50 protein-coding genes, 1 tRNA gene and 1 pseudogene (1 of these 52 running past the window's edge) are annotated in these 56,366 nt (G+C 72.3%); 33 read left to right on the top strand and 19 right to left on the bottom strand.

Going from position 1 to position 56,366, the window contains the following annotated elements:
* A protein-coding gene (locus ACZ7G1_RS25855; RefSeq protein ID WP_470876166.1) for an alkyl/aryl-sulfatase crosses the window boundary here: on the bottom strand, positions 1 to 1,060 show its 5' portion. Its footprint begins 779 nt before the window's first position; 1,060 of the gene's 1,839 nt are visible here — the first part of the coding sequence; its start codon is at positions 1,058 to 1,060; its stop codon lies beyond the left edge, outside the window.
* 153 nt (positions 1,061 to 1,213) lie between these two features.
* Here ACZ7G1_RS25855 and ACZ7G1_RS25850 point away from each other — a divergent pair, with 153 nt between their 5' ends.
* Complete coding sequence (locus ACZ7G1_RS25850) at positions 1,214 to 1,495, top strand: hypothetical protein (protein WP_470876164.1); 282 nt, start codon at positions 1,214 to 1,216, stop codon at positions 1,493 to 1,495.
* A 14-nt stretch (positions 1,496 to 1,509) separates the two neighbouring features.
* Here ACZ7G1_RS25850 and ACZ7G1_RS25845 read toward each other — a convergent pair whose 3' ends face one another.
* A complete protein-coding gene (locus ACZ7G1_RS25845; RefSeq protein WP_470876321.1) occupies positions 1,510 to 2,754 on the bottom strand; it encodes a serine/threonine-protein kinase in 1,245 nt (414 codons plus the stop codon).
* A 272-nt stretch (positions 2,755 to 3,026) separates the two neighbouring features.
* On the opposite strand from ACZ7G1_RS25845, the gene ACZ7G1_RS25840 reads away from it, so the two are divergent.
* Positions 3,027 to 3,905, top strand: a complete 879-nt coding sequence (locus ACZ7G1_RS25840) for a glycosyltransferase family 2 protein (RefSeq protein WP_470876163.1) — start codon at positions 3,027 to 3,029, stop codon at positions 3,903 to 3,905.
* A gap of 132 nt (positions 3,906 to 4,037) precedes the next feature.
* Here ACZ7G1_RS25840 and ACZ7G1_RS25835 read toward each other — a convergent pair.
* The 3 genes from ACZ7G1_RS25835 to ACZ7G1_RS25825 form a co-directional block, all read right to left on the bottom strand.
* Positions 4,038 to 4,111, bottom strand: a tRNA-Pro gene (locus ACZ7G1_RS25835).
* Positions 4,112 to 4,149: 38 nt separating this feature from the next.
* Positions 4,150 to 4,887: a Pr6Pr family membrane protein gene (locus ACZ7G1_RS25830; RefSeq protein ID WP_470876161.1), complete on the bottom strand. Its 738-nt coding sequence runs from the start codon at positions 4,885 to 4,887 to the stop codon at positions 4,150 to 4,152.
* A gap of 18 nt (positions 4,888 to 4,905) precedes the next feature.
* Positions 4,906 to 5,844: a metallophosphoesterase gene (locus ACZ7G1_RS25825; protein WP_470876159.1), complete on the bottom strand. Its 939-nt coding sequence runs from the start codon at positions 5,842 to 5,844 to the stop codon at positions 4,906 to 4,908.
* 74 nt (positions 5,845 to 5,918) lie between these two features.
* Between ACZ7G1_RS25825 and ACZ7G1_RS25820 the strand changes: the two genes are divergently transcribed.
* Positions 5,919 to 6,383, top strand: coding sequence for a GatB/YqeY domain-containing protein (locus tag ACZ7G1_RS25820; protein ID WP_470876157.1), 465 nt, complete (start codon positions 5,919 to 5,921; stop codon positions 6,381 to 6,383).
* Between the two features lie 82 nt (positions 6,384 to 6,465).
* On the opposite strand, the gene ACZ7G1_RS25815 is transcribed toward ACZ7G1_RS25820, so the two are convergent.
* Complete coding sequence (locus tag ACZ7G1_RS25815) at positions 6,466 to 8,709, bottom strand: transglycosylase domain-containing protein (protein ID WP_470876156.1); 2,244 nt, start codon at positions 8,707 to 8,709, stop codon at positions 6,466 to 6,468.
* Between the two features lie 480 nt (positions 8,710 to 9,189).
* Here ACZ7G1_RS25815 and ACZ7G1_RS25810 point away from each other — a divergent pair, with 480 nt between their 5' ends.
* Entirely contained in the window at positions 9,190 to 10,428 is a 1,239-nt protein-coding gene (locus tag ACZ7G1_RS25810; RefSeq protein WP_470876154.1) for an IS110 family RNA-guided transposase, read from the top strand.
* 5 nt (positions 10,429 to 10,433) lie between these two features.
* Here the strand turns inward: ACZ7G1_RS25810 and ACZ7G1_RS25805 are convergent, their stop codons facing one another.
* Positions 10,434 to 11,135, bottom strand: a complete 702-nt coding sequence (locus tag ACZ7G1_RS25805; RefSeq protein ID WP_470876152.1) for a hypothetical protein — start codon at positions 11,133 to 11,135, stop codon at positions 10,434 to 10,436.
* A gap of 495 nt (positions 11,136 to 11,630) precedes the next feature.
* Between ACZ7G1_RS25805 and ACZ7G1_RS25800 the strand changes: the two genes are divergently transcribed.
* Positions 11,631 to 11,975 carry a WhiB family transcriptional regulator gene (locus ACZ7G1_RS25800; protein WP_062754170.1) on the top strand — a complete coding sequence of 115 codons (345 nt, stop codon included), beginning with the start codon at positions 11,631 to 11,633 and terminating at the stop codon, positions 11,973 to 11,975.
* A gap of 48 nt (positions 11,976 to 12,023) precedes the next feature.
* On the opposite strand, the gene bagB is transcribed toward ACZ7G1_RS25800, so the two are convergent.
* Both bagB and bagA read right to left on the bottom strand, forming a co-directional pair.
* Positions 12,024 to 13,403 carry an ATPase BagB gene (gene bagB, locus ACZ7G1_RS25795; protein WP_470876319.1) on the bottom strand — a complete coding sequence of 460 codons (1,380 nt, stop codon included), beginning with the start codon at positions 13,401 to 13,403 and terminating at the stop codon, positions 12,024 to 12,026.
* 86 nt (positions 13,404 to 13,489) lie between these two features.
* Positions 13,490 to 14,452, bottom strand: a complete 963-nt coding sequence (bagA, locus tag ACZ7G1_RS25790) for an ATPase BagA (protein WP_470876150.1) — start codon at positions 14,450 to 14,452, stop codon at positions 13,490 to 13,492.
* Between the two features lie 171 nt (positions 14,453 to 14,623).
* Here bagA and ACZ7G1_RS25785 point away from each other — a divergent pair, with 171 nt between their 5' ends.
* The 5 genes from ACZ7G1_RS25785 to ACZ7G1_RS25765 all read left to right on the top strand — a co-directional run bounded on the left by ACZ7G1_RS25785 (position 14,624) and on the right by ACZ7G1_RS25765 (position 18,090).
* Entirely contained in the window at positions 14,624 to 14,782 is a 159-nt protein-coding gene (locus ACZ7G1_RS25785) for a DUF4177 domain-containing protein (protein WP_015034547.1), read from the top strand.
* On the top strand, positions 14,779 to 15,249 hold the full coding sequence (locus ACZ7G1_RS25780) for a RidA family protein (RefSeq protein ID WP_470876148.1): 471 nt from the start codon (positions 14,779 to 14,781) through the stop codon (positions 15,247 to 15,249). The genes ACZ7G1_RS25785 and ACZ7G1_RS25780 overlap by 4 nt, the downstream gene beginning before the upstream one ends.
* A gap of 112 nt (positions 15,250 to 15,361) precedes the next feature.
* Positions 15,362 to 16,249, top strand: a complete 888-nt coding sequence (locus ACZ7G1_RS25775; protein WP_470876146.1) for an NUDIX hydrolase — start codon at positions 15,362 to 15,364, stop codon at positions 16,247 to 16,249.
* Entirely contained in the window at positions 16,246 to 17,076 is an 831-nt protein-coding gene (locus tag ACZ7G1_RS25770; protein WP_470876145.1) for an MBL fold metallo-hydrolase, read from the top strand. Before ACZ7G1_RS25775 ends, ACZ7G1_RS25770 begins: the two co-directional genes overlap by 4 nt.
* Positions 17,077 to 17,205: 129 nt before the next feature.
* Positions 17,206 to 18,090 (top strand): prohibitin family protein, encoded by an 885-nt coding sequence (locus tag ACZ7G1_RS25765; protein ID WP_470876143.1) that lies wholly within the window; start codon positions 17,206 to 17,208, stop codon positions 18,088 to 18,090.
* A gap of 69 nt (positions 18,091 to 18,159) precedes the next feature.
* Here the strand turns inward: ACZ7G1_RS25765 and ACZ7G1_RS25760 are convergent, their stop codons facing one another.
* The gene (locus tag ACZ7G1_RS25760; protein ID WP_015034542.1) at positions 18,160 to 18,834 is read right to left on the bottom strand and encodes a Crp/Fnr family transcriptional regulator; all 675 of its coding nucleotides are present in this window, start codon (positions 18,832 to 18,834) and stop codon (positions 18,160 to 18,162) included.
* Positions 18,835 to 19,088: 254 nt separating this feature from the next.
* Here ACZ7G1_RS25760 and nth point away from each other — a divergent pair, with 254 nt between their 5' ends.
* The 3 genes from nth (at position 19,089) to ACZ7G1_RS25745 (ending at position 21,989) form a co-directional block, all read left to right on the top strand.
* Complete coding sequence (gene nth / locus ACZ7G1_RS25755) at positions 19,089 to 19,913, top strand: endonuclease III (RefSeq protein WP_470876141.1); 825 nt, start codon at positions 19,089 to 19,091, stop codon at positions 19,911 to 19,913.
* A 90-nt stretch (positions 19,914 to 20,003) separates the two neighbouring features.
* Positions 20,004 to 20,708 (top strand): NUDIX hydrolase, encoded by a 705-nt coding sequence (locus ACZ7G1_RS25750; protein ID WP_470876139.1) that lies wholly within the window; start codon positions 20,004 to 20,006, stop codon positions 20,706 to 20,708.
* 81 nt (positions 20,709 to 20,789) lie between these two features.
* Positions 20,790 to 21,989: a MarP family serine protease gene (locus ACZ7G1_RS25745; protein WP_470876137.1), complete on the top strand. Its 1,200-nt coding sequence runs from the start codon at positions 20,790 to 20,792 to the stop codon at positions 21,987 to 21,989.
* A gap of 37 nt (positions 21,990 to 22,026) precedes the next feature.
* Here the strand turns inward: ACZ7G1_RS25745 and ACZ7G1_RS25740 are convergent, their stop codons facing one another.
* The 6 genes from ACZ7G1_RS25740 to ACZ7G1_RS25715 all read right to left on the bottom strand — a co-directional run bounded on the left by ACZ7G1_RS25740 (position 22,027) and on the right by ACZ7G1_RS25715 (position 30,062).
* On the bottom strand, positions 22,027 to 22,215 hold the full coding sequence (locus ACZ7G1_RS25740; protein ID WP_470876135.1) for a hypothetical protein: 189 nt from the start codon (positions 22,213 to 22,215) through the stop codon (positions 22,027 to 22,029).
* Between the two features lie 121 nt (positions 22,216 to 22,336).
* The gene (locus ACZ7G1_RS25735) at positions 22,337 to 23,272 is read right to left on the bottom strand and encodes an alpha/beta fold hydrolase (RefSeq protein WP_470876133.1); all 936 of its coding nucleotides are present in this window, start codon (positions 23,270 to 23,272) and stop codon (positions 22,337 to 22,339) included.
* Positions 23,269 to 23,766, bottom strand: coding sequence for a phage holin family protein (locus ACZ7G1_RS25730; protein ID WP_470876132.1), 498 nt, complete (start codon positions 23,764 to 23,766; stop codon positions 23,269 to 23,271). The genes ACZ7G1_RS25735 and ACZ7G1_RS25730 overlap by 4 nt, the downstream gene beginning before the upstream one ends.
* Before the next feature lie 36 nt (positions 23,767 to 23,802).
* On the bottom strand, positions 23,803 to 25,191 hold the full coding sequence (nhaA, locus tag ACZ7G1_RS25725; RefSeq protein ID WP_470876130.1) for a Na+/H+ antiporter NhaA: 1,389 nt from the start codon (positions 25,189 to 25,191) through the stop codon (positions 23,803 to 23,805).
* A 211-nt stretch (positions 25,192 to 25,402) separates the two neighbouring features.
* Positions 25,403 to 27,358, bottom strand: coding sequence for an acetate--CoA ligase (gene acs / locus ACZ7G1_RS25720; RefSeq protein WP_470876129.1), 1,956 nt, complete (start codon positions 27,356 to 27,358; stop codon positions 25,403 to 25,405).
* Positions 27,359 to 27,707: 349 nt separating this feature from the next.
* A complete protein-coding gene (locus tag ACZ7G1_RS25715; protein ID WP_470876127.1) occupies positions 27,708 to 30,062 on the bottom strand; it encodes a SulP family inorganic anion transporter in 2,355 nt (784 codons plus the stop codon).
* A gap of 261 nt (positions 30,063 to 30,323) precedes the next feature.
* On the opposite strand from ACZ7G1_RS25715, the gene ACZ7G1_RS25710 reads away from it, so the two are divergent.
* Entirely contained in the window at positions 30,324 to 31,628 is a 1,305-nt protein-coding gene (locus tag ACZ7G1_RS25710; protein WP_470876125.1) for a polysaccharide deacetylase family protein, read from the top strand.
* Positions 31,629 to 31,659: 31 nt separating this feature from the next.
* Here the strand turns inward: ACZ7G1_RS25710 and ACZ7G1_RS25705 are convergent, their stop codons facing one another.
* Positions 31,660 to 32,643 (bottom strand): ATP-binding protein, encoded by a 984-nt coding sequence (locus ACZ7G1_RS25705; RefSeq protein ID WP_470876123.1) that lies wholly within the window; start codon positions 32,641 to 32,643, stop codon positions 31,660 to 31,662.
* Between the two features lie 102 nt (positions 32,644 to 32,745).
* On the opposite strand from ACZ7G1_RS25705, the gene ACZ7G1_RS25700 reads away from it, so the two are divergent.
* The gene (locus tag ACZ7G1_RS25700; protein ID WP_470876122.1) at positions 32,746 to 33,564 is read left to right on the top strand and encodes a Fic family protein; all 819 of its coding nucleotides are present in this window, start codon (positions 32,746 to 32,748) and stop codon (positions 33,562 to 33,564) included.
* Positions 33,565 to 33,890: 326 nt separating this feature from the next.
* Here the strand turns inward: ACZ7G1_RS25700 and ACZ7G1_RS25695 are convergent, their stop codons facing one another.
* Positions 33,891 to 34,757 (bottom strand): HAD family hydrolase, encoded by an 867-nt coding sequence (locus ACZ7G1_RS25695; protein ID WP_470876120.1) that lies wholly within the window; start codon positions 34,755 to 34,757, stop codon positions 33,891 to 33,893.
* Between the two features lie 449 nt (positions 34,758 to 35,206).
* On the opposite strand from ACZ7G1_RS25695, the gene ssd reads away from it, so the two are divergent.
* The 7 genes and pseudogenes from ssd to ACZ7G1_RS25660 form a co-directional block, all read left to right on the top strand.
* Entirely contained in the window at positions 35,207 to 36,328 is a 1,122-nt protein-coding gene (gene ssd, locus ACZ7G1_RS25690; protein WP_470876118.1) for a septum site-determining protein Ssd, read from the top strand.
* A complete protein-coding gene (locus ACZ7G1_RS25685) occupies positions 36,325 to 37,503 on the top strand; it encodes a TadA family conjugal transfer-associated ATPase (RefSeq protein ID WP_470876116.1) in 1,179 nt (392 codons plus the stop codon). Before ssd ends, ACZ7G1_RS25685 begins: the two co-directional genes overlap by 4 nt.
* Positions 37,503 to 38,468 (top strand): type II secretion system F family protein, encoded by a 966-nt coding sequence (locus ACZ7G1_RS25680; RefSeq protein ID WP_470876114.1) that lies wholly within the window; start codon positions 37,503 to 37,505, stop codon positions 38,466 to 38,468. The genes ACZ7G1_RS25685 and ACZ7G1_RS25680 overlap by 1 nt, the downstream gene beginning before the upstream one ends.
* Positions 38,465 to 39,229: a type II secretion system F family protein gene (locus ACZ7G1_RS25675; RefSeq protein ID WP_470876112.1), complete on the top strand. Its 765-nt coding sequence runs from the start codon at positions 38,465 to 38,467 to the stop codon at positions 39,227 to 39,229. Before ACZ7G1_RS25680 ends, ACZ7G1_RS25675 begins: the two co-directional genes overlap by 4 nt.
* Before the next feature lie 136 nt (positions 39,230 to 39,365).
* Entirely contained in the window at positions 39,366 to 39,593 is a 228-nt protein-coding gene (locus ACZ7G1_RS25670; RefSeq protein WP_470876110.1) for a DUF4244 domain-containing protein, read from the top strand.
* Positions 39,580 to 39,945: a TadE family type IV pilus minor pilin gene (locus tag ACZ7G1_RS25665; protein ID WP_470876108.1), complete on the top strand. Its 366-nt coding sequence runs from the start codon at positions 39,580 to 39,582 to the stop codon at positions 39,943 to 39,945. The genes ACZ7G1_RS25670 and ACZ7G1_RS25665 overlap by 14 nt, the downstream gene beginning before the upstream one ends.
* Positions 39,942 to 40,235: pseudogene (locus tag ACZ7G1_RS25660) on the top strand (Rv3654c family TadE-like protein); the annotation flags it as partial. The gene ACZ7G1_RS25665 and the pseudogene ACZ7G1_RS25660, both read left to right, overlap by 4 nt.
* 40 nt (positions 40,236 to 40,275) lie before the next feature.
* On the opposite strand, the gene ACZ7G1_RS25655 reads toward ACZ7G1_RS25660, so the two are convergent.
* Positions 40,276 to 43,023, bottom strand: a complete 2,748-nt coding sequence (locus ACZ7G1_RS25655) for a DEAD/DEAH box helicase (RefSeq protein ID WP_470876106.1) — start codon at positions 43,021 to 43,023, stop codon at positions 40,276 to 40,278.
* Positions 43,024 to 43,103: 80 nt separating this feature from the next.
* Between ACZ7G1_RS25655 and ACZ7G1_RS25650 the strand changes: the two genes are divergently transcribed.
* The 11 genes from ACZ7G1_RS25650 (at position 43,104) to topA (ending at position 56,232) form a co-directional block, all read left to right on the top strand.
* Positions 43,104 to 43,457 (top strand): STAS domain-containing protein, encoded by a 354-nt coding sequence (locus ACZ7G1_RS25650; RefSeq protein WP_015034520.1) that lies wholly within the window; start codon positions 43,104 to 43,106, stop codon positions 43,455 to 43,457.
* Positions 43,458 to 43,472: 15 nt separating this feature from the next.
* Entirely contained in the window at positions 43,473 to 43,937 is a 465-nt protein-coding gene (locus tag ACZ7G1_RS25645) for an ATP-binding protein (RefSeq protein WP_470876104.1), read from the top strand.
* Between the two features lie 159 nt (positions 43,938 to 44,096).
* Positions 44,097 to 46,415 (top strand): sodium-translocating pyrophosphatase, encoded by a 2,319-nt coding sequence (locus ACZ7G1_RS25640; protein WP_470876102.1) that lies wholly within the window; start codon positions 44,097 to 44,099, stop codon positions 46,413 to 46,415.
* Positions 46,416 to 46,576: 161 nt separating this feature from the next.
* Positions 46,577 to 47,248 carry a small secreted protein gene (locus ACZ7G1_RS25635; RefSeq protein ID WP_470876100.1) on the top strand — a complete coding sequence of 224 codons (672 nt, stop codon included), beginning with the start codon at positions 46,577 to 46,579 and terminating at the stop codon, positions 47,246 to 47,248.
* Between the two features lie 127 nt (positions 47,249 to 47,375).
* Entirely contained in the window at positions 47,376 to 48,938 is a 1,563-nt protein-coding gene (locus ACZ7G1_RS25630) for a DUF7059 domain-containing protein (protein ID WP_470876098.1), read from the top strand.
* On the top strand, positions 48,935 to 49,939 hold the full coding sequence (locus tag ACZ7G1_RS25625) for an ArsR/SmtB family transcription factor (RefSeq protein ID WP_470876096.1): 1,005 nt from the start codon (positions 48,935 to 48,937) through the stop codon (positions 49,937 to 49,939). The genes ACZ7G1_RS25630 and ACZ7G1_RS25625 overlap by 4 nt, the downstream gene beginning before the upstream one ends.
* Positions 49,940 to 50,024: 85 nt before the next feature.
* Positions 50,025 to 51,131 carry an ABC transporter ATP-binding protein gene (locus ACZ7G1_RS25620; RefSeq protein ID WP_470876094.1) on the top strand — a complete coding sequence of 369 codons (1,107 nt, stop codon included), beginning with the start codon at positions 50,025 to 50,027 and terminating at the stop codon, positions 51,129 to 51,131.
* Positions 51,128 to 51,901, top strand: a complete 774-nt coding sequence (locus ACZ7G1_RS25615) for an ABC transporter permease (RefSeq protein WP_470876092.1) — start codon at positions 51,128 to 51,130, stop codon at positions 51,899 to 51,901. Before ACZ7G1_RS25620 ends, ACZ7G1_RS25615 begins: the two co-directional genes overlap by 4 nt.
* Before the next feature lie 14 nt (positions 51,902 to 51,915).
* A complete protein-coding gene (locus tag ACZ7G1_RS25610) occupies positions 51,916 to 52,707 on the top strand; it encodes an ABC transporter permease (RefSeq protein WP_470876090.1) in 792 nt (263 codons plus the stop codon).
* A 210-nt stretch (positions 52,708 to 52,917) separates the two neighbouring features.
* Positions 52,918 to 53,115, top strand: coding sequence for a hypothetical protein (locus ACZ7G1_RS25605; RefSeq protein WP_470876088.1), 198 nt, complete (start codon positions 52,918 to 52,920; stop codon positions 53,113 to 53,115).
* 285 nt (positions 53,116 to 53,400) lie between these two features.
* Positions 53,401 to 56,232, top strand: coding sequence for a type I DNA topoisomerase (gene topA / locus ACZ7G1_RS25600; protein WP_470876086.1), 2,832 nt, complete (start codon positions 53,401 to 53,403; stop codon positions 56,230 to 56,232).
* Positions 56,233 to 56,366 lie beyond the last annotated feature (134 nt).

The raw sequence follows: 56,366 nt of genomic DNA, 5'->3' as shown, positions 1-56,366 counted from the left end.
GCAGCTCGATCAGCTCGGCGATCTCGGGGCCCGTGTGGCCCGCGTTGAGCAGCCGGAGCGTCTGGTCGTGCATGTAGGCGTAGAGGTCGCGCTGCTCGGCGAGGAACGCCACCACGTCGTCGTGGCCCCAGGTGGGCCAGTGGTGGGAGGCGAAGCCGACGTCGTACCGCCCGTGGAAGTACTCGATCGCCTCGTCCAGGTACTGGGCCCAGATCCGGGAGTCGCGGACGACCGCGCCGCGCAGGGTGAGCACGTTGTGCATGTTGTGCGTGGCGTTCTCCGCCAGGCACAGGGCGCGGTGGTCGGGGAAGAGGAAGTTCATCTCGGCCGGCGCCTCGGTGCCCGGCGTGAGCTGGAAGACGATCCGCACGCCGTCGACGGTCTCCTCCTGCCCGGTCTCCGTGACGTCCACGGTCGGCGGGATCAGGCTGATGGTGCCCGTCGAGGTGCCCTGGCCCAGACCGACGCCGATCTGGCCGTCCGGGGCCTTCGGGAGGCCGACGCCGTACATGTAGCTCGCCCGGCGGGTCATCGCGTTCCCCGCGTACACGTTCTCGCTGACCGCGTGTTCCAGGAAGCCGGCGGGGGCGATGATCGGCACGCCCTCCTCCGTACCGTGCGGAAGGACACCGCGGACGCCGCCGAAGTGGTCGCCGTGCGAGTGCGTGTAGATCACGCCGGTGACCGGCCGCTCACCGCGGTGCTCCCGGTACAGCGAGAGGGCCGCGGCCGCCGTCTCCACCGAGATCAGCGGGTCGATGACCACGACCCCGCGCTCGCCCTCGACGATCGTCATGTTGGAGATGTCCAGGCCGCGGACCTGGTAGATGCCCCCGGTCACCTCGTACAGGCCCTGGCGGGCGCAGAGCCGGCCCTGCCGCCACAGGCTGGGGTGCGCGGTGTCCGGGCACTCCGCCTTCAGGAAGTCGTAGGCGTCGTTGTCCCAGACGACGCGGCCGTCCCCGGCCTTCACCAGGCCCGGGACGAGGGCGCCCAGGAAGCCGCGGTCGGCGTTGTCGAAGTCGGTCGTGTCCTCGAAGGAGGGCAGGGAGTGGCTCATGTACCGGGGGCTCCGTTCCGCATATGCCGCATTTCTGGCGTACCGGACCATCTGAACACCGGGGTACTACGACCGCACTTCGGAGCGGCGGGAGCGCCGGACCGTACCTACTCTGGAGATACGCGTCCCACTCCGGCGGTACGGAGGTGGCCCATGAGGGCACGCCACCACTTCCACATCGACTACCTCGGGCACTCGGTCTCCGCGACCGTCCAGACCGGGCACACCCCCGTCGTCGAGGTCCTCGTCGACGGCAAGGAGACCGGCTACGCCACGACCAAGGACGACCGCCCCGTCGCCGTCCCCGTCGAGATCCCCACCGACCCCCCGACCACCGTCACCGTACGGGCCACCCCCGGCCCCGGCGTCCCGCGCTGCCTGCTGCTCGCCACCGCCGACGGGGAGGGCCAGGTGATGGCCCCGAGGCTGTACTGAGGCATGCCGGGGGCTCAGGAGAGCCAGGCCATCCCGATGATCAGGAACACGACGAAGGCGATGGCCCCGGCCACGGCCGCCGTCTTACGGGGCCGCCGCCGCGACAGCTCGGCGAGCCCCCCGGTCGCGCCGCCCCCTGACCTGCCACCGGCCGGCCGCTCGCGCCCCCGCGCGGCGGAAACGGGACCGGTGGCGGAGCGCGGTACGGCACGGGACGCGGTACGGGGCCCGGCACCGCGCACCGGCCCGGCCCCCGGCATGGGCGCGGCCCCCGGCATGGGCGCCGCTCCGGGCAGCGGCACGGCTCCCGGCATCGGAGCCTGGCCCGGTGCCGGAGCCTGGCCCCGCAGCGGAGCCTGGCCCGGTACCTGCGCCGGCGCGGGCCTCGCGGCGGGACCGGGACCGGGGCCGTGGCCGTGGCCGTGGCCGGAGGTGTGGTGCGGGGCGTGGGGCGCGGTGTGGGGCGGCCCGGCCGGGACCGGGGCGGCGGGGCGCGCGTAGCCGCGCCAGGCGCCCGAGGAGAACCAGTCGGCGATCGCCTGGGCCGGAGGCCGCTGCTCGGGCTGCTTGGCGAGCAGGCTCAGGAGGTAGGACTCGAAGTCGGGCGTGAGCGCGACGCCGAGCCGGGTCGGCGGCACCGGCGGGGTGTCGATGTGCTGGTACAGCAGCGCCGTCGCGGTGTCCGCGCGGAACGGCGGTCGGCCGGTCAGGAGTTGGTAGAGCACGCAGCCGAGCGAGTACACGTCGGAGGCGGGCGAGGCCGGCTGGCCGAGGGCCCGCTCGGGCGCCAGGTACAGCCCGGTGCCCACGATCTGACCCGTCGTCGTGAGCGCCGCCGACGGGTCGTCGACGAACCGCGCGATGCCGAAGTCGGCCAGTTTCACGGTCCCCTCGCCGTCGACGAGCAGGTTCCCCGGCTTGATGTCCCGGTGCACCACGCCCTGCCGGTGCGCGGCCGCGAGCCCGGCGGCGGCGTGCGCGGCGACCACGGCGACCCGCTCGGCGGGCAGCAGCAGCGGATCGGACGGGCTGCCCGCGAGGCTGTCGCCCTCGACCAACTCCATGACCAGGAACAGCTTTCCGTCCCAGGTGCCGAAGTCGAAGACGCCCACCACGTGCGGGTGGCTCAGCCGCGCGGCGGTCTGCGCCTCCAGGCGGAAGCGGTCGGCCGCCGACGGATCGGTCCCCTGCGCCAGCATCAGCTTCACGGCCACGGCCCGGCCGAGCACCTCGTCGGTGGCCTGCCACACCTCGCCCATGCCGCCCCGGCCGATACACACGTGAAGCCGATATCGGTCCGCGACCAGCACCTGGAGACCACCCTTTCGACGATCGATCAACCTGACGGAAGGGAACCAGCGTAGAGCCGTCCGACCGCGATGCTCGCCGCGCTCCCCTCCGTACCGGCCACCGGCCGTGACCGCCCGCCCGCCGCCGGCTTCACACCGGGTGAACGGGAGATGGCGTCCGGCGGCTAGCATCGCGGCCCGGAGTGTTCACCGGAGTGATCAGGCGTGGGACGGAGTGGGTCGTGGCGCGACCGCGTACGGGTGTGGCGGTACTGACGATGGGCACGCGCCCCGCCGAGCTGCGGGCCCTGCTCGACGCCGTGGCGCGGCAGGACGAGCCGCCCGCCCGGATCGTCGTCGTCGGCAACGGCGTCGGCTCGCTCCCGGAGCTCCCCGAGGGAGTGACGGGCGTCGAACTGCCCGAGAACCGGGGGGTGTCGGGCGGCCGGAACGTCGCCATCGAGGCCCTGCGCGGCTTCGGCGACGTGGACGTGGTGGTCGACCTCGACGACGACGGCCTCCTCGTCGACGCGGACGTCCTGCGCCGCCTCGGCGACCTGTACGCGGCGGACCCCGCCCTCGGCGTGGTCTCGTTCCGCATCGCCGACGAGACCGGCGAGACCCAGCGCCGGCACGTCCCCCGCCTCGGAGCGAAGGACCCGATGCGCGGCGGCGAGGTGACCACCTTCCTCGGCGGCGGCCACGGCCTCTCGATGCGGATGCTCGACGGGATCGGCGGCTGGCCGGAGGACTTCTTCTTCACCCACGAGGAGACCGACCTCGCCTGGCGCGCCCTCGACGCCGGCTGGAAGGTCGTGTACGCCCCCGAGCTCCTGCTCCAGCACCCCAAGACCAGCCCGGCCCGGCACGCCGTCTACTACCGGATGACCGCCCGCAACCGCGTCTGGCTGGCCAAGCGGAACCTCCCGGCCCTCCTCGTCCCCGTCTACCTCGGCGTCTGGACCCTCCTCACCCTCGCCCGCACCCGCTCCGCCCCCGGCCTCGCCGCCTGGTTCGCCGGCTTCGCCGAAGGCGTCCGCCGCCCCTGCGGCCCCCGCCGCCCCATCCGCTGGTCCACCGTCCGCCACATGACCCGCCTCGGCCGCCCCCCGATCATCTAGGGCGCCCCGCCCCCCGGCGGCTTCCCCACCGGAAGCCCCCGGCGGGCCGGTGCGCGAACGGCGGTGGCCGGATATGCAAACAGCTGAGGCCGGTACTGGAATCAGTACCGGCCTCAGCTGGTGTTACGGCTGTCGGGGTGGCGGGATTTGAACCCACGACCTCTTCGTCCCGAACGAAGCGCGCTGCCAAGCTGCGCTACACCCCGATGTCGCTGCTTTGTTCTTCACGTCGCGGCGACATCGATTACTTTAGCCCACGCGCGCGCTCAGACGAAATCCGGTATTCGGGGGACGGCGGGGCGGGTCGGATGCGGTCGAGGCCGACGATGGCGAGGCCGAGGAGGTAGAAGGCCGCGCCGAGGACGACGGCGTTGACGAGGACACCCGCGTAGCCGTGGAGGGTGACGTCGACGAAGGGGTAGGTGTAGCGGGCCGGGGCGCCGGGGGAGAGGAGCGCGCCGCGGACCAGGGCGAAGGCGAGATAGAGGCCGGGGATCGCGAGCCACTGGGCCGCGTACCGCCAGCGCAGGGCGCCGGGCGCGGTGAGCAGGAGGAAGTCGAGGGCCGTGCCGAGCGGGGTCACGGTGTGGAGGAGCTGGTTGGCGACGGCTCGCGCGCCGCTGAGCTTCGCGATCTCGGCGGCCTGGTTGAACTGGCTCGCCGGGTTGTCGAGGACCAGGTGGAAGACGAGGCCGACCACCGAGATGCAGAGCAGGACCCCGCCGGTCCACAGCGCGGGCAGCGGAGGGCGGCGGGTCCAGGCGCGGACGGCGCCCCAGCCGAGGGCGAGGGCGACCAGGATGTTCGTCCAGATGGTGAAGAAGCTGAGGACGACGAGCACGTTCCCGTGGACGCACTCGATGACCAGGCCCGTCGCCGCGGACAGGGCGATCAGGCCCCGGAAGGCGGCCGCGTACGGCCTGCGCGGGGCGGGGGGTATGACGGCGGAGGCCGGCACGGCCGCGGAGTGGGGCGTGAGCATGCCCCCCACCGTAAGCGCTCAGCCGCGCGCCGTCAGGGTGAGCAGGGTGGCCTCGGGCGGGCAGGCGAAGCGGACCGGGGTGTACCGGTTGGTGCCGCAGCCGGCCGAGACGTGCAGGTACGAGGTCCGGTCGGCGACCGTGTGGGTGGAGAGCCCCTTCACCCGGTCCGTGTCGAGGTCGCAGTTGGTGACGAGCGCCCCGTAGAAGGGGATGCACAGCTGCCCGCCGTGGGTGTGGCCGGCGAGGATCAGCTCGTAGCCGTCGGCGGTGAAGGCGTCGAGCGAGCGCAGGTACGGGGCGTGGACCACGCCCACCGTGAAGTCGGCCGAGGTGTCGGGGCCGCCGGCCACCCGCTCGTAGCGGTCGCGCTTGATGTGCGGGTCGTCGAGCCCGGTGAACGCGAGGTCGGCCTCGGGGAGCTTCAGCCGGCCGCGGGTGTTGGTGAGGTCGACCCAGCCGGCCGCGTCGAAGCCGTCGCGCATCGGCTCCCACGGGTTGTGGCGGGCGCCGACGACGGGCGGGTTGCCGTTGAGCCCGTGCCGGCCCTGGACCTTCTCCTTCAGATAGCGCCCGGGGTTGCGGGGCGTCGGCCCGTAGTAGTCGTTGGAGCCCATGACGTACACGCCGGGGAACTCCATCAGGGGGCCGAGCGCGTCCAGGACCTCCGGTACGGCGTCCGGGTCGGAGAGGTTGTCGCCGGTGTTGACGACGAAGTCGGGGCGGAGCCCCGCGAGGGAGCGGAGCCAGGCCTGCTTCTTGCGCTGGCCGCACACCATGTGGATGTCGGAGACCTGGAGGACCCGCAGGTCGCGCATGCCGGGCGGGAGGACGGGGACGGTGATCCGGCGGAGCCGGAAAGAGCGGGCTTCGAAGCCCGCCGCGTAGACGAGTCCGGCCGCCGCCGTCGCCGTCAGAGCTGCCGTGACCTTCAGGGGGATCCCGTACCGTGCGCGCATCCCCCCATCGTCGCAGACCCGCGCGGCGGAAATGCGCGGGCGTTCGGCGTGGGGCACCTGCGACACTTGACCCCATGACCACGCTCAAGGAGAAGCTCCAGGCCGACCTCAACGCCGCGATCAGGGACCGCGACGAACTGCGTTCCTCGACCCTGCGGCTCACCATCACCGCCATCACGAAGGAGGAGGTCGCGGGCAAGACCAAGCGCGAACTCTCCGACGACGAGGTGCAGAAGGTGATCGCGAAGGAGGCGAAGAAGCGCCGCGAGGCCGCGGAGGCCTTCGCCCAGGGCGGCCGCCCCGAGTCCGCCGAGCGGGAGGCCGCCGAGGGCGTCCTCCTCGACGCGTACCTGCCGAAGCAGCTCGGCGACGATGAGCTCGACGCGATCGTCGCGGCCGCCGTCGAGGAGGCGAAGGCCGCGGGCGCCGAGGGGCCGCGCGCCATGGGCGCCGTCATGAAGATCGTGAACCCGAAGGTGGCCGGACAGGCCGACGGCGGCCGGGTCGCCGCCTCCGTGAAGAAGCTGCTCGCGGGCTGAACCGCGGCCGTCGACACGCCGAGAGGGCGCCCCCACGTGGTGGGGGCGCCCTCTCGTATGTCAGGTGCCAGGCGTCGGGCCGTCAGCGGTTGCCGCGGCCGGGGCGGCCGTCGTTGCCGCCGCCGCCCATCTCCGGCGGGATGGTGATGCCGGGGAACGGGTTGGTCGGGTCGGTGTCGCCCGGCTTGCCGTCGCGCGGCTTCCGCGGCTTGTTCGGGCCCTCGTCGCCCTCCTTCTCCGGGTCCTTGGGCTTCTCGGCCCGCGGCACGGGGACGGTGTTGAAGCCCGGGGTCTCGGAGGCGTCGAGCGCGCCCGTCATCGCGATCTTCCAGATGGGGCCGGGGAGGCAGCCACCACAGACCTTCTCGTAGTACTCGCCGCCGATGGTGATGTCGTACATCGGCTTCTTCTCGCCGACGTCGTCACCGACCCAGACGGCGGTGGACAGGTTCGGGGTGTAGCCCACGAACCAGGCGTCCTTGCGGTCGTTGGTGGTACCGGTCTTGCCCGCGTTGTCGCGGTCGCTCAGACCGGCCTTGGTGCCGGTGCCGTCCTCGACGACGCCCTTCAGCATCTGGTTGATGACGTCGGCGGTGTGCTGCGACATCGCGCGCGAGCACTTCGACTGGGGCACGTTCAGCTTGTCGCCGTTGGCCGCCTTGATCGACTCGATGACGACCGGGCTGCAGTACATGCCGCGGTTGGCGAAGGTCGCGTACACGGACGCCATGTCGAGCGGGGTGCTCTCGATACTGCCGAGCGTGATGGACGGGCTCTGCTTGACCGGCTTGCCCAGCTCGCGCTCGTAGCCGACGTGCTTGGCCATCGTCAGCGTCTCGCACAGGCCGGCCATCTGCTCCAGCTTGGCGAAGTACGTGTTGATCGACTTTCCGAGCGCGCTGGTCATGTCATAGGCGCCCTTCTCGGACTCGATCTCGTTGTTCACCTCCCAGTTCCCGTAACCCGCGGGCTTGCCGTCACAGCGGGTGTAGTCGGTCTCCGGGATGTTGATCTGCGTCGGCGTGTCGAAGACCTGCGCCGGGCTCAGGCCCTTCTCCAGGGCCGCGGCCGCGGTGATCGGCTTGAAGGTCGAGCCGACCTGGAAGCCGTACGTCGTGCCGCCCATCTTGCTGCCGACCGCGAGGTTGAGCGTGGTCTGGTGCTGCTTCTGGTCCAGGCCGTACGGGCGGGACTGGCCCATCGAGATGACCTTGCCGGTCCCGGGCTTGACCTGGACGACCGAGGCGGCGACCGGGTCGTCCTTGTTGATCCTCGCGATGGCGGCCTCGTTGGCGGCGGCCTGGGCGCGCGGGTCGAGCGTGGTCCTGATGGTGAGACCACCCAGGTTCCACAGCTTCTGGCGCTCCTCGGCCGTCTTGCCGAAGGTCGGGTCGTTGAGGATCGTCTTGCGGACGTAGTCGCAGAAGAAGCCCGAACCGGCGACGGCGGTGATGCAGCCGTTCTTCGGCGTCTTGACCTTCAGCTTCAGCGGGGCGGCCTTCGCCTTGTCGGCCTCGGCCTGGCTGATGTCCTTCACGTCGGCCATCCGCTGGAGGACCACGTTGCGGCGCTTGGTGGCTTCCTGGATGTCGTTGATCGGGTCGTAGCGGCTCGGCGACTGCACGAGGCCGGCCATCATCGCCGCCTCGCCCAGGTTCAGCTTGGCGGCCGGCTTGGAGAAGTACCGCTGGGACGCGGCCTCGATGCCGTACGCCTGCTGCCCGAAGAACGTGATGTTGAGGTAGTTCTCCAGGATCTTCTTCTTGCCCAGCTCCTCCTCGACCTGGATCGCGAACTTCAGCTCGCGGACCTTGCGGCCGATGGTCTGCTGGGTGGCCTGGGCGACCTTCTCGGGGTCGTCACCGGCCTCCTCGACGAAGACGTTCTTCACGTACTGCTGGGTCAGCGTCGACGCGCCCTGCGCGACACCGCCCGACTGCGCGTTGCGGTTGATCGCGCGCAGCACGCCCTTGAGGTCGATCGCCCCGTGCTCGTAGAAGCGGCCGTCCTCGATCGCGACGATCGCCTTCTGCATGTACGGGGAGATCTTCTCCAGCGGCACGACCTTGCGGTCCCGGGAGTACACCGTGGCGATCAGCCCGCCCTCGGAGTCCAGGATCGTGGTGCGCTGACTCAGCGGCGGGGTCTTCAGGTTGGAGGGAATCTCGTCGAACCCCTCGACCGTGCCCTTAGCCGCCAATCCGAGCGCACCGGCCGCGGGCAGGGCGATGCCCGCCAGCACGGCTCCGGAGAGCACACTGACACCGAGGAACTTGGCGGCCTGCTGGGTCCCGGTCAGACCACCGCCCGAGCGCTTCTTTGCCATGGGGGCAGCCTAATCCGTACTTACGAGCGTTCTGCAGGAGCGGGTGCTTCTCGGAGCGTTCGAGTACCAGACCGTGACATCCAGGTGCAGCCGGGCCGCACGGAGGCCTCAACGTAGATCGGTGCGCGGTCTGGTGCGAGTGGTGGCGGTCACGTGGGGGCCGGGTTCATGCCTGTATGACGCCTGGTCATCGAGACCTCGTGGCAGAGCGGCAGTGCCCGACCCCCTCCTGGCCGCCACCACTCCAGCATTCATGCCTCGTTGGTGTTGGTGGTGCGAGCCCGCCCGACGGTGACCTCTCGATACGCCCGAGCCGCCCGAGCTCCCGCATAGACCGAGGCCCGTGGGGTGCGCTGGTGCCACGAACGGCTAGTGAGGTGGCGGCCCGACCGCGCTGCGGTTGAGGCCTGGGATTAGGTCGCTGCGTGGCCCGCATGCGCTCGTGACCAGCGCAAACACCGAACTCTGGGGAGGGGAATCTTGATCTACTGCGGAATCGACTGGGCGGAACGAACCCACGACGTCGCCCTGGTCGACGACACCGGCCAGCTCCTGGCCAAGCGGCACATCACCGACGACGCGGACGGCTACAAGATCCTGCTGGACCTGCTCGCCGAGTACGGCGACAGCAAGGAGAACCCGATTCCGGTCGCGATCGAGACCTCCCGGGGCCTGCTCGTCGCCGTGCTGCGGACCGGCACGCGGCAGGTCTTCGCGATCAACCCGATGGCCGCCGCCCGCTACCGCGACCGCCACTCCGTCTCCCGCAAGAAGTCCGACCCCGGCGACGCCCTGGTCCTGGCCAACATCCTCCGCACCGACATGCACGCCCACCGGCCCATGCCAGACGACTCCGACCTCGGCCGTGCGATCGCCGTCCTGGCCCGGGCCCAGCAGGACTCTCTGTGGAACCGGCAGCAGCTCGCCAACCAGCTCCGGTCCCTGCTGCGCGAGTACTACCCCGCCGCCCTGGCCGCCTTCGCCGCCTGGACCAACGGCCTGTGCCGGTCCGAGGCCCGCGAACTCCTCAGGACCGCCCCGACCCCGGCCCGGGCCGCGCGGCTGACCCGCACCCAGATCCAGGCCGCGCTCAAGCGCGCCGGCCGCCAGCGCGGCATCGAAGCCGAGGTCGAGCGCCTCCGCGAGGTCTTCCGCGCCGAGTGGGCCCACCAGCCGGCGCTGGTCGAGGACGCGCTCGGCAAGCAGATGCTTGCTCTCCTCATCCAGCTGGATGCCGCCTGCACCGCCGCCGACCAGCTTGCCGAAGCGGTGGAAGACGCCTTCCCCCAGCACCCGGACGCCGAGATCCTGCTGAGCTTCCCCGGGCTCGGCATCCAGCTCGCCGCCCGGGTCCTGGCCGAGATCGGCGACGACCGCACCCGCTTCGCCGACGCCCGCGGCCTGAAGGCCTACGCCGGCTCCTCACCCATCACCCGCGCCTCCGGCAAGAAGTCCGCCATCACCAGACGCTGGGTGAAGAACGACCGGCTCAACCACGCTGGCTACCTCTGGGCCTTCGCCTCACTCAGGGCATCCACCGGGGCCAACGCCCACTACCGGCGCCGACGCGAACAAGGCGACTGGCACGCGGCCGCCCAACGGAACCTCTTCAACCGCATGATCGGCCAGCTCTACCACTGCCTCCGGCACGGACAGCGCTTCGACGAGTCGCTCGCCTTCGGCGCCCCTTCCACCGAGGCCGTTGTCACCGCAGCTTGAGCCGGTCAGCGAGGAGTGAGGCAGGCTTCGAGGGCGGCTCGCTGTCGGGGCGGCAAGTGGTCGCCGAGGGGGACTTTGCGGGGGCTGTGCTCGCCCTCGCAGAGCCAGCTTCGCTCGTCATCGTCGAACCACCAGTCCTCGGCGCCCCACATGGGGTGGCCCTGAAGCAGGTGTCTGGCCAACGCCTCGCTCGCCTCGGGCGCCCCCTGAGCGATCAGAGCCTCGACCACCGCGGTCACGGCCTCCTCCGGAACCGTTGCGTCGCCGAGAACCGGCAGAAGAAGAAGGAGACGGGCATGAGGGTCGGTGACGCCTGCTGCACCCGGTGGTGCCTCCAGCAGAGCGGCGAGCTCGGGCCAGCACAGCCCGGGGCCGGTGCGGTCCTGATCGTTGCTGGCCAGGACGAGATCCTGGCTCCAGTCGGGATGCGTGAGGAAGTAGTCCGTCGTCGTGAACTCCTCGCCGCTGTTGAAGTGCACGACGATCGCGAAGCCACCGGTCAGTGGCACCGTGAACATGGGCCACGCCGACGGGTCGTGGAGCGTGTCCAGCACGGCATCCGCGTCGCCCGCATCCGACCCGAAGGCCTCCGGCGCGAACCCCTCGGCCAGGTCCGCCAAGTACGCAGGCCAGAAGCCCGGCTCATCCAGGAGCGGATGCCCGTCCACGACTGGCGAGGAGGAGTACCAGTGCCGTGCCATCACCATGCCGGGATTCTCCCCTGCCTGGTCAGAACTGTTCGAGAGCCCTGGCCCTCAAGGCCGACCAACTTGACGGCATAGCAACGTGAGGTGTCTACGTTCTCATTCGCCGGACACGCGTATATGCCTTGGCCTAAGCTGCTCACAACTGTCACAGCAGTGCGGTCTCGCATCAAGACCCGTGCGTGACTTCGGCGTGAATTCCCGTGACCCCGAAACACGGGAAGCTCGTGTCCGATTCAGGCTCATGCGTCACACGGTGCCCGGAGTGGGCCCGTCGAGGAAGGGCGTATCCGTGTGGTATGTCCGCTATCACACGCATGTCCTTCGATCACTCCCCTGGGTGATCTGACGCGCACGCATAGTCCGTTCGGGCCATCCAAGATTGGGCCCGAAGGGGGTGTTGCGCTGTGCCCACCTTCCGTAACGTCCCAACTGGCAGCGGTGAATATGCCGCTGTCGCCGTGGGGGAGCCTCGATTCGGGAGAGGACGGCGCCGGTATGGGCTGGGTAGCTGACTGGAGTGCGCAGGCGGCCTGCCGCACTACCGATCCGGATGAACTATTCGTGCAGGGAGCGGCGCAGAACAGGGCCAAGGCGGTGTGCACCGGATGCCCGGTGCGGACCGAGTGCCTCGCCGACGCTCTCGACAACCGGGTGGAGTTCGGTGTGTGGGGCGGCATGACGGAGCGCGAGCGCCGTGCTCTGCTGCGCCGCAGGCCGACCGTCACCTCGTGGCGCCGGCTCCTGGAGACCGCGCGCACGGAGTACGAGCGCGGCGCGGGCCTCCTGCCCGTCGCCATGGACGACGACGCGACCTACGAGGAGTACGCGGCCGTCGGCTGACACCCGCCCGCACGCGGCGACGGGCCGTGCGCGGTAGGGGGACACCGCTCAGGCCGAGGGCGTTCGACCGGCCGTGAGGCGGTCACCGATGGCCCGCAGCCCGGCGAGGTCGTGCACATCGCCGGGCAGGGCGGCCACTTCGGCCACCGCCACCTCGGGGTGGAGCGCGGTGAAGCGGTCGCGCGTGCGCTGCTCGCGCGTGAGCACCCGCATGCGCTCGGCATGCAGGCGAAGAAGTCCCGCGGTGAGCTGCCGGACGTCCACGTCCGGGTGTGCGTCTGTGTCTGTGGCTGTACGCGTGTCTGTGCGCGCGGCTGTACGCGTGTCTGTGCCTGTGTGCGTGCCTGTGTCCGTGTCTGCGGCTTCGAACTCTTGCTGTGCGGCCGGTTCGGCTGTGGGGGCAGCCTCGGAATCGGGGGTTGCGGCGGCGGTGGCGAGATCGGACGGCTCGGGCTCGGTGGCCGGGGAGCCACGCAGTTCAGCTTTCCCGCCCCCCTGATCGACAATGCGCCCCTCGTCAAGATTTTCCGCGGCGGCCCGCGCGCGCTCCGCCGAGAGGCGGGCGGCCCCGCTGCCGTGGACCCGGTTGAGGACGAGACCCGCCAGCGGCATCTCCTCGGCGGCGAGCCGCTCCACGAAGTACGCGGCCTCGCGCAGCGCGTCCCGCTCCGGCGTGGCGACCACGAGGAAGGCCGTGCCCGGAGCCTGGAGCAGCTTGTACGTGGCGTCCGCGCGGGTCCGGAAACCGCCGAACATCGTGTCCATCGCCGCCACGAACGTCTGCACGTCCTTGAGGAACTGACCCCCGAGCAGCTTCCCCAGCGTGCCCGTCATCATCGACATGCCGACGTTGAGGAACTTCATCCCCGCCCGGCCGCCCACCTTCGCCGGGGCCATGAGCAGCTTGATGAACTTTCCGTCGAGGAAGGAACCGAGCCGCTTCGGCGCGTCGAGGAAGTCCAGCGCGGACCGGGACGGCGGGGTGTCGACGACGATCAGGTCCCACTCGTCGCGCGCGCGGAGCTGGCCCAGCTTCTCCATCGCCATGTACTCCTGCGTACCGGCGAACCCGGCCGACAGGGACTGGTAGAAGGGGTTCCCCAGGATCGCCTTCGCCCGCTCGGGGTCCGCGTGCGCCTCGACGATCTCGTCGAAGGTCCGCTTCATGTCGAGCATCATCGCGTGCAGTTCGCCGCCGTCGGAGCCCTTGATCCCGTCGACCTTCCGCGGGGTGTTGTCCAGGGAGTCGATGCCCATGGACTGGGCGAGCCGGCGGGCCGGGTCGATGGTGAGGACGACCACCCGCCGCCCGCGCTCCGCCGCCCGCACGCCCAGCGCCGCGGCCGTCGTGGTCTTCCCGACCCCGCCCGCGCCGCAGCAGACGATGATCCGCGTCCCGCGGTCGTCGATCAGCGGATCGAGCTCCAGGACGGCGACGGAGTCGAGCCCGCCGGCCGGGTCCTGGGCCTCCGGGCCGGGAGTGCTGTCGTGGTCGCTCGCCGCGGCCTGGTCCGTCACGCGCCCACCCCTTGCTTCCGCAGTTCCTTCGCGAGCCGGTAGAGACCGGCGATGTCCGCCCCGTCCCCCAGGAAGGGGAGTTCGTACGCGGGGACGCCGATGCCGTCCAGGACCGCGCGCTGCTCCCGCTCGAGATCGACCCGGCGGGCGTGCTCGACGGCCTCGTCGAGGAGCGGTTCGACGAGCCGCGTGCCGCCGGCGATGCCGGCCGACGCCAGGGTCCGCGCGATCGCGTCACGGTGGTCGCCGGAGGCGGCCCGTACCGCCGCGCCGTCGAGGACGTGCGGGCGGACCATGTTCACCACGACCCTGCCGACCGGCAGTTCGGCGGCGCGGAGCTCGGCGATGCCGTCGGCGGTCTCCTGGACGGGCATCTCCTCCAGGAGGGTCACCAGATGGACGGCGGTCTCGGGGGACTTGAGGACCCGCATGACGGCCTGTGCCTGGTTGTGTATCGGGCCGATCCTGGCCAGGCCCGCGACCTCGTCGTTGACGTTGAGGAAGCGGGTGATGCGGCCGGTGGGCGGCGCGTCCATGACGACGTGGTCGTAGGTGTGGCCGCCGTGCTTCTCGCGCCGCCGGACCGCCTCGCAGGCCTTGCCGGTCAGCAGGACGTCACGGACGCCCGGGGCTATCGTCGTCGCGAAGTCGATCGCGCCGAGTTTCTTCAGGGCCCGCCCCGCGCTGCCCAGCTTGTAGAACATCTGGAGGTAGTCGAGGAGCGCGCGCTCGGCGTCGATCGCCAGCGCGTACACCTCGCCGCCGCCCGGCGCGACGGCGATCTTGCGTTCCTCGTACGGAAGGGCCTCCGTCTCGAAGAGCTGTGCGATGCCCTGCCTGCCTTCGACCTCGACGAGGAGGGTCCGCTTCCCCTCCGTCGCGAGGGCGAGGGCGAGGGCGGCGGCAACCGTCGTCTTACCGGTACCGCCCTTGCCGCTGACGACCTGGAGCCTGCTCACGCTGTCGAGCCTAACCACTGACGGCCTTGCCCAATCAGGTGCCCGCCCCGGAGAAGCCCCCTAGGGGCCCTCTCCGGGGAAGCCGAGGGGAAGCCGTAGAAGGGTGGCCGGGCGGAGACCGAGGGGGCCGCCTCGGAGGGGAGCCCGGCGGCAGCGGATACAGTCGGGCCCATGACCAAGTGGGAGTACGTCACGGTGCCGCTTCTGGTGCACGCGACGAAGCAGATTCTGGACACCTGGGGCGAGGACGGCTGGGAGCTCGTCCAGGTCGTGCCCGGGCCGAACAACCCCGAGCAGCTCGTGGCCTACCTGAAGCGGGCCAAGTCGTGAGCGGGGCCGTGGAGGCGAAGCTCGCCGAGCTCGGCCTGACCCTGCCGGAGGTCGTGCCGCCACTGGCCGCGTACCAGCCGGCCGTGCAGTCGGGCGTGTACGTCTACACCTCGGGCCAGCTCCCGATGGTGGCCGGCAAGCTGTCGGTGACCGGCAAGGTCGGCGAGGAGGTCACCGCCGAGGAGGCCAAGGAGCTCGCCGCCACCTGCGCGCTCAACGCCCTCGCGGCCGTGAAGTCGGTCGTCGGTGACCTCGACCGCATCAAGCGCGTCGTGAAGGTCGTCGGTTTCGTCGCCTCCGCCGCGGACTTCACCGGCCAGCCCGGTGTCATCAACGGTGCCAGCGAGCTGCTCGGCGCCGTCCTCGGCGACAAGGGCGTGCACGCGCGCAGCGCCGTCGGCGTGGCCGTGCTGCCGCTCGACGCGCCGGTCGAGGTCGAGGTCCAGGTCGAGCTCGTCGAGGCCTGATCCACCCGCCACACCCGTACGCGCACGCGTGGAGCCGGTTTCCCGTTCCGGGGGACCGGCTCCGGTGCGTTCGGCCCTCGTGCATTCCGATGCTTGCGCATAGCATCCGGCCATGCCGAATGGTCAGCCGAAACAGTCGAACGGTCAGTGGTACCCGCCGGAGTGGCCGGACCGCATCCGGGCCCTCGCCGCGGGCGAGCTCACCCCGGTGACGCCCCGGCGCGCCGCTACCGTCCTGCTCCTGCGGGACGCCGCCACCGGCCCCGAGGTCCACATGCTGCGCCGCCGCGCCTCGATGGCCTTCGCGGGAGGCGCGTACGCCTACCCCGGCGGCGGTGTCGACCCGCGCGACGAGCAGCCGGTCCGCTGGGCGGGCCCGTCCCTCGACGCGTGGGCAGGGCGGCTCGGCCTCGACGATCCCGCGCAGGCCCAGGCCGTGGTCTGTGCCGCCGTACGCGAGACCTTCGAGGAGGCGGGCGTCCTGCTCGCCGGCGAGGCCGCGGACACGGTGGTCGGCGACACGACCGGCGAGGACTGGGAGCGGGACCGGGAGGCGCTGGTCGCCCGGGAGCTGTCCTTCGCCGACTTCCTGGACCGGCGCGGGCTCGTCCTGCGCTCGGACCTGCTGGGCGCGTGGGCCCGCTGGATCACGCCGGAGTTCGAGCAGCGCCGGTACGACACGTGGTTCTTCGTGGCCGCGCTGCCGGCCGGGCAGCGGACCCGGGACGTCTCGGGAGAAGCAGACCGCACGGTCTGGATCCGTCCGGCGGAGGCCGCGGCGGGCTACGACCGGGGCGAGCTGACGATGATGCCGCCGACGATCTCGACCCTGCGCACCCTGGAGCCGTACGGCACGGCGGCCGGGGCGCTGGCGGCGGCGGGCGGCCAGGACATGACGCCGGTCCTCGCGCAGGCCCGTCTCGAGGGCGAGGCGCTGGTGCTGAGCTGGCCGGGGCACGAGGAGTTCACCAAGATCATCCCGACCGGGGGTGCGCGATGAGCGACGCCGCCGCGCTGCCCGGTCAGCCGCGCGGGCTCGTGGTCTCCGGGCCCGCGACCGCCCGTGCCGTGAACGTCCTGGCGCCGAACCCGTCGGCGATGACGCTGGACGGCACCAACACCTGGCTGCTCTCCGAGCCGGGCTCCGAGTTCGCGGTCGTGGTCGACCCGGGGCCCCTGGACGAGGGCCACCTCCGTCATGTGACGGACACCGCCGAGAAGCTCGGCAAGCGGATCGCGCTGACCCTGCTGACCCATGGGCACCCGGACCACGCGGAGGGCGCCGGGCGGTTCGCCGAGCTGACCGGGACGGCCGTGCGGGCCCTCGACCCGGCGCTGCGGCTCGGCGACGAGGGGCTCGGCGCGGGGGACGTGGTGAGCGTCGGCGGTCTTGAGCTGCGGGTGGTCCCGACGCCGGGGCACACCTCGGACTCGCTCTCCTTCCATCTGCCCGCCGACCGGGCGGTCCTGACGGGTGACACGATCCTGGGGCGCGGGACGACGATGGTCGCGCATCCGGACGGCCGGCTCGGCGACTATCTGGACTCGCTGCGGCGGCTGCGCTCGCTGACCGTCGACGACGGCGTCCACACGGTCCTGCCGGGCCACGGCCCGGTCCTCGAGGACGCGCAGGGTGCTGTGGAGTTCTATCTCGCGCACCGGGCGAGCCGGCTCGCGCAGGTCGAGACGGCCGTCGAGCGCGGTCTGCGGACGGCGCCCGAGGTCGTGGCCCACGTGTACGCCGACGTCGACCGCTCCCTGTGGCCCGCCGCCGAACTCTCCGTACGGGCGCAGCTGGAGTACCTGCGGGAGCGCGGCACGTTCTGAGGAGCGCGGCCGGATTCGAGCGGCGCGTTGTCACGATCCGGAACCGGGAGTGCCCCCGGTTCGTCGGTCCTCTTGACCTGTGTTTTACGCTCCGCTTACTTCTGGCCGTAGCTTTCGGGGGGAACGCCCGTGTTCGTCATCGCCATCCTGCTGGTCATCGCCGCAGTGGTGCTCTATTTCGTCGGCCGAGCCAACGACTCCAAGGGGCTGAAGTTCGGCGCCCTCGGTGCGGTCCTTGCCGGCGTCTTCTCGCTGATAGTGAGCATGACGTACGTGATCAGCGCGTACGAGGTCGGCGTGCCGGTCGCCTTCGGCAAGGTCGGCTCGCCCATGACCTCGGGCATGCACGTGAAGTCGCCGTTCACGAACGTCACGACCTTCTCGACCCGCCCGGTCGACCTCAACCTCTCCGACAAGGACGTGGTCGAGGTCCGCTCCTCCCAGGGCGGTGTCATGTACGCCGAGGTGACGGTGAAGTGGGCCGTCGTCCCGAGCAAGGCCGTCGAGCTGTACAAGCTCGCGGGCACGGAGGACGCCATCCAGCAGCGCCTCGTCTACCCGGACAGCCGCGAGATCGTCCGCAACGTCTTCGCCCGCTACTCCAGCGAGCAGGGTTACGCCTCCGACCGCGAGAAGATCAACGCCGAGATCGGCGGCCTGATCAAGGAGCGCCTGGCTCCGCGCGGCATCGTCGTGACCACGGTCAACCTGCGGAACGTGAAGCCCTCGGACGCCCTCCAGGGCCAGATCGACCGCAAGATCCAGCAGCAGCAGGCCACCGAGCGGGCCATCGAGGCCGCCCGTACGGCCAAGGCGGAGTCCGACCGCCGCCGGATCGAGGCGGAGGGCATCGCCCGCGCCAACAAGATCCTGAACGACTCGCTGACCGACAAGGTCCTGATGAACCAGTGCATCGACGCGTTCAAGGAGGCCGCCGCGAAGAACGCGGTCTACGCCGTGCCCTGCGGCAACGGCTCCTCCGCCCCGGTGATCGTGGACGGCTCCAAGCGCTGACCGTCCCCTGACACGCGGAAGGCCGCCCCGGTCCTCGGACCGGGGCGGCCTTCTCGCGTATGCCTGGAGCTAGCGCGAGCGCTTCGCGAGGCGCTCCACGTCGAGCAGGATCACGGCGCGGGCCTCAAGGCGCAGCCAGCCGCGCTGCGCGAAGTCGGCGAGCGCCTTGTTGACCGTCTCGCGGGAGGCGCCGACCAGCTGGGCCAGCTCTTCCTGCGTGAGGTCGTGGACGACGTGGATGCCCTCCTCCGACTGCACGCCGAAGCGGCGCGACAGGTCGAGGAGCGCACGGGCGACACGGCCCGGGACGTCGGAGAAGACCAGGTCGGACATCTGGTCGTTGGTCTTGCGGAGGCGGCGGGCGACCGCGCGCAGCAGCGCGGTGGCGACCTCCGGGCGGGCGTTCAGCCAGGGCTGGAGGTCGCCGTGGCCGAGGCCCAGCAGCTTGACCTCGGTGAGCGCGGTCGCGGTGGCGGTGCGCGGGCCCGGGTCGAACAGCGAGAGCTCGCCGATCAGCTCGCCGGGGCCGAGGACGGCCAGCATGTTCTCGCGACCGTCGGGGGAGGTGCGGTGCAGCTTCACCTTGCCCTCGGTGACCACGTACAGGCGGTCACCGGGGTCGCCCTCGTGGAAGAGCGCGTCGCCACGGGCCAGCGTCGCCTCACTCATCGAGGCGCGCAGCTCGGCTGCCTGCTCGTCATCGAGCGCCGCGAAGAGCGGGGCGCGCCGCAGAACGTCGTCCACGAGTTCTCTCCTACTGTCGACCTGCTCAAAGGACCTGAGTCCCATGATGCCGGACGCACAAAACAGTGCGATCAATCACAACAAGTTTGACCCACGAAGCTACCCGTCCGTACGCCAGGGGCCCGAATGGGGCCTGATCGGCCACGCCCGGGGCGGATGTCGGCGGTGGCCCCTAGGCTGGTCGGGTGTCCAACTCGCCGGTGAGAGCGCAGGCCAAGGGGGCTGGAAGAGTGTCGGCCGAAGGTAATTCCGCTGTGGGCGAACACGGCGTGTCGAAACAGGCGAAAGCCTCAAATCGGAAGGCGGCGAAGCCCGAGTCGCGGCTCGCGATGGTCCGCAGAGCCCGCAAGATCAACCGGGAGCTGGCCGAGGTCTTCCCGTACGCCCATCCGGAGCTCGACTTCCGCAACCCCTTCGAGCTGCTCGTCGCCACGGTCCTCTCCGCGCAGACCACCGACCTGCGGGTGAACCAGACGACCCCGGCCCTCTTCGCGAAGTACCCCACGCCCGAGGACCTGGCCGCCGCCGTGCCCGAGGAGGTCGAGGAGCTCATCCGCCCCACCGGCTTCTTCCGCGCGAAGACCAAGTCGATCATGGGCCTCGCCGCCGCCCTCAGGGACGACTGCGGCGGGGAGGTCCCCGGCCGCCTCGACGACCTCGTCAAACTCCCCGGCGTCGGCCGCAAGACCGCCTTCGTCGTCCTGGGCAACGCCTTCGGGGTCCCCGGCATCACCGTCGACACCCACTTCATGCGGCTGGTCAGGCGCTGGAAGTGGACCGAGCAGGAGGACCCGGTCAAGATCGAGGCGGAGATCGCCGAGATCTTCCCGAAGAGCGAGTGGACCATGCTCTCGCACCGGGTGATCTTCCACGGCCGCCGGATCTGCCACGCCCGCAAGCCCGCCTGCGGCGCCTGCCCGATCACCCACCTCTGCCCCTCGTACGGCGAGGGCGAGACCGACCCCGAGAAGGCGAAGAAGCTCCTCAAGTACGAGATGGGCGGCCTCCCGGGCCAGCGGCTCAATCCGCCCCCCGGCTACCCCGGCCGCCCTGCCCCGCCCCTCGGCGCGACCGACTGACCCCGACCACGCCCGCGCCGAGCCCCACCCTCCCGGCCCGCCCGGGAACGAACCCGTCCACTGATCGCGTTGTGAACCACGGGGGTGCCTATGACGCGCACTGACGAAGAGATCCACGGACCCGGCACGGGCGGTCTGCTCAGCCGGCACGGCCTGCCCGCATGGCTCGGCCCCGTCGACCGGGCCGCCCGCACGGTCGCGCCCGAGCAGCTGAGCCGCTTCCTGCCGCCCGAGAGCGGGGCCGGCCGCCAGTCCGCCGTCCTCGTCCTCTTCGGCGAGGGCGAGCGCGGACCCGAGCTGCTCCTCATGGAGCGGGCCGGCAGCCTGCGCTCGCACGCCGGGCAGCCCTCCTTCCCCGGCGGCGCCCTCGACCCCGAGGACGGCGACCCGGCCGACGGCGGGCTGCTGCGCGCCGCCCTGCGCGAGGCCCAGGAGGAGACCGGCCTCGACCCCGCGGGCGTCCAGCTCTTCGGCGTGCTGCCCCAGCTCTACATCCCGGTCAGCGGCTTCGTCGTCACCCCGGTCCTCGGCTGGTGGCGCACCCCGAGCCCGGTCGGGGTCGTCGACCCCGGCGAGACCGCGCGGGTCTTCACCGTGCCCGTGGCGGATCTCACGGATCCCGCGAACCGCGCGACGACGCTCCACCCGAGCGGCCACCAAGGTCCCGCGTTCCTCGTCGAATCCGCTCTGGTCTGGGGTTTTACCGCCGGAGTGATCGACCGGCTACTGCACTTCGCCGGCTGGGAGCGTCCCTGGGACCGCACGAGACAGGTCCCGCTCGACTGGCGCTCATGACAGGCTGACCTTCGGTGCGGGCCCGGCCTCCGGTCGAGCGCGCCCCGGGCGACCGGAAACGAATCTGCGAGGCTACTGACGGTGAACGTGCTGGACATCCTGCTGCTGCTCGCCGCCGTCTGGTTCGCGATCATCGGCTACCGCCAGGGCTTCGTGGTCGGCATCCTCTCGGTGCTCGGCTTCCTCGGCGGCGGTCTCGTCGCCGTCCTGCTGCTGCCGATCCTCTGGGACCAGCTGACCGACAACAGCGAGGTGTCCACCACGGCGACGGTGATCTTCGTGATGGTCGTCATCGTCTGCGCCTCGGTCGGCCAGGCCTTCACCACCCACCTCGGCAACAAGCTCCGCCGGTTCATCACCTGGTCCCCCGCGCGCGCCCTCGACGCCACCGGCGGCGCCCTGGTCAACGTGGTGGCGATGCTGCTCGTGGCCTGGCTGATCGGCTCCGCCCTCGCCGGCACCACGCTGCCCACCCTGGGCAAGGAGGTGCGCAACTCCAAGGTGCTCCTCGGGGTGTCCCGGGTGATGCCCGATCAGACCTCCACCTGGTTCGCCAACTTCAGCTCCACGCTCGCGCGCAGCGGCTTCCCGCAGGTCTTCAGCCCCTTCGCCAACGAGCCCATCACCGAGGTGCTGCCCCCCGACCCGGCACTCGCGAACAGCCCGGTCGCCGACAGCGCCCAGCGCTCCATCGTCAAGGTCGTCGGCACCGCGCAGAGCTGCGGCAAGGTCCTCGAAGGCACCGGCTTCGTCTTCGCCGACCGCCGCATCATGACCAACGCCCACGTCGTCGGAGGCGTCGACGAACCGACCGTCCAGATAGGCGGCGAAGGCAGGCTCTACGACGCCAAGGTCGTGCTCTACGACTGGCAGCGCGACATCGCCGTCCTGGACGTCCCCGACCTCAAGGCCGCCCCGCTGACCTTCACCGACGAGGCCGCCCGCAGCGGCGACGGCGCCATCGTCGCCGGCTTCCCCGAGAACGGCTCGTACGACGTCCGCTCGGCGCGCGTGCGGGGCCGTATCAGCCCCACCGGCCCCGACATCTACCACCGCGACCAGGTCCGCAGGGAGGTCTACTCGCTGTACACGACGGTCCGGCAGGGGAACTCCGGCGGCCCGCTCCTCACCGAGGACGGCGAGGTGTACGGCGTGATCTTCGCCCGCTCCCTCGACGACGCGAACACCGGCTACGCGCTGACCGTCGACGAGATCCGCGAGGACATCGAGCGCGGCCGCACCGCCGACCAGCAGGTCGACACCCAGGGCTGCGCCCTCTGAGGCCGGCCCGGCCGATCACGGCCGCGCCGGCTCCAGGTCAGTCGCGAGGATGGCGGAGCCGGGCCGAGACCCACCGGGCCCGGCGGCGCAGGATGCGCGAGATCCCCACCTCTGGCACGGCGTGCGCGTGGCCCTTGTCCTGCGGGCCACCCCTCTCCCGGGAGCCCGGCCCCGTGGCCGAGCGGCGGTCGCGTGCTGTGTCACTGTAGTCGTGCGTCCAGCCCATACCTCGACGTCTGCCCGGGGCCCAAGGTCGGTAACCGCCCGGGGGCCCGCCAATTGGAGTATGCGCCGGGCACATGGCCGTTCGAGGGACATCTGTACCCCTCACCGGGGGTGAGGGACCGTCAGCGGTCGGGCTCGGGGTCCTTCAGCCAGTTGACGAGCTCCGTGGAGAAGGCCACCGGGTCCTCCTCGTGCGGGAAGTGCCCGAGGCCGTCGAAGAGCCGCCAGCGGTACGGCGCCTCCACGTACTCACCCGAACCGGCGGCGCTGCGGGTCCGCATCACCGGGTCCATCGAGCCGTGCAGATGCAGCGTGGGAACCCGTACCGGCCGCTTCATCCGCCGGTTGAACTGGATGCCGTCCGGGCGGGCCAGCGACCGCACCATCCAGCGGTACGGCTCGATCGAGCAGTGCGCCGTCGACGGGACGCACATCGCCCGCCGGTACACCTCGATCGCCTCGTCGTCGACCGGCTTCGGCCCCGACCAGTCCCGGATCAGCTCACCCACCAGCGCCGCGTCGTCCGCGACGAGCTGACGCTCCGGCAGCCACGGCCGCTGGAAGCCCCAGACGTGCGAGCCGGCCCGCGACTGGGCGAAGTCCGACAGCATCGCCGAGCGCCACCGGCGCGGATGCGGCATCGAGGAGACCACCAGCCGGCGCACCAGCTTGGGCCGCATCACGGCCGCCGTCCAGGCGAGGTAGCCGCCCAGGTCGTGCCCGACGAGCGCCGCGTCGGGCTCGCCCAGCGAGCGGATCACCCCGGTGACGTCGAGGGCCAGATTGGCGGGGTCGTAACCCCGGGGGGTGCGGTCGCTGCCGCCGACCCCGCGCAGGTCCATCGCGACGGCCCGGAAGCCCGCCTCGGCGAGGACGGGCAGCTGGTGGCGCCAGGTCCACCAGAACTGCGGGAAGCCGTGCAGGAGCAGCACCAGCGGACCGTCGCCCATCTCGGCGATGTGGAACCGGGCGCCGTTGGCCGCCACATCGCGATGGGTCCACGGTCCGTCGAGCCGTACGGGCCCGGCGTTGCCGTTGCTGCTCTCGGGGAGGGTCATACCGACGAGCGTGCCACAGAGGAGGCCTTGTCCCGTGCCTTCTCCAGACCCTTGCCCTGCTCCACGCGCGGGTGCGGCTTGACCGTGGAGAGCACGGCGGCCGTCTGCTTGGCCGAGGCGATGGACTTCTCCGGCGGCTTGACCTTGCGGAACTTGGCGTACGCGACCAGGCCGAGGAGCACCGCGAGCAGGACGTTCGCCGCGAAGGACAGCAGGAAGCACCAGGCCAGGTTCCAGCCGCCCTCGCCGTTGTGCCCGCCGGTCCAGCTGTTGATGCCGTACGCGAGCGCGAAGCTCAGCATCGGCAGCGAGAACAGCAGCACCACGGCGGCCGTGATGCCCGCCGCGCTGCCGATCGCGCCGCGCTTGACGTCCTGTCGGATCTCGGCCTTGGCCAGGGCGATCTCGTCATGCACCAGCGCGGACATCTCGGCTGTCGCCGAGGCGACCAGCTGGCCGAGGCTGCGCTCGGTTCCGTCGAACGGGTCGCTCATCGCTGCTCCCTCTTCTCTTCTGCGGTCCGACTCAGATCATGCCGGACGGTCGGCCCCGTCGCGCGATGCCCCCGCCACTTGGGCGCGCTCGCGGTGTTCGGCGGCCTTCTTCTCGTAGATCTCGGCCATCCGGAGGTGGTAGTCCGGGTTGTCCTGCTCGTAGATGTCGGGGATGCCGTCCTGGTCGTCGTCGCGCTCCTCGTCGGCGATGAGCGCCTGGTACCTGCGGACCCGGAGCTTCAGCAGGACGGAGGCGAGGACGGCCGCGATGAGGGAGCCGATGAGGACGGCGGCCTTCACCTCGCCGGTGAGGGCGGCGTCGCCGGTGAAGGCGAGTTCGCCGATGAGCAGCGAGACGGTGAAGCCGATCCCGGCGAGGGAGGCGACGGCGAAGACGTCCGGCCAGCTCAGGTCGGGGTTGAGCTCGGCCTTGGTGAAGCGGGCGGCGAGCCAGGTGCCGCCGAAGATGCCGATGGCCTTGCCGACGACGAGGCCGAGCACGACGCCGAGGGTGACCGGCTGGGTGAAGACGTCGCGGATCGCGCCGCCGGAGACGCTGACGCCGGCCGAGAAGAGCGCGAAGAGGGGCACGGCGAGGCCTGCCGAGAGCGGGCGCACGAGGTGCTCGATGTGCTCGCCGGGGGAGTGCTCCTCACCCTCCCGGGTGGTGCAGCGGAGCATCAGGCCCATCGCGACGCCGGCGATGGTGGCGTGGACGCCGCTGTTGTACATGAGGCCCCAGATGACCAGGGCCAGCGGCACGTACACGTACCAGCCCCGCACGTTCTTGCGGAGGAGCAGCCAGAAGACGGCGAGGCCCGCGACGGCGCCGCCGAGGGCGGCGAAGTTCAGGTCGCTGGTGAAGAAGATCGCGATGATCAGGATCGCGAAGAGGTCGTCGACCACCGCGAGGGTGAGCAGGAAGGCGCGGAGCGCGGAGGGCAGCGAGGTGCCGATGACGGCGAGGACGGCGAGCGCGAACGCGATGTCGGTGGCGGTGGGTACGGCCCAGCCGTCCATCGAGCCGTTCCCGATCGCGTTGACCAGGGCGTAGACGAGGGCGGGCGCGGCCATGCCGCAGATCGCGGCGATCACGGGGAGCGCGGCGGCCTTGGGGTCGCGGAGTTCGCCCGCCACGAGTTCGCGCTTGAGCTCGATGCCGGCGACGAAGAAGAAGACCGCGAGCAGGCCGTCGGCGGCCCAGTGCTGGATGGACAGGTCGAGGCCGAGGGCGGCGGGGCCTATGTGGAAGCCGCTGACGGACGCGTAGCTCGCGCCCAGGGTGTTCGCCCAGACGAGGGCGGCGACGGCGGCGAGGAGGAGCAGGACGCCACCGACGGTCTCGGCGCGCAGGGCGTCGGCGATGTAGCGGCGCTCGGGAAGCGAGAGACGGCCGAGGAACTTGCGGTCGGACACTTCGGACACTGAGGGGACCTCCGTCGGGTGGGCAGGGCGAAGCACATGCCGACCAGACTTCCCGGCGCACCTAGGTCTTTCTGACGCGTTCCTGACGCGGTCCTTACCTTACCTAACGAGGCCCGGGGCGTGTCCGGCGAGATTTACTTTATGGAGGTATGCGCGTTTCGTCCCGCCGACTCGGTCGGCGGGACGAAACGGTTCGTGGTGCCGTGCGAGGTCAGTCCTCGCTGGAGGCGGCCGGCAGCTGGGTCTGGATGAGCGACATGACCGAGGAGTCGGTCAGCGTGGTGACGTCGCCGAGCTCCCGGTTCTCCGCCACGTCGCGCAGCAGACGGCGCATGATCTTGCCCGAGCGGGTCTTCGGCAGCTCGGCCACCGGCAGGATCCGCTTCGGCTTGGCGATCGGGCCGAGCGTGGCGCCCACGTGGTTGCGCAGCTCGGCGACGAGGCCTTCGTCCTCGCTCGCCGTGCCGCGCAGGATGACGAAGGCGACGATGGCCTGGCCGGTCGTCTCGTCGGCGGCGCCGACGACGGCCGCCTCGGCGACCGCCGGGTGCGAGACGAGGGCCGACTCGACCTCGGTCGTCGAGATGTTGTGGCCCGAGACGAGCATGACGTCGTCGACGCGGCCGAGCAGCCAGATGTCGCCGTCCTCGTCCTTCTTCGCGCCGTCACCGGCGAAGTACTTGCCCTCGAAGCGGGACCAGTACGTGTCGATGTACCGCTGGTCGTCGCCCCAGATGGTGCGGAGCATCGACGGCCACGGCTCGGTGAGGACCAGGTAACCGCCGCCGCCGTCCGGCACCTCGCGGGCCTCGTCGTCGACGACGGTCGCGGAGATGCCCGGCAGGGCCCGCTGGGCCGAGCCCGGCTTGGTCTCGGTGACGCCCGGCAGCGGCGACAGCATCATCGCGCCGGTCTCGGTCTGCCACCAGGTGTCCACGATCGGGCACGTGTCGGCGCCGATGTGCTTGCGGTACCAGATCCACGCCTCGGGGTTGATCGGCTCGCCGACCGAGCCCAGCACGCGCAGGCTGGTGAGGTCGAACTTCGCGGGGATGTCGTCGCCCCACTTCATGAACGTGCGGATCAGCGTCGGCGCCGTGTAGAGGATCGTCACGCCGTACTTCTGCACGATCTCGAAGACCCGGCCCTGGTGCGGGGTGTCCGGGGTGCCCTCGTACATGACCTGCGTCGCGCCGTTGGCCAGCGGGCCGTAGACGATGTACGAGTGGCCGGTGACCCAGCCGATGTCGGCGGTGCACCAGTAGACGTCGGTCTCCGGCTTGAGGTCGAAGACGGCGTGGTGCGTGTACGCGGCCTGGGTGAGGTAGCCGCCGGAGGTGTGCAGGATGCCCTTGGGCTTACCCGTGGTGCCGGAGGTGTAGAGGATGAAGAGCGGGTGCTCCGCGTCGAAGGCCTCCGGGGTGTGCTCGGCGGACTGGCGGGCGACGATGTCGTCCCACCACACGTCGCGGCCCTCGGTGAAGGCGGTCTCCTGGCCCGTACGGCGGACCACGAGGACGTGCTCGACCTGCGGGCACTTGGCGACGGCCTCGTCGATGGCAGGCTTCAGCGCGCTCGGCTTGCCCCGGCGGTAGCCGCCGTCGGCGGTGACGACCACCTTGGCGTCGGCGTCCTGGATGCGGGAGGCCACGGCGTCGGCCGAGAAGCCGCCGAAGACCACCGAGTGGGCGGCGCCGATCCGGGCGCAGGCCAGCATCGTGACGGCCGCCTCGGGGATCATCGGGAGGTAGACCGCGACCCGGTCGCCCGCGCGGACGCCCAGCTCGGTCAGGGCGTTGGCCGCCTTGGAGACCTCGTCCTTGAGCTCGGCGTAGGTGATGGCGCGGCTGTCGCCGGGCTCGCCCTCGAAGTGGATGGCGACCCGGTCGCCGAGGCCGGCCTCGACGTGCCGGTCGACGCAGTTGTACGCCACGTTCAGCTTGCCGTCGGCGAACCACTTGGCGAAGGGCGGGTTGGACCAGTCGAGGGTCTCGGTCGGCTCGGTGGACCAGGTCAGGCGCTTGGCCTGCTCGGCCCAGAAGCCCAGCCTGTCCGCCTTGGCCTGCTCGTACGCCTCCGCCGTCACGTTGGCGTGCGCGGCCAGCTCGGCGGGCGGCGCGAAGCGGCGCTCTTCCCGGAGCAGATTGGCCAGGCTTTCGTTGCTCACGACATCTCCCTTTCCCAGGGCGTCCTCTGTACTTATGTGTCCCGTGTCATAGCTCACCAGTCAGATGCCCGGGTGACAAGAGCATCCAGGTAATTGGTTTAGACCTGTGAGCTGCCAGACGTACGGCGGCCCCTCCCCCCGGCCTCGGTACCGAGCCGGTACCGAGGCCGGGAAGAAGGGGCCACACAGTCTCACGGACGGCCGCGGCCGATGGTTCAGGACGCGCGGAGACCGGGCGGGGCCGGCCGGTTCAGGACGCCGGGACCGGGAGGTGGCGGCCGCTTCAGGGCGCCGGGGCCTGGGAGCGGTGGCCGCGTCAGGGCGCCGGGGCCTGGGAGCGGCGGCCGGTTCAGGACGCCTTGGCCGTTTCGAGGTGGCCGGTCGGCATCACTTGGGTGAAGACGTCGTCGTAGCTGTGCACTTCGTCCGTGCCGGAGAGCAGATACGCCTGCGCCTCGCCCACGTGGAAGTACACGCCGTGCAGGGTGAGCGTCCCCTCGGCCAGCCGGCGCGCCACCGGCTCGTACGCCCGCAGGTGCTCCAGCTGCTGGACCACATTGGTCAGGCAGAGCTGCTCGACCGCGTCGGCCGGAAGGCGCCCGGAGATCCGCGCCCAGGCGTGTCTGCGGCTCGCCATCCGCTCCAGGCTGGGCCGGCCGTGGCGCAGCCAGCGGCGGAGCGGTGTCGGCGGATCGTCGGGACCGGCGCTCAGCAGGGCCTGCATCGCGCCGCAGCCGGAGTGGCCGCAGACGGTGATCGAGTCGACCCGGAGCACGTCCACCGCGTACTCGATGGCCGCCGCCACCGAGTCGTCCCCGCTCTCCTCGCCGGGCAGCGGGACCAGATTGCCGACGTTGCGCACGGTGAAGAGGTCGCCGGGGCCGCTCGACGTGATCATGCTGGTGACGAGGCGGGAGTCGGCGCAGGTCAGGAAGAGCTGCGAGGGGCGCTGACCCTCCCGGGCGAGCCGTGCGAGCTCGTCGCGGACGAGCGGCGCGGTGTTCCGCTGGAACTTGCCGATGCCGCTGGCCAGTTGCAGCCCCGTCGCCCGCTCGGGAGCGTCGCTCTCGATCCGCTCGGCCGGCGGCTCCCCGCACTGGTGGTTGTGCCAGGGGGTCCAGGGACGGCAGCAGGGATGCGAGGCGGAGGCGGCGACGGGGGCGGGGTCGGCGATCCGGACGCCGGAGGGGCCGGTCGTCTCGACGGTGCCGCCATGGGCCAGGTGCCCGGCAGTCCAGTCGCTCAGCGCCTCGTAGGCCGCGTGGTCCATGAAGGACCCGTCCAGCTCGACCACCACGTCGGAGCCGTACGGCAGTTGGTGCAGGGCCCGGCTCAGCCGGGGCACGGCGAGGAAGGTCAGCTGCCCCCGCACCCGCAGCAGCTGGCGCCCGTCCCGCTCCTCCTGGGTGATGCGGGTGCGCGCGAGCCGGTGCAGGGCCACCGCGATGGCCACCGCGATGCCGAGGGCGACGCCCTCCAGGATGCCGACGAGGACGACTCCCGTCAGCGTCACCGCGTAGACCACGACCTCGCGGTGCCGGGTGACCGTACGGATGTGGGTGATGCTGACCATCTGGATGCCGACCACCATGACGAGGGCGGCGAGCGCGGGCAGCGGGATCAGGTCGAGCACGGGCACCAGCAGCAGGGCCGCGAGCACGATCCACAGGCCGTGCAGCATGGTCGAGGCCCGGCTCACCGCGCCCGCCGACACATTGGCGACGCTGCGGACCGCGACCCCGGCCACCGGAAGGCCGCCGAGGGCGCCCGACAGCATGTTCGCCGCGCCCTGGCCCGCGAGTTCGCGGTCGAGGGCCGAGCGCGGGACGCCCTGGGCGCCGCCCGGCCGGCCGGACACGAGCTTGTCGACCGCGACGGCGGAGAGCAGCGACTGCACGCTGGTGACCAGCGTGATCGTGAGCACCCCGGCCGCGATGCCGAGGACCGGGCCCTCGGGCAGCCCCGGCAGGGCGTGGCTGCTCCAGGACGGCAGGTCGACCCGGGGTACGGACAGACCGGCGAAGGAGGCCACCGCCGTCGCCCCGGCCACCGCGACGAGCGCGGCCGGGACCTTCCGCGCCACCCGCCCGGCCCGGCCCGGCAGCCGGGGCCAGCAGAGCAGTACGGCCACGGTGAGGGCGCTGATGCCGAGCGCGGCCGGGTACGCGTGCGCCAACTGGCCCGGCAGCTCACGGGCGTTGTCCACGCTGGAGCTCTGTGGCGTGCCGCCGAGCACGATGTGGAGCTGCGCGAGGGCGATGGTGACGCCGATGCCGGCCAGCATGCCGTGCACGATGGCGGGGGAGACGGCGAGCGCGGAGCGGGCCACCCGCAGGGCGGAGAGGCCGAGTTGGGCGAGGCCCGCCAGCACGGTGATGGCGCAGGTGGTGCGCCAGCCGTACAGCCGGATGAGCTCGGCGGTCACGACGGTGAGACCGGCGGCGGGGCCGCTCACCTGGAGCGGGGAGCCGCCGAACCGGCCGGCCACGATGCCGCCGACGGCGGCCGCGACGAGGCCGGCCTGGAGCGGGGCTCCGGTGGCGAGTGCGATGCCCAGGGAGAGGGGCAGCGCGATCAGGAAGACGGCGACCGAGGCGGACAGGTCGGCGCCGGCGATGCGGAAGCGGCGCGGTCCGTCCGGCGGGCTGTGGGGCCGCTGGACTCGGGGCCGGGTGGTCGTGCGGGCGGGGGTGCAGAGGGTCATGTTCCCGTCTCCTCCGGGGCAGCGCGGTCGCGGCTCGTGCGGGGTGATGCGGCGGGGACACCGATGAGTTCACTCTCGGTAAATGAAGAGTAATGGAGAGTAAAGACTGCGGCATTATTTTCAGGGCAAATAGGGCAATGATTCACCGGTTCCGGTGACAGAACGTGCGCATGCCGCTTGTCGTTGACGCTCTCCGGTCCCGCCGGTGCGACCTTGACGCCGCTTGTACGGAAATCCGAGGAACCGAGGAGAGGTGCGGGGATGACAGCCGCCGGGAGAACGACCACTGTCCAGAAGAGGGCGCTCGCCGTCGGCGCCCTCGCCCTGGCCCTCGCCACCGGCCTCGCCGGCTGCTCGGGCTCCGGCGCCGGCCCCACCAAGGGCGCCCCCGGCGGCGCGGGCGCCAAGAAGGGCCCGGCGGCGGCCCCGCAGGCCGCGCCCCGGCTGATCGGCGACGGCTCCACGGCCTTCACCGGCGCCCAGCCCCACCAGCCGGTCTGGCAGCGGCTCAAGCCGGGCGAGACCCCGCCGCAGTTCGTCGTCTTCTCCTGGGACGGCGCCGGCGAGGACAGCCAGAAGCTCTTCTCCCACTTCCGCAAGGTCGGCAAGAAGTACGACGCCAAGATGACGTACTTCCTCAGCGGCGTGTACCTGCTGCCCGAGGAGAAGCGCCACCTCTACGACCCGCCGCAGCACAGCGCGGGCCGCTCCGACATCGGCTTCAACGACACCGAGGGCATCCGCGCCACCGTCCGCGAACTGCGCGGCGCCTGGCAGGAGGGCAACGAGGTCGGCACCCACTTCAACGGCCACTTCTGCGGCGCCGACGGCGGCGTCGGAACCTGGTCCGTCGAGGAGTGGAAGAGCGAGATCCAGCAGGCCAAGTCCTTCGTCAAGAACTGGAAGACCAACGCCGGACTGCGCTCCGAACAGCCGCTGCCCTTCGACTACGACAAGGAGCTCGTCGGCGCCCGCACCCCCTGCCTCGAAGGCCGGAAGAACTTCGTCCAGGCGGCGGCCCAGCTCGGCTTCCGCTACGACACCAGCGGCGTCAACGACCAGATCTGGCCCAAGAAGGACACCGGCCTCTGGGACCTTTCGATGCAGCTCGTCCCGGTCCCCGGCCGCGCCTTCCAGACGCTCTCCATGGACTACAACTTCCTGGTCAACCAGTCGCCCGGCACCACCCAGGGCGACCCCTCCCAGCAGCGGTACTGGGGCGACCAGATGCGCGACGGCCTGGTGCAGGCCTTCGAGCGCTCCTACCGGGGCAACCGGGCGCCGCTGATCATCGGCAACCACTTCGAGTCCTGGAACGGCGGCACCTACATGCGCGCCATCGAGGAGACCATCGCCACCGTCTGCGTGCAGAAGGACGTCAAGTGCGTCTCCTTCCGCCAGCTCGCCGACTGGCTCGACGCCCAGGACCCCGAGGTCATCGCCAAGATGCGCACCCTCAAGGTCGGTGAAGCCCCGCCCGCCGGCTGGCAGTCCTTCCTCGCGCCCCGGCCGGCCACCCCCGCCGCCGCCCCGGCCCCCGCGCTCAACCGCTCCGAACGAGGCTGATCCGGGGCCCGGGAGGGGCGCCAGGAGGCCGTCAGCGGTGTGCGGCGGTCAGCGGTTCGCCGAGTACGAAGCCGGGGTCGACCTGCGAAGCGAGGTCGGCCCCGGTCTTGGCGTTGCCCCAGCTCTCCGCGTTGCGCAGGTGGAAATGGACCATCTGGCGGGTGTAGCGGTCCCAGTCGCGGTGGGCGTACGAGTCGTCGGCCGCGTCCTGGAGGGCCTGGAGCGACATGCGGTTCTCGGCCTCCAGGAGCTCGAAGCGGGGCGGACGGCCCTTCTCCATCGCGCGGACCCAGTCCGAGTGGCCGACGGTCACGAGCAGGTCCTCGCCGACCTCGTCGCGCAGGAAGTCGAGGTCGTCGCGGCCCTGCACCTTGTTGCCGACGACCTTGAGCGCGACGCCGAAGTCCCGGGCGTACTCCTTGTACTGGCGGTAGACCGAGACGCCCTTGCGGGTCGGCTCGGCGACCAGGAACGTCATGTCGAAGCGGGTGAAGAGGCCGGAGGCGAAGGAGTCCGAGCCCGCGGTCATGTCGACGACCACGTACTCGTCGGGCCCGTCGACCAGGTGGTTGAGGCACAGCTCCACCGCCCCGACCTTCGAGTGGTAGCAGGACACCCCGAGGTCCGACTCGGTGAACGGGCCGGTCGCCATCAGCCGGATGTCCCCGTCGTCCAGCGGGACCGTCCGCGCGCACGCCTCGTACACCGGGTTGTCCTCGCGGACCCGCAGCAGCCGCGAACCCTCCCCGGGCGGCGTCGTCTTGATCATGGTGTCGGCCGAGACGATCCGGGGGTTCGAGCCCCGCAGGTACTCCTTGATGAGCGGCAGATGCGCGCCCATCGCGGGCAGCGCGGCGGCCTCCTCCTCGGGCAGCCCGAGCGCGGCGCCGAGGTGCTGGTTGATGTCGGCGTCGACGGCGACGACCGGGGCTTCGTTGGCGGCGAGGTGGCGGATGAAGAGCGAGGACAGCGTGGTCTTGCCGCTGCCGCCCTTCCCGACGAAAGCGATCTTCATGTTCACCTAGCGTAGTGGCACGATCGCGCCTCGTGGTCAAGGGGCGTGAAGAAGACCACTCCTTCGTGGGGCGGGCGCCCAGGACGCGTAGCCTCCCTACTTATGAGTACGCACGCCTCTGACCCCTTGGCCGCCCTCGGCTCCCTCCCGGGCGTCGCCGACGCGGTGGACTCCGTACGCAAGGCCGTCGACCGGGTCTACGGCCACCGTGTGATGCGCCGCCGCAGCAACGAGATCTCCTCCGAGGCGGCCCTGCGCGGAGCGCGCGGCTCGGCCGCCCTCGCCGGTGCCGACTGGGCGCTGGAAGAGGTCCGCCGGCGCTCCGACTTCAGCGCCGACCCCGAGGCCCGCACGGTCGGCGCCGCCCTGCGCCTGGGCGCCGAGGCCGGACAGCTGCTCTCCATCTGGCGCCAGTCGCCGCTGCGCGTGCTCGCCAGGCTCCACCTGGTCGCCGCGGGCGACCCGGGCGCGTCGGTCGGGCGGCCCCGACTGGACGGCGAGAGCGTCGACGAGCCGCTGATCGAGGCCCCGGCGCCGGCGCCCGCCGAGGTCGCGGGCCGCCTCGACGGCCTCGCGGAACTGATCGTCGCGGGTGGCGAGGCCCCGGCCCTGGTGACCGCCGCCGTGGTGCACGGCGAACTCCTCGCGCTGCGCCCCTTCACCTCGTACAACGGCCTGGTCGCGCGGGCGGCCGAGCGGATCGTGCTGATCGGCAGCGGTCTCGACCCCAAGGCGATCTGCCCGGCCGAGGTCGGCCACGCGGAGCAGGGCCTTGACGCCTACGTCACGGCCTTCGAGGGATACCTGTCCGGGACCCCGCAGGGCGTCGGCGCCTGGATCGCGCACTGCGGCCGCTCCGTCGAGCTGGGCGTCCGCGAGTCGACCGCCGTCTGCGAGGCGCTCCAGCGCGGCGCGGCCTGAGGCCGGAAAAAATCCGGGCCCCCGTGGGGGCCCGGAATGGGTTGCGGCGGCACCAGTTCTGGTACCGCCGCTGGCACGTCCACCCAGTTACCAAGCGTCCTCGATATGTGCCCATCAGGCCGGGAACTTTGCCCTGGGCCTGGTGCGGCTGGCCCGTAATCGACGGGTCGACGTCGCGTGGGTGCCCGGTTTCGGTGCTAGGTCCGTGGGGCCTTCATGCTCAACAGGTGATCCTCTCGGATGTCCTCGGTCTCGCGGGCCTGATTCCTTTCTACTCCTGTCCGGGAGGAAGCGAAAGTGCTGGCTCCACTTCTCTGCCGCATCGCTCAAATTCGGGCAAAGTCCCCCGCCGGCCGAGAGGCGAGCGCGGCCTGCCGTCGCCGGGCGGCGTACCAGACGAGTCCGGCGCCCACCGCCGCCGCTCCCACGGCCGCCGCCGCGACGAGCGTCGGACGGGGCGGCATCCGGAACTCGGGCAGCCGCTGCTTGAGCCGCACCGGCTTCTCGAAGGCGAGGACCGGCCATTCGCGTGCCGTGGCCTCACGGCGCAGCGTCCGGTCGGGGTTCACCGCGTACGGGTGGCCGACGGCCTCCAGCATCGGGATGTCGGTCGCCGAGTCGCTGTACGCGAAGCAGCGCGCGAGGTCGTAGCCCTCCGACTCCGCGAGCTCGCGGACCGCCTCGGCCTTCGTCGGGCCGTAGGCGTAGTACTCGACCTCGCCGGTGAAGCAGCCGTCCTCGCCGACCACCATCCGGGTGGCGACGACCCGGTCGGCGCCGAGCATCTCGCCGATCGGCTCGACGACCTCGGCCCCGGAGGTCGAGACGATGACGACGTCTCGGCCGGCGGCGTGGTGCTCCTCGATGAGGGAGGCGGCCTCGTCGTAGATGATCGGGTCGATCAGATCGTGAAGGGTCTCGGCGACGAGCTCCTTCACCTGGGCGACGTTCCAGCCTTTGCAGAGCGCGGAGAGGTATTCGCGCATCCGCTCCATCTGGTCGTGATCGGCCCCGCCCGCCAGGAAGACGAACTGGATGTACGCCGTCCGCAGGGCGGCGCGGCGGCTGATCAGTCCGCCCCGGTAGAAGGACTTGCTGAAGGTCAGCGTCGAGGACTTCGCAATGACCGTCTTGTCCAGGTCAAAGAAGGCGGCTGTGCGCGGCAAGGAGTGGTTTTCCACAAGCCTGAGCATAGGTGCCCGCCATTCGGCGTACGCTCGGGCGCGTGGGTTTGCCTGAGAAGCCTCTCGGGTACACCATGGAAGTCACGGATCGTTCGCGACCGTGCTAACCCGGTCCGGCTCCTCCCCCCCCGAGTCGGCCGGAGAGACGACCCCCGCTCTCCCCCCCGGCGGGGGTCGTCGCATGTCCGGAGCCGTTTTGGTGCCGTGTGACATCGCGCGATCCCTTCCTTCCGGCCCTCGGCCGTCCACGTGCCCGAGCCCTGTCGAGCGCTCGATTCATCACTCACAGTAACCGGCGGGATGCGTTCCGGGGAGTCCCTGGAAGGGTGGCGAAGTTATTCACAGGGCTTCAGTTATCCCCAGTTTTTAGGTGACTTCCGCACGATTTCCCTGACGGCCCCACGGTGATTCCAGCCGCGAAGTTCGCGGACTGGCGGGAATCACGAGAGGGGCGTGCCGTGGAGGCATCCAGGAGGGGAACGGAATCGCGCCGGACGGAGTCGAGGGCTCCGGACGAGCCGCGCAGGACCGGGCCGCTGATCGTCACCGAGGACCTCGGGCTGCTCGACGATCTGCTCCGGCTGTGCGCCGCGGCCGGGGTCGAGCCCGAGGTGCACCACCGCGTGCCGGAGCGGCGCGCGAGCTGGACGGACCCGCCGCTCGTCCTGGTCGGCGACGACGCGGCGGCCCGCTGCCGGGGGGCCGCCCGCCGGCCGGGCACCCTCCTCGTCGGGCGGGACCGGGACGACCCGGGGGTGTGGCGGCTCGCCGTCGAGATCGGCGCGGAGGGCGTGCTGCGGCTGCCGGACGCCGAGAGCCTCCTCGTCGACCGGATCGCCGACGCCGCCGAGGGCTCCGGCCGGCAGGCGCTGACCGTCGGGGTCGTCGGCGGCCGAGGCGGCGCCGGCGCCTCCACCCTGGCCTGCGGCCTCGCGCTGGCCGCCGCGCGGACCGGGCGGCGCACCCTGCTCGTCGACGGGGACCCCCTGGGCGGGGGACTGGACGTGTTGCTCGGCGGCGAGCGTGAAGAGGGCAGACGCTGGCCCGACTTCGCCGCCTCGAAGGGCCGCCTGGCCGGCGGCGCCCTGGAGGAGTCCCTGCCGTCGGTGCGGGGCGTCCGGGTCCTCAGCTGGGGCCGGGAGGCCGCGGCGCCGGTGCCGCCCGAGGCGGTGCGGTCCGTGCTCGGCGCGGCGCGCCGCCGGGGCGGGGTCGTCGTGGTCGACCTGCCGCGCGCCACCGACGAGGCGGCCGCCGAGGCCCTGTCCCAGCTCGACCTCGGACTCCTCGTCGTGCCGGGCGAGCTGCGGGCCGTCGCGGCGGCCCACCGGGTGGCCACGACCCTCCGCACGGCCGTCCGCGACGTGCGGGCCGTGGTCCGCGGGCCCTACGCGGCGGGGCTCGACGAGCGGTGGGTCGCCGACGCGCTGCGTCTGCCGCTCGCCGGCGAACTCCCTTACGACCCCGGGATCGTGACCGACCAGGACGCGGGCGTGCCGCCGGGCGCCGAGCCCCGCGGGCCGCTCGGCCGCTTCTGCGGCGCGTTCTGGGAGCGCGCGCTCGCCCCGGGCGGTGCGGCATGACCGGGACCGCGACACGGGCCGGCGGTGGCGGCGCGGGCCTCCTCGACGCCGTGCGGCAGCGGCTCGCGGCGAGCGGGGCCGAGCCCACCCCGGCGCGGGTCGCCGCGGCGCTGCGGGCCCAGGGGCGACTGCTCGGCGACACCGAAGTACTCGGCGCGGCCGAGGAATTGAGATGCGAACTGATCGGCACCGGACCACTGGAGCCACTGCTCGCCGACCCGGCCGTCACCGACGTCCTGGTCTCGGCGCCCGACCGGGTCTGGGTGGACCGCGGCGCCGGACTGGAACGGGCCCCGGTGTCCTTCCCGGACGCCACGGCCGTCCGCAGGCTCGCCCAGCGGCTCGCGGCGGTGGCCGGGCGGCGGCTCGACGACGCCCGGCCCTGGGTGGACGCGCGACTGCCGGACGGCACCCGGATGCACGCGGTGCTGCCGCCGGTGGCGGTCGGCTCGACCTGCCTGTCGCTGCGGGTGATCCGCCCCCGCGCGTTCTCCCTCGACGAACTCGCCGCCGCGGGCACGGTGCCGCCCGGCGGCACCGCGATCCTGCGGGCCCTGATCGACGCACGCGTGTCGTACCTCGTCAGCGGCGGCACGGGCACGGGCAAGACCACCCTGCTCGCCTCGCTGCTCGGCCTGGTGGGAGAGCGGGAGCGGATCGTGCTCGCCGAGGACTCGGCGGAACTCCGCCCCGACCACCCGCACGTGGTGCGCCTTGAGGCCCGCCCCGCCAACCAGGAGGGCGCCGGACTCGTCACCCTGCGGGACCTGGTCCGCCAGGCGCTGCGGATGCGGCCGGACCGGCTCGTGGTCGGCGAGGTCCGCGGCGGCGAGGCCGTGGACCTCCTCGCCGCCCTCAACACGGGCCACGACGGAGGCTGCGGAACGCTCCACGCCAACACGGCCGCGGCGGTACCCGCCCGCCTGGAGGCCCTGGGCACGGCCGCCGGCCTCGACCGCGCCGCCCTGCACAGCCAACTGGGCGCCGGACTCTCCGCCGTCCTCCACCTCGTACGGGACCGGGACGGGTGTCGGCGCATCGCCGAGGTCCACGTCCTGGAGCGGGACCGCGACGGACTCGTGCGGACGGTTCCCGCGCTGCGGTGGGCGACGTCCGGGTTCGAGCGCGAGCAGGGCTGGGAGCGGCTGAGGTCGCTGATCGGAGGGGGACGGTGATGACGGGAGACCTGGGCCCCGCGCGGGACGCGGCACAGGCGGCGGCGCTGCTCTGCGCGGTGCTCGCGCTGTGGTGGACCGTCGAGCGGCGCCGCGGCCTCGGCCGGGCGCGGACCCTGCTCCCCGCCGGCGCGCCCGGCGGCTCCGGTGACGGCCGAGACGACGGCCCCGCTGACGGGCCCGCTGACGGACCTGATGACGGTGCCGGCGAGGGGAACGGAGGCGGACTCGGTGACCGGTCGGCCTGGCCGGCGGTGGCCGCGCGCTGGTGGGCCCTGCTGCGGGAGCGCCGCGCGTGGCTGTGTCTGCCGGCGGCGGGAGTGCTCGCGCTGCTGGGCGAGTCGCCGCTGCCGCTGGTCGTCGGAGCCGTGGCCGTACCGGTCGTGGAGCGGCGGCTGAGGGCCGCCGGGCGCCGGAAGGAACGCGAGGCGCGGGCCGATCGGGTGGTGGCCTTGTGCGGCGCGGTCGTCGGTGAGTTGAGAGCGGGCTGGCAGCCGGCGCAGGCGCTGTCGTTCGCGGCCCGGGAGACGGGCGCTCTCGGCCGCGAGGAGGCGGGCGTGCTCGCGGCCGCCCGGTTCGGCGGGGACGTGCCGGAGGCGCTGCGCCAGGCGGCCCGGCAGGACGGCGCCGACGGACTCGCCGGCATGGCGGCCTGCTGGCAGGTGGCCGTGGACGGCGGCGCCGGTCTGGCCGCCGGGCTCGGCCGCCTGGAGGCCGCCCTCCGCGACCACCGCGAACAGCGCGAGCGTCTACGGGCCGAACTGGCCGGTGCCTGGGCGACCGTGGCGGTACTCGCCCTGCTCCCGGCGGCGGGCCTCGCCCTCGGCGCCGCCCTGGGCGCCGACCCGCTGCGGGTCCTGCTGCACACCCCCGCCGGCCTCGGCTGCCTGGCGGTGGGCGGTGCCCTGGAGGCCGCCGGCCTGTGGTGGGCCGCCCGGATCGTACGAGGAGGGGAGCGGCCGTGATCGCCGGATTCCAGATCGCGGCGCTCCTGACCGCGATCGTCTACGCCTCCGCCAAGGCCCTGTGGGCGCTGGTTCGCGGGCGCCGGGGGCGGGTGATGCGACAGCGGCTCCGGGGCCTGTTCCCACGGCCCGCGCCACGGGCTCGCAAGGCCCGGACCGGGCTTCCGCCCTGGTTCTCGTTCGCGCTCGCGCCCCTGGTGGCGACCGGCCTCGGCTGGGCGCTGTTCGGCGCGGTCGGCGGTCTGTGCGCCGGAGTTCTGGTGGCGGCCGGGGTGCGCCAAGGGGCCGCGCGACGCGCCTCCGCGCCCGCCGACTGGGAGGAGGTGGCACGTCACCTCCCGCTGGCCGCCGACCTGTTGGCGGCCTGCGCCGCCTCCGGCGCCGGTCCCGGTGAGGCGGCGGGCGCCGTGGGCCGGTCCCTCGGCGGCCCTCTCGGCGAACGGCTCACCCGTACGGCGGCCGAACTGCGCCTCGGCGGCGAACCGGCCGCCGTGTGGCGGAGGTTCGGGGCGCTGCCCGGCGCCTCCGGTCTTGCCCGCTGCATGGAACGGGCCTCCTCCTCCGGCGCCCCCGCCGCCGAGGCCGTCGCCCGGCACGCGACCGCCCTCCGCGCGGCCCGCGCCCGCACGGCCGCGACCCGGGCCCGCCGGGCCCAGGTCCTGATCAGCGCCCCCGTCGGCCTCTGCTTCCTGCCCGCCTTCCTGGCGGTGGGAGTGGCCCCGGTGGTGATCGGGCTGGCGACGGGACTGCTCGACGGATGAGACGGCTGAGACGGCTGAGACGGATGAAGGGAGGAGCACAGCCCGGCGCGACAAGCACGACAGCACGACAAGGCACGGCATGGCACGGCACGGCACGACAAGGCATGGCACGGCAGGAATGGACGAGGAGGCAGGTATGGCGGTCAAGGTGTGGATGGCGGGAACGGTGGGATCGGTGGGGCGCTGGTGGCGGGACCGGTGGGCGGCGGCGCGGCGCGACGACGGGATGACCACGTCCGAGTACGCGGTGGGGACGATCGCCGCGGCGGCGTTCGCCGCCGTGCTGTACAAGATCGTGACCAGCGACGCGGTCTCGGGAGCGCTGGAATCGGTGATCGGGAAGGCCCTCGATGCGCCGTTCTGACCGGGGGTTCGTGACCGTGGAGGCGGCGATGGTCCTGCCGGTCCTCGCGCTCTTCACCGTGACCCTGCTCTGGGCGCTGGCCGCCGCGGCCGCACAGATCCGCTGCGTGGACGCGGCACGCGCGGGGGCCCGGGCGGCGGCCAGGTCCGAACCCGTGGCCTCCGCCGAGGCGGCCGCCCTGGCCGCCGCCCCCGAGGGGGCCCGGGTGTCCGTGACGCGCTCCGGGGAGCTGTGGCGGGTGACCGTGCGGGCGGCGGCACCCGGACCCCGGGGCATGGGCCTGGCACTGCGGGCGGACGCGGCGGCCCTCGCCGAGGACACGCTCGCCGCGACCGCCGGGAGCCCGCCGTGACGGCCGCCCCCCGGCCGCCGGGCCGGCGGGCCTCAGCGGATCGAGGCGCGGCAACGGTCTGGGTGGCGTTCGCCGCCTGCGTGCTGTGCGTGGTGTTCGGGGCGGTGGTGGCCCTCGGGCAGGCGGTGCTGGCCAGGCACCGGGCCGGCGGGGCCGCCGACCTGGCCGCCCTCGCCGCGGCGGACCGGGCGCTCTGGGGCGAGCCGGATGCCTGCGCCGCCGCGTCCAGGGTTGCGGCCGCGCAGGGCACCGAGCTGACGGCCTGCGCCCTACGGGGCGACGTCGCCGAGGTCACCGCCCGCGTCGGGCACGGCCCGTACCGGCCGGAGATCAGCTCCCGGGCGGGACCGGCGGGTGAGCCGATCCTTCCGCGGGCGCCGGCGGGGGAGCCGAAGCCCCTGCGGGCGCCGTCGGGGGAGCCGAAGCCCCTGCGGGCGCCGTCGGGGGAGCCGAAGCCCCTGCGGGCGCCGTCGGGGGAGCCGAACTCCTTGCGGGGCGCGGTGGGGGAGCCGACCCCTCCGCCGGATCCAGGGCCTCCGCCGAGGCCGAGCCCCCCGCCGGACCCGGACCCTCCGCCGGCCCCGGCCCCGGACCCGGACCCGGCTCCGAGTCTCCCGCCGGAGCCACGGGCTCGGGGGCTTCTCGGAGGAGTTCGGTGAGGAGGCGGATGGCGCCTCGTTTGTGGAGGGGGTCGTTGCCGTTGCCGCACTTGGGGGACTGGATGCAGGAGGGGCAGCCGGCCTCGCACTCGCAGGAGGCGATGGCCTCGCGGGTGGCGGTCAGCCAGGCGCGGGCGGTGTGGAAGGCGCGCTCGGCGAAGCCCGCTCCGCCCGGGTGGCCGTCGTAGACGAAGACGGTGGGCAGCAGGGTGTCGGGGTGGAGCGGGACGGAGACGCCGCCGATGTCCCAGCGGTCGCAGGTCGCGAAGAGCGGCAGCATGCCGATGGAGGCGTGTTCGGCGGCGTGCAGGGCGCCGCCGAGGATCTCCGGGTTGATCCGGGCGGCGTCGAGTTGGTCCTCGGTGACGGTCCACCACACGGCCCGGGTGCGCAGGGTGCGGGGCGGCAGGTCGAGCTTGGTCTCGCCGAGGACCTCGCCGGTGATCAGACGGCGGCGGAGGAAGGAGACCACCTGGTTGGTGACCTCGACGGAGCCGTAGCAGAGGCGGCCGGCTCCCCAGGGGATCTCGGTGTCGGTTTCGAGGACGGTGATGGAGGTGGTGTCGCGGGCGGTGGTGGAGTACGGGGGGACGGCCTCTTCGACGAGGGCCACGGAGTCCTTGAGGTCGAGCTCCCGCACCAGATAGGTGCGGCCCTGGTGGAGGTGGACGGCGCCCTCGTGGACGGCGGTGTGGGAGGCGGCCTCGTCGACCGTGCCGAGCAGCCGGCCGGTGCCCGACTCGACGATCCGGACGGGGCTGCCTCCGCCGCCCCGGATGTCGGTGAGGTCGGCGGCCCGCTCGCGGCGGGTCCAGTACCAGCCGGTGGCGCGGCGGCGCAGCAGCCCGGCGCCTTCCAGCTGGGGCAGGAGGTCGGGGACGGCCGGGCCGAAGAGCGTCAGGTCCGGTTCGGTCAGCGGGAGTTCCGCGGCGGCGGCGCAGAGATGGGGGGCGAGGACGTAGGGGTTGTCGGGGTCCAGGACGGTCGACTCGACCGGCTGGTCGAAGATCGCCTCCGGGTGGTGGACCAGGAACGTGTCCAGCGGGTCGTCGCGGGCGACCATGACGGCGAGGGCGCCCTCGCCGGAGCGGCCCGCGCGGCCGGCCTGCTGCCACAGGGAGGCCCGGGTGCCGGGGTAGCCGGCGATCACGACCGCGTCCAGGCCGGACACGTCCACGCCCAGTTCCAGGGCGGTCGTGGCGGCCAGGCCGAGGAGCTCGCCCGAGTGCAGGGCCTGTTCGAGGGCGCGCCGCTCCTCGGGGAGGTAGCCGCCGCGGTAGGCGGCGACGCGGCGGGCGAGGGAGCGGTCGGTCTCGGCCAGCCGTTCCTGGGCGATCACCGAGATCAGTTCGGCGCCGCGCCGGGAGCGTACGAAGGCGACCGAGCGGACGCCCTGACGGGTCAGGTCGGTGAGCAGGTCGGCGGTCTCGGCGGTGGCGGTGCGCCGCACCGGCGCGCCGCGCTCGCCGTGCAGCTCGGTCAGCGGCGGCTCCCACAGGGCGAAGACCAGCTCGCCGCGCGGGGAGGCGTCGTCGGAGATCTCGGTGACCGGCAGTCCGGTGAGGCGGCCGGCGGCGAGGGCCGGCTCGGCGGAGGTGGCGGAGGCGAGGAGGAAGACCGGCTCGGAGCCGTACCGGGCGCAGATCCGGCGCAGGCGGCGCAGCACCTGGGCGACGTGGGAGCCGAAGACGCCCCGGTAGGTGTGGCACTCGTCGATCACGACGTACCGCAGGGTGCGGAGGAAGGAGGACCACCTGGGGTGGGAGGGGAGTATGCCCCGGTGCAGCATGTCGGGGTTGGTCAGCACGTAGTTCGCGTACTGGCGGACCCACTCGCGCTCCTCGACCGGCGTGTCGCCGTCGTAGACGGCGGGGCGGATCCGGTTGCCGAGCGGGGCGGCCAGTTCGCGTACGGCGCGTCGCTGGTCGGCGGCGAGGGCCTTGGTGGGCGAGAGGTAGAGGGCGGTGGCGCCGCGCCCGTTGGCGGCCTCGGAGCCGTCCAGGAGGGTGGTGAGGACGGGGGCGAGGTAGGCGAGCGACTTGCCCGAGGCGGTTCCTGTGGCGATCACCACGGATTCGCCGTCCAGGGCGTGCTCGGCGGCCTCCGCCTGATGCGCCCAGGGGTGCTCGATCCCGGCGGCCTGGATCGCCGCGATCACCTCCGGTCGGATCCGGTGCGGCCAGACGGCATGACGGCCCTCCCGGGCGGGCATGTGCTCCGTATGGGTGATGCGCGAAGACCGGCTCTCGCCCGCGGCGAGCCGGTCGAGGACCACGCCGGGGGAGGGGCGACTGCCCGTGTCCCCGGGCGGTCGACTGGGGCGCTGATTCTTGGCCATCGGCATCGAGTGTGTCACTGCCATGACGGACAATGCTTCCAAGGCGTCGTGCATGGCTGCTGGTAAGTGATTGAATGCCATCGCGGCTGGCGATCAGTTCCCTGGCTCCGCCCGGGAGGCCCGAGGGGGCGATCGCCCGATAGCAAGGTGCTGGAGGATCCGTGGACCTGTCCCTGTCGACTCGCAATGTGTCCGGCGCTGGTGGTGACCGTACGGTCGTCGAGGTCGGTGGCGAGATTGATGTGTATACCGCGCCCAAGCTGCGCGAGCAGTTGGTCGAGTTGGTGAACGACGGCAGCTACCACCTGGTCGTCGACATGGAGGGCGTGGACTTCCTCGACTCCACCGGCCTGGGTGTGCTCGTCGGCGGCCTGAAGCGCGTCCGCGCGCACGAGGGCTCGCTGCGTCTCGTCTGCAACCAGGAGCGCATTCTCAAGATTTTCCGGATCACGGGTCTCACCAAGGTGTTCCCGATCCACACCTCGGTCGACGAGGCCGTCAACGCCGTCGACTGAGCCCAGGGGGTTCGCATGGCCACCGTTGAACTCCGCTTCAGTGCTCAGCCCGAGCACGTCCGCACGGCCCGCCTGGTGGCGGCCGCGGTGGCGCGCCGGGCGGGTGTCGACGAGGCGGTCCTCGACGAGGTGCGTCTCGCTGTCGGTGAGGCCTGTTCCCGTGCGGTCGGGCTGCACCGCAGCAATGACGTCACGACGCCCATCCGGGTCGTGCTGACCGAGGAGGAGAAGACCTTCTCCATCGAGGTCGGCGACGAGGTGCCGGGTGCGGGGGTGGCGGCGGCCGATGCCGCCGGTGTCCCCGGCGCGCGGGCCGCGGCTCCGGCGCCGGCGGAGGACTTCGACGACGCCGACGGTGAGGACGAGATGGGGCTCGCGGTGATCCGCGGTCTCGTCGACGACGTCGAGGTGAGCGCCGGCGAGGACGGCGGCACCATCCGGATGAGCTGGCCGGTGAGCCCGGCGGACGTCCTGTCCTGACCCGTGAGGGATTTTTGAGAGAAGAGGCCCTGCGACCGCAGGGCCTCTTCTGTTTCGCCGGGTGCCGCCACGCCCGGAGGGCCCCGGATTGATGCATCCGCGCGGGGGCTCTCACGGGGTCCCGTAATGAGCCGGTTCGTCTCCCTATGATCCGTCCCCATGGACCCCACATCCCTCGCCGCAGCGGTGCTCACGAGCGGGAACCGGACGATCGTGATCGTCGTGGCCGGTGTCGCCCTCGCCGCGCTGGTCGTCGCGCGGCTCCTCGTCCGGCAGGTGCTCGCGGCGGGCCAGGGCACCGAGCGGATGAAGGAGATCGCCGCCGCCGTGCAGGAGGGGGCGAACGCCTATCTCGCACGGCAGCTGCGGACGGTGGCCGTCTTCGCGGTCGCCGTGTTCTTCCTGCTGATGCTGCTGCCCGCGGACGACTGGTCCCAGCGGGCGGGACGCTCGCTGTTCTTCCTGGTCGGGGCGCTGTTCTCGGCGGTCACCGGGTACATCGGCATGCGGCTCGCCGTACGGGCGAACGTGCGGGTCGCCGCGGCGGCCAGGGAGGCCACTCCGGCGCCGGGCGAACCCGAGAAGGACCTGACCGAGGTCGCGCACCGGGCGACGCGGATCGCGTTCCGTACCGGCGGGGTCGTCGGGATGTGCACCGTCGGCCTGGGGCTGCTCGGGGCCGCGTGTGTGGTCCTCGTCTACGCGGCCGACGCGCCGAAGGTCCTGGAGGGCTTCGGGCTCGGGGCCGCGCTCATCGCCATGTTCATGAGGGTGGGCGGCGGCATCTTCACCAAGGCCGCCGACGTCGGCGCCGACCTGGTCGGCAAGGTCGAGCAGGGCATCCCGGAGGACGACCCGCGCAACGCCGCCACCATCGCCGACAACGTGGGCGACAACGTCGGCGACTGCGCGGGCATGGCGGCCGACCTCTTCGAGTCGTACGCGGTCACCCTGGTCGCCGCGCTCATCCTCGGCAAGGCGGCCTTCGGCGACCACGGCCTCGCGTTCCCGCTGATCGTCCCGGCGATCGGGGTGGTCACCGCGGTGCTCGGCATCTTCACGGTCTCCCCCCGGCGCAAGGACCGCAGCGGCATGAGCGCGATCAACCGCGGCTTCCTCGTCTCGGCGGTGGTCTCGCTCGCACTGGTGGCCGTCGCCGCCTTCGCGTACCTCCCGTCCTCGTACGCCGAGCTCGAAGGCGTCACCGAGCCGGGGATCCGCGACCACGGCGGCGACCCGCGGGTCCTCGCGCTGGTCGCGGTCGCCCTCGGGATCGTCCTCGCCGCGCTCATCCAGCAGCTCACCGGCTACTTCACCGAGACGAGCCGGCGGCCGGTCAGGGACATCGGCAAGTCCTCGCTCACCGGTCCTGCCACGGTCGTCCTCGCCGGTGTGGCCCTCGGCATGGAGTCCGCCGTCTACACGGCGCTGCTGATCGGGCTCACGGTCTACGGCGCGTTCCTGCTCGGCGGCGCCTCGATCATGCTGGCGCTGTTCGCGGTCGCGCTCGCCGGAACGGGCCTGCTCACCACCGTCGGCGTGATCGTCGCCATGGACACCTTCGGGCCGGTCGCCGACAACGCGCAGGGCATCGCGGAGATGTCCGGGGACGTCGAGGGCGCCGGCGCGCAGGTCCTCACCGACCTCGACGCGGTCGGCAACACGACGAAGGCCATCACCAAGGGCATCGCCATCGCCACGGCGGTCCTGGCGGCCTCGGCGCTCTTCGGCTCCTACCGGGACGCCATCGCCACCTCCGTCGCCGACGTCGGCGGGCTCGACGGGGTGGCCGACGCGCTGACCGTCTCGATGGACATCTCGCAGCCCAACAACCTCTTCGGGCTGATCCTCGGCGCGGCGGTCGTCTTCCTCTTCTCGGGGCTCGCGATCAACGCGGTGTCCCGGTCGGCCGGGTCGGTGGTGTACGAGGTGCGGCGGCAGTTCCGCGAGCACCCCGGGATCATGGACCACAGCGAGAAGCCGGAGTACGGGCGGGTCGTCGACATCTGCACCAGGGACGCGCTGCGCGAACTCGCCACGCCCGGGCTGCTCGCCGTGATGGCGCCGATCGCGGTCGGTTTCGCGCTCGGTGTCGGCCCGCTGGGCGCGTACCTCGCCGGGGCGATCGGAACGGGCGCGCTGATGGCGGTCTTCCTCGCCAACTCGGGTGGCGCCTGGGACAACGCGAAGAAGCTGGTCGAGGACGGCAACCACGGCGGCAAGGGCAGCGAGGCGCACGCGGCGACGGTCATCGGGGACACCGTCGGCGACCCCTTCAAGGACACGGCGGGCCCGGCGATCAACCCGCTCCTCAAGGTGATGAACCTGGTGGCGCTGCTGATCGCTCCGGCGGTCGTGCGGTTCGGATACGGGGAGGACGCGAGCGCCTGGCTGCGGGCGCTGGTCGCGGCGGTCGCGGTCGTCGTGGTGGTCGCGGCGGTCCGCGTCTCCAAGAGGCGTTCCGTCGCGGTCTCCTGACGTGTCGTCCGTCTCATTCCCGGGCGGTTCGGGGGCGGTGGGGAGAGCCGGTCCTTGGTTCAAACGGCTGCAATATGGGATGAATCAGTCGCACGAAAGGTGGAAGTAGCCCGTTCGGCGTGTATGTTCCGGGGCCGAGAGCCTTCGAAGGGACCGATCCGTTGAACAAGAAGCTTGCGGCCGCACTGTCCGGCGGCGCGGTACTGGTGCTCGCGCTGGCCGGTTGCAGCGACGACGAGGGCGACAAGGTGGGTGACTGGGCCAAGACCTTCTGCGACCAGGCGAAGCCCCAGATCCAGAAGCGGGCCGACGCCCACCAGATCATCATCTCGACCGCCGCCGACAGCAAGCCGGCCGAGATCCAGGCCGCCGACTCGAAGGCGTTCCAGGACATCGCCGACGCCGACCGGGCCCTCGCCAAGGCCGTCGAGGCCGCCGGCGCCCCGCCCGTCGAGAACGGCGAGAAGGTCAAGCAGGACGCCATCAAGGAGCTCAACGCCACCGCCGTGGCCTACGAGGGGCTCAAGAAGCAGGTCGACGCGCTGGACCCGACGAACCAGCAGAAGTTCGCGGACGGCCTGCAGGGCGTCGCCGACGGCCTGACCAGGATCGAGAAGATGGACCAGAACGCCCTGTCCAAGCTGGAGGAGGGCGAGCTCGGCCAGGCGATGGCCAAGCAGCCCGGCTGCCAGAAGCCCACGGCCTCGGTCCCGCCGAAGACCTCCGCCTCCCCGAAGGCCGGCTCCACGTCCTCGGACAAGGGCGCCGACCCGAGCAAGAAGCCTTCCGCCACGCCCTCCAAGAAGGCCGCGGCGACCACGTCCGAGGAGTAGGACCCGGCCTCCCGCGGGCCCGGTGGCGGCGGCGTCACCGGCCCCGCGGACCCGGTGGCGGCGGCGTCCGGCCGCCCGCCGCCGGGTCGGCGGCCCGGATGTCGGTGGCGGCCGTCACAATGGAGCGGTGAGTACGACCAGCCTGCCCCCCCGCCTCCCGGTTCCCGCGCACGCCGCCCGTCTGCGCGAGGCGCTGCTCGCCGCCGGCTTCACCGCCGACGGACTGCTCGACCTGCTCGGCGCCCCGGCCTACTCGGCGCTCGCCCGCAGCGAGACCGTGCCCGCCCTGCGCGCCACCCGCGGCGACACGCCGCTGGAGACCCTCGTCCGGCTCTTCCTGCTCCAGCGGGCCGTCGCCCACGACGTGGCCGCCGCCGCACTGCCGCTGGACGAGGCCGTCGAGGACGGCTGGGTGGTCCGCGAGGACGACGCCGTGCTCGCCACGGTCGACATCCGGCCGTACGGCGGCCCGGACGGCGAGGACTGGTTCATCGTCTCCGACCTGGGCTGCGCCGTCGGCGGCGCCGGCGGCATCGGGAAGAAGGACGAGGGCGTCGTCCTCGGCGTCGGCGGTGCCTCCACCACCCTCGCCGGCATCACCATCCGTACGCCCGTCGCCGCCGCGCTCGACCTCGGCACCGGTTCCGGCATCCAGGCGCTGCACGCCGCGCAGCACGCCACCCTGGTCACCGCCACCGACCTCAACCCGCGCGCCCTGGACTTCACGCGCCTGACGCTCGCCCTCTCCGGGGCCCGCGAGGCCGAGCTGCTGACCGGTTCGCTCTTCGAGCCCGTCGACGGCGACACGTACGACCTGATCGTCTCCAACCCGCCGTTCGTCATCTCCCCCGGCGCCCGGCTCACCTACCGGGACGGCGGGATGGGCGGCGACGACCTCTGCCGCACGCTCGTGCAGGAGGCGGGCGCGCGGCTCAACGACGGCGGGTACGCCCAGTTCCTCGCCAACTGGCAGCACGTCGAGGGCGAGGACTGGCAGGACCGGCTGCGGTCCTGGGTGCCGCGCGGCTGCGACGCCTGGATCGTCCAGCGCGAGGTCCAGGACATCACCCAGTACACCGAGCTGTGGCTGCGCGACAGCGGCGACCACCGCGGGGACCCGGACGCGTACCGCCTGGCGTACGGCCGCTGGCTCGACGAGTTCGAGGCCCGCAAGACCCGCGCGGTCGGCTTCGGCTGGATCACCATCCGGCGGAACGACGCCGTGGCGTCCGGCGCGATCGAGCCGTCGATCCTCGTCGAGGAGTGGCCGCACCCGGTCGAGCAGCCCCTCGGCCCCACCATCCGCGCCCACTTCGAGCGCCAGGACTACCTGCGCGCCCACGACGACGCCGCCCTCCTCGCCGACCGGTTCACGCTCGCGCCCGAGGTGGTGCAGGAGCAGGTCGGACTGCCGGGCGCCGAGGACCCCGAGCACGTCGTGCTCCGGCAGAACCGTGGCATGCGCCGCGCCACCAAGGTCGACCACGTCGGCGCCGGGTTCGCCGGCGTGTGCGACGGCACGCTCAGCGCCGGCCGCATCCTCGACGCCATCGGACAGCTGATGGGGGAGGACGCCGTCGTGCTGCGGGACCGCACCCCGCAGGCCATCCGGCTGCTCGTCGAGGAGGGCTTCCTGCTGCCCGCCGGAGCGGAGACCTCCGGGGAGTACGGGGAGGAGGGCGGCGCTTGATACGGATCGAGATGGACGAGGCCTCGCTGGGGGCCACCAGGATCGCGATCAGCCCCCTGCGGGACGCGTTCTGCGCGATGCACCTCGCGCTGCCGCGGCGCAACCCCTCCTGGCCGTACCAGGAATGGGTCGGGCAGGCGCGCGAGGTGTGGCGCGAGGACGACCGGCTCCGGCCGCTGTGGGACCTCTTCGCCGAGGGGCGGTACGACGTCTCCGACTTCCTGCTGCCCCGGCCGTTCGGCACCGTCCACGTCCACGAGGAACTGGCCGCGCTGCGAGGCACCGACCCGGAGTTCGTCCGCGCCCAGGCGGCCGCCTGCTACCCCGGCATGGCGGACGCGCCCTTCCTCCAGCCGTACCTGAAGGACCCCGAGGCGGCCTGCGCGGCGCTCGCCGACGCCTACGCGGCCTACTGGGAGGGCGCGATCGCGCCCTACTGGCCGACGATGCGGCGGCTCGTCGAGGACGAAGTCCTCGTCCGGGCCAGGACGTTCGCGACCGAGGGCGTCGACGCGCTGTTCGCCGGCCTGGAGTCGCGCGGGCGCTGGCGGCCGCCGGTCCTCGAACTGACCAAGCACATCGCCGCCGAGTACGCGCCGGGGGAGCGGCGGCTCGTCCTCGTCCCGCTCGTCTTCGCCGAGGGCTGCCGGCTCTACTCGACCGACGACCCCGAGGTCTTCGCGCTCAGCTTCCAGGCCCGGGGCGCCGCGGCGCTCCGCGAACCGCCCGAGCCCGTCGCCGACGACCGGCTCGGCCTGATGCTCGGCCGGGGCCGCGCGGCCGTCCTGCGCGAGCTCGGCGGGCCGCTCACCACGGCCGGGCTCGCCGACCGGCTCGCCCTCGCGCCCAGCACGGTCTCCGAGCACCTCTCGGTGCTCGCCGAGTCCGGGGTCGTCACCCGCCACCGCGTCGGGCGCTCGGTCTACTACCAGCTCACCGACACCGGCAGGTCCCTGCTCGCACTGCTCGCCGGGGAAGGCGTGCTGCGGGCGGTGGCCTGAGGCTCCCCGGGGGGCCGCGCGCCGACGATTCGGGGGCTTCCGAATCGTTGGCGGGGCCCCGGCGGGGGCTTCTACCGTCCGGCGCATGCTCGCAATCGAGGCGGACGCGCTGCGCCGCACCTACACCAGCAGGACCGGATGGCCGAAGTCCCGGCGCACCGAGACCGAGGCCGTGCGCGGGGTCACGTTCGAAGTGGCGCCGGGCGAACTGTTCGGCCTGCTCGGGCCCAACGGCGCCGGGAAGACCACCACCATCAAGATGCTCAACACCCTGCTGCTGCCGACCTCCGGCACGGCCCGGGTGTTCGGCCACGACGTGGCCCGCGACCCCGTCGCCGTACGCCGCAGGATCGGGTACGTCTTCGGCGGCGACCGGGGGCTCTACGACCGGCTCTCCGCCCTCGACAACCTCCGCTACTTCGCCGAGCTGTACGGCGTCCCGGCCCGCGAGCAGAAGCGGCGCATCGCCGAACTCCTCGACCTGGTGGGCCTCCTGGGCCGCGAGAAGGAACGCGTCGAGGGCTACTCGCGCGGCATGCGGCAGCGCCTCCACATCGCGCGCGGCCTGCTCCACCGCCCCGACGTCCTCTTCCTCGACGAGCCGTCCATCGGCGTCGACCCCGTCGCCGCCCGCGACCTGCGCCGCACCGTCTCCGACCTGGCCGCGGCCGGCACCACCGTGCTGCTCACCACCCACTACATGGCCGAGGCCGACGAACTCTGCGACCGGATCGCCGTCATCGCGGGCGGCCGGATCCGCGCCCTCGGCACCCCCGGAAGCCTCAAGTCCCTCGTGAAAGAACGGGACGTGCTCGAGATCGAGGCGTACGGCGTCGACGAGGCCCGCCTCGACCGGGTGCGGCGGGTGCCCGGCGTGCGCGGCGTGTCGGCCGAGGACCGCGGCGCGCTCCAGACCGTGACCGTACAGACCGGCCGCGGCGCCTCCGACCTGCACGGACCCGTCCTCGCCGCGCTGGAGGGCATCCGGATCGGGCGCGTCACGAGCCGCGAACCGTCCCTTGAGGACGCCTACATCGCGATCGTCGAGGGGACGACGGACGGCGTCACGACGGCGGCCGAAGCCGGCGCCGAGTCCGGGACCTCCCAGGGCTCCCAGGCCTCCCGGATCTCCGAGGCCTCCCGGGTCTCCGAGGCCCCCGGGGCCTCCGAGACCGCGGAGGTGTCCGCGTGAGGCGGGTCGCGCGGCTGGTCGCGGTCGGGGTGCGGACACACGTCGCGTACATGTCGCGCTCGCCGATCGAGATCACCTTCGCCGTCCTCGTACCGATCGTCTACGCGACCCTCGCCGTCTATCTGTTCCGCGCCGCCGGCGACCCGGACCGGCTGCTCACCGCCTCCGTCGGGGCCGGACTCATGGGCATCTGGGGATCGGTGCTGTTCGGCTCGGGTGGCGCGGTGCAGAACCAGCGCTGGCTGGGCACCCTGGAGACGCTGGTCGTGGCCCCGACGCCGCTCGCCCTCGTCTTGCTGCCGATCACCCTCGCGACCGCCGTCATCGGCACGTACGCGATGGGGGCGACGGTCCTGTGGGGCGTGCTGCTCTTCGACGTGCCGCTCGACTTCGCGCATCCGCTGCTCTTCCTGGTCGCGGTCCCGGTCTGCGTCCTCGCGCTCGGCATGATGGGGCTGCTGCTCGCCGCCACCTTCGTCCTGCTGCGCAACGCCAACGCGCTGGCCAACCCGCTCGACACCCCCGTGTGGCTGCTGTCCGGGCTCCTGGTGCCGGTGACGGTGCTGCCCGCCTGGACCCATCCGATCTCCTGGGCGCTGCCCACGACCTGGGGCGCGCGGGCCGTGCACGCGGCGGCCTCCGGCGGGGACGTGATCATGCCGCTGCTCGTCGCCGTGGCGCTGGGCGCCGGGTACGCCCTGGCCGCCGTCCTCGTCCTCGGCCGGGTGGAGCGCCGGGCGCGCGCCGCCGCCACCCTCGCCCTCACCTGAAAGGCCAGAGAGTCATGTTCCGTTTCCTCGCCACCGCCCGGCTCGTCGTCGTCGGCGGGGCGATCTCCTACCGGGCCCTGTTCAACTGGACCACTCCGCCGATGTTCATCGGAACCCTGCTGGTCGGGCCGCTCCTCCAGGTCTTCTTCTTCGTCTTCCTCGGACGGGAACTGGGCGTCGCCGACGACCGTTTCCATCTCGTGGGCAACGCCGTCCTCGCAGCTTCCGCCTCCTGCGTGTACGGCGGCACGATGGCCGTCGCGAACGAGCGCCGGTACGGCACCCTCGGGGCGGTCCTGCTCTCGCCCCGGCACCGGATCCCGCTGTGGATCGGACGCGCCCTTCCGTACGTCCTCAACGGGCTGTTCGTCAGCGCCTTCGTGCTCACCGCGGCCTCGCTCGTGCTCGGTCTTGCCGTGCCCGCCGGTGCGCTGCCCGGGCTCGGTCTGGTGCTGCTCGTCGCGGCGGGCGCCTGCTCGGCCTTCGGGCTCGCGCTCGGGGCGCTGGGGCTCCGCTTCCGTGACGTGTTCCTGGTGTCGAACGTGGCCAGTTCGGTGCTCCTCCTCCTGACCGGCGCCGCCGTGCCCCGGGAGACGCTGCCCGGGTGGATGCGGACCACCGGTGAGCTGCTGCCGCTCACCCACGCGGCCGACGCGGCGCGCGGGCTGACCGCCGGCACCGGGCTCGACGCCGGGCTGCTCGGGGCCGAGCTCGCGGTCGGCGGCGGCTGGGCGCTGCTTGCCGTCGCCCTGCTCGCCCTCTTCGAGCGCGGCAGCCGCCGCCGCGCCACGCTCGACACGATGTGAGCCGGCCGGGGCGGGAACGGGGCCGGCCGCGCTCGAACGGTGTGACGGGAGGGGAAGGAGGGGTGAGGAATGGGTCACTACCGGCCATCTTCGTGAAACCGCCCGGGACGCCCCGCGTCGTTCACCCGGAATTCGCGCCTACGACGCCCGGAGGTGCCAGCCTCGGCCTCGGGAGACGAACACCGCACGGGGACGGAACGGGGTACGGGCATGGAGAGCGGGCCGGCGATCTTCGCGGGGGCGGCGTTCACGCTGTTCGGAGGAGCGCTGCTGCTGTGGACCACCGTGCGCTCACTGCACCGTGAACCCGTGGTGTACGGGGTCGCCCCGCGTACCGCGGCCGCGCTGACGGGCCTGTCCGGCGCGCTCTTCCTGGCCCTCGGCGTCTGGTGCTTCGGCCGCCTCTGAGGACCTCCCCGGTCCCTCCGGCGTGCTTCCAGGGTGCCGCCCGTGACCGGGTCCGTGACGGCACCTGGCCGGGTGCCCGCCCCGCCCGTCCGGGAGTCCGGGCGGCAGGAATGCCAAAACTCGGGTTACCGTTCGAGTGGCCGTTGCGGGCTTTCGCCGTTTGACACGGGGGCGGGTTGTACCGTCACACTCCGCAGCGACGGGAGCGTCACCGTCCGTGCCGCTGCCGTGCGTGCCAGTGCCGTACGTGCCAAGAGAGTGTCGATCCCGGAGAGAAGAGCGAAGTTGTCCCCGACCAGCGAGACCGCACCCGGCGGCCGCCGACTCGTCATCGTCGAGTCGCCTGCCAAGGCGAAGACGATCAAGGGCTACCTCGGCCCCGGCTACGTCGTCGAGGCGAGCGTCGGGCACATCCGCGACCTCCCCAGCGGTGCCGCCGAGGTGCCCGAGAAGTACACCGGCGAGGTGCGCCGCCTCGGGGTCGACGTCGAGCACGACTTCCAGCCGATCTACGTCGTCAACGCGGACAAGAAGGCCCAGGTCAGGAAGCTCAAGGAGCTCCTCGCCGAGTCCGACGAACTCTTCCTCGCCACCGATGAGGACCGCGAGGGCGAGGCCATCGCGTGGCACCTCCAGGAAGTCCTGAAGCCCAAGGTCCCGGTCCACCGGATGGTCTTCCACGAGATCACCAAGGACGCGATCCGCGAGGCCGTCGCCAACCCGCGCGAGCTGAACCAGCGCATGGTCGACGCCCAGGAGACCCGCCGCATCCTCGACCGGCTGTACGGCTACGAGGTCTCGCCGGTCCTGTGGAAGAAGGTCATGCCGCGGCTGTCCGCCGGCCGCGTGCAGTCCGTCGCCACCCGGCTCGTCGTCGAGCGGGAGCGCGAGCGCATCGCCTTCCGCTCCGCCGAGTACTGGGACCTCACCGGCACCTTCGGCACCGGCCGTCCCGGCGACGCCTCCGACCCGTCCTCGCTGGTCGCGCGCCTGAACACGGTCGACGGCAAGCGCGTCGCGCAGGGCCGTGACTTCGGCGCCGACGGGCAGCTGAAGACCGCGAACGTGCTCCACCTGGACGAGGCGAACGCCCGGGCGCTCGCCGCCGCGCTGGCCGACACCGCGTTCGCCGTCCGCTCGGTCGAGTCGAAGCCGTACCGCCGCTCGCCGTACGCGCCCTTCCGGACCACCACCCTCCAGCAGGAGGCGAGCCGCAAGCTGGGCTTCGGTGCGAAGGCGACCATGCAGGTGGCGCAGAAGCTGTACGAGAACGGCTTCATCACCTACATGCGTACGGACTCCACGATCCTGTCCGACACCGCCGTCGCGGCGGCCCGGGCGCAGGTCACCCAGCTGTACGGCGCCGACTACCTGCCGGAGAAGCCGCGCGTCTACGCGGGCAAGGTCAAGAACGCGCAGGAGGCGCACGAGGCGATTCGCCCTTCGGGTGATCGTTTCCGCACCCCCGCGGAGACCGGCCTGACCGGCGACCAGTTCCGCCTCTACGAGCTCATCTGGAAGCGGACCGTCGCCTCCCAGATGAAGGACGCCACCGGCAACTCGGTCACCGTCAAGATCGGCGGCCGTGCCGCCGACGGCCGCGACGCCGAGTTCAGCGCCTCCGGCAAGACGATCACCTTCCACGGCTTCATGAAGGCGTACGTCGAAGGCGCCGACGACCCGAACGCGGAGCTCGACGACCGCGAGCGGCGCCTGCCGCAGGTCGCCGAGGGCGACGCCCTGACCGCCGAGGAGATCACCGCCGACGGGCACGCGACCAAGCCGCCGGCCCGCTACACCGAGGCCTCGCTGGTCAAGGAGCTCGAAGAGCGCGAGATCGGCCGCCCGTCGACGTACGCCTCGATCATCGGCACCATCCTCGACCGCGGCTACGTCTTCAAGAAGGGCACGGCCCTCGTGCCGTCCTTCCTGAGCTTCGCCGTCGTCAACCTCCTGGAGAAGCACTTCGGGCGGCTCGTCGACTACGACTTCACCGCCCGCATGGAGGACGACCTCGACCGCATCGCGCGCGGCGAGGCCCAGTCCGTGCCGTGGCTGAAGCGTTTCTACTTCGGTGAGGGCGAGGCCGGCGGCACGGGCGGTGCGGCGGACGCCGGGAACGGCGACGGCGACCACCTCGGCGGCCTCAAGGAGCTCGTCACCGACCTCGGCGCCATCGACGCCCGCGAGATCTCCTCGTTCCCCGTCGGCAACGGCATCATGCTCCGCGTCGGCAAGTACGGCCCGTACATCGAGCGCGGCGAGAAGGACCAGGAGGGCTACCAGAAGGCCGACGTGTCGGCCGAGCTGGCGCCCGACGAGCTGACCGTCGAGCACGCCGAGGAACTCCTCGCCAAGCCGAGCGGCGACTTCGAGCTGGGCACCGACCCGGTCAGCGGGAACCAGATCGTCGCGAAGGACGGCCGCTACGGCCCGTACGTCACCGAGATCCTCCCCGACGGCACCCCGAAGACCGGCAAGAACGCGGTGAAGCCCCGCACGGCCTCCCTCTTCAAGTCGATGGCGCTCGACACCGTCACCCTGGAGGACGCGCTCCGGCTGATGTCCCTGCCGCGGGTCGTCGGCGCGGACGCCGAGGGCGTCGAGATCACCGCGCAGAACGGCCGCTACGGCCCGTACCTGAAGAAGGGCACGGACTCGCGGTCGCTCACCGACGAGGACCAGCTCTTCACGATCACCCTCGAAGAGGCGCTGGCGATCTACGCCCAGCCCAAGCAGCGGGGCCGCGCTGCGGCCAAGCCGCCGCTGAAGGAGCTCGGCACCGACCCGGTCAGCGAGAAGCCCGTCGTCGTCAAGGACGGCCGCTTCGGCCCGTACGTGACGGACGGCGAGACCAACGCCACCCTGCGCACCGGCGACAGCGTCGAGGACATCACGCCCGAGCGCGGCTACGAGCTCCTCGCCGAGAAGCGCGCCAAGGGACCGGCGAAGAAGGCCGCCAAGAAGGCCCCGGCCAAGAAGGCGACCGCGAAGAAGACGGCCACGAAGACGGCGGCGAAGAAGACCACCACCGCCAAGAAGACGGCCGCGAAGAAGACGACGACGGCGAAGAAGACGACCGCCGCGAAGAAGACGGCGGCGGCCAAGCCGGAGTAGTACCCCTGACGAACGGCGGGGGCGGAGACACGTGTCTCCGCCCCCGCCGTTCGTCCCCCCCCCACCCCTCCCCGAGGTTCTGGCGGGGGATCCGACGAGCAAGGCCCTTCGTAGCGGGGGGAGAGATAACACCA

Source organism: Streptomyces sp. NPDC037273 (assembly GCF_055603625.1).
Note: the sequence above shows the minus strand (reverse complement) of the source record. Positions and strands in the feature narration are given on the sequence as shown.

Coding starts and splice junctions, on each gene's coding strand:
- ACZ7G1_RS25850 (WP_470876164.1), top strand. CDS start 1,214: ATGAGGGCACGCCACCACTTCCACATCGACTACCTCGGGCACTCGGTC.
- ACZ7G1_RS25845 (WP_470876321.1), bottom strand. CDS start 2,754: ATGGGCGAGGTGTGGCAGGCCACCGACGAGGTGCTCGGCCGGGCCGTG.
- ACZ7G1_RS25830 (WP_470876161.1), bottom strand. CDS start 4,887: ATGCTCACGCCCCACTCCGCGGCCGTGCCGGCCTCCGCCGTCATACCC.
- ACZ7G1_RS25825 (WP_470876159.1), bottom strand. CDS start 5,844: ATGCGCGCACGGTACGGGATCCCCCTGAAGGTCACGGCAGCTCTGACG.
- ACZ7G1_RS25820 (WP_470876157.1), top strand. CDS start 5,919: ATGACCACGCTCAAGGAGAAGCTCCAGGCCGACCTCAACGCCGCGATC.
- ACZ7G1_RS25815 (WP_470876156.1), bottom strand. CDS start 8,709: ATGGCAAAGAAGCGCTCGGGCGGTGGTCTGACCGGGACCCAGCAGGCC.
- ACZ7G1_RS25805 (WP_470876152.1), bottom strand. CDS start 11,135: ATGGTGATGGCACGGCACTGGTACTCCTCCTCGCCAGTCGTGGACGGG.
- ACZ7G1_RS25800 (WP_062754170.1), top strand. CDS start 11,631: ATGGGCTGGGTAGCTGACTGGAGTGCGCAGGCGGCCTGCCGCACTACC.
- ACZ7G1_RS25785 (WP_015034547.1), top strand. CDS start 14,624: ATGACCAAGTGGGAGTACGTCACGGTGCCGCTTCTGGTGCACGCGACG.
- ACZ7G1_RS25775 (WP_470876146.1), top strand. CDS start 15,362: ATGCCGAATGGTCAGCCGAAACAGTCGAACGGTCAGTGGTACCCGCCG.
- ACZ7G1_RS25770 (WP_470876145.1), top strand. CDS start 16,246: ATGAGCGACGCCGCCGCGCTGCCCGGTCAGCCGCGCGGGCTCGTGGTC.
- ACZ7G1_RS25750 (WP_470876139.1), top strand. CDS start 20,004: ATGACGCGCACTGACGAAGAGATCCACGGACCCGGCACGGGCGGTCTG.
- ACZ7G1_RS25740 (WP_470876135.1), bottom strand. CDS start 22,215: ATGGGCTGGACGCACGACTACAGTGACACAGCACGCGACCGCCGCTCG.
- ACZ7G1_RS25735 (WP_470876133.1), bottom strand. CDS start 23,272: ATGACCCTCCCCGAGAGCAGCAACGGCAACGCCGGGCCCGTACGGCTC.
- ACZ7G1_RS25730 (WP_470876132.1), bottom strand. CDS start 23,766: ATGAGCGACCCGTTCGACGGAACCGAGCGCAGCCTCGGCCAGCTGGTC.
- ACZ7G1_RS25715 (WP_470876127.1), bottom strand. CDS start 30,062: ATGACCCTCTGCACCCCCGCCCGCACGACCACCCGGCCCCGAGTCCAG.
- ACZ7G1_RS25710 (WP_470876125.1), top strand. CDS start 30,324: ATGACAGCCGCCGGGAGAACGACCACTGTCCAGAAGAGGGCGCTCGCC.
- ACZ7G1_RS25705 (WP_470876123.1), bottom strand. CDS start 32,643: ATGAAGATCGCTTTCGTCGGGAAGGGCGGCAGCGGCAAGACCACGCTG.
- ACZ7G1_RS25700 (WP_470876122.1), top strand. CDS start 32,746: ATGAGTACGCACGCCTCTGACCCCTTGGCCGCCCTCGGCTCCCTCCCG.
- ACZ7G1_RS25695 (WP_470876120.1), bottom strand. CDS start 34,757: ATGCTCAGGCTTGTGGAAAACCACTCCTTGCCGCGCACAGCCGCCTTC.
- ACZ7G1_RS25685 (WP_470876116.1), top strand. CDS start 36,325: ATGACCGGGACCGCGACACGGGCCGGCGGTGGCGGCGCGGGCCTCCTC.
- ACZ7G1_RS25680 (WP_470876114.1), top strand. CDS start 37,503: ATGACGGGAGACCTGGGCCCCGCGCGGGACGCGGCACAGGCGGCGGCG.
- ACZ7G1_RS25670 (WP_470876110.1), top strand. CDS start 39,366: ATGGCGGTCAAGGTGTGGATGGCGGGAACGGTGGGATCGGTGGGGCGC.
- ACZ7G1_RS25665 (WP_470876108.1), top strand. CDS start 39,580: ATGCGCCGTTCTGACCGGGGGTTCGTGACCGTGGAGGCGGCGATGGTC.
- ACZ7G1_RS25655 (WP_470876106.1), bottom strand. CDS start 43,023: ATGGCATTCAATCACTTACCAGCAGCCATGCACGACGCCTTGGAAGCA.
- ACZ7G1_RS25645 (WP_470876104.1), top strand. CDS start 43,473: ATGGCCACCGTTGAACTCCGCTTCAGTGCTCAGCCCGAGCACGTCCGC.
- ACZ7G1_RS25640 (WP_470876102.1), top strand. CDS start 44,097: ATGGACCCCACATCCCTCGCCGCAGCGGTGCTCACGAGCGGGAACCGG.
- ACZ7G1_RS25620 (WP_470876094.1), top strand. CDS start 50,025: ATGCTCGCAATCGAGGCGGACGCGCTGCGCCGCACCTACACCAGCAGG.
- ACZ7G1_RS25610 (WP_470876090.1), top strand. CDS start 51,916: ATGTTCCGTTTCCTCGCCACCGCCCGGCTCGTCGTCGTCGGCGGGGCG.
- ACZ7G1_RS25605 (WP_470876088.1), top strand. CDS start 52,918: ATGGAGAGCGGGCCGGCGATCTTCGCGGGGGCGGCGTTCACGCTGTTC.